We start from the raw sequence: 56208 nt of genomic DNA, 5'->3' as shown, positions 1-56208 counted from the left end.
AAGCCGAAGCCGAAGCCGAAGCCGAAGCCGAAGCCGAAGCCGAAGCCGAAGCCGAAGCCGAAGCCGAAGCCGAAGCCGGGAGCGGAGATCACGTCGTTGTCATTGGGGAACCCGAAGCGCTGGCCGCAGCCGAGCCCGAATTGGATGTCACCGGCGCCGAGGCCGTAGCCCAGGCCGTGGCAAGCTCCGCGATGGAAGAGGGCAGCGCTCTCGATGCCAGCACCCAGGCACCCGCGGAGGACAACGAAACGGACGGATTGATGGACGGCAACGGCCTGATCGCCGAGGAGGCGGAAGCGGATGCGGCCGAGCCTGCTGAGGCAGCAGAACCGCCTGAAGCGACTGAAGCCCCGGAAGTCCCGGAAGTCCCGGAAGTCCCTGAGCCCGCTGAGGCGCCTGAACTGAACCAGGCTCCGGTCCCGGCCGCCAAGCCGCGCATCGTGCTGCCCGCCGTGGTCGGCCGCACCGTGCCGCTGGCTGCCGCCCAGCCGGCGCCCGTGCCGGTGCCGGTGCCGGTTGCGCCGCCGCCTTCGCGCCCCTTCGTCGACTACCGCCTGCCACCGGCCGAACTGCTGGAGACCGGGGTCGACAGCGCAGAACAGGTGTCGGAAGAACGCCTGCGCGAAACCGGCGAGCTGATCGCCCAGCGGCTGGCCGAGTTCAAGGTGCCAGTCGCCGTGGTCGGCGCCGGTGCCGGCCCGGTGATCACCCGCTTCGAGGTCGAGCCTGCCATGGGCGTGCGCGGCGCCCAGGTGGTCGGGCTGATGAAGGACCTGGCGCGCGCGCTGGGCGTGACCTCGATCCGCGTCGTCGAGACCATTCCCGGCAAGACCTGCATGGGGCTGGAGCTGCCCAATGCGCGCCGGCAGATGATCCGGTTGTCGGAGATCGTCAACGCGGCCTCGTTCCAGGCGCACCATTCGCGGCTGGTGCTGGCCATGGGCAAGGACATCACCGGCAATCCGGTGGTGACCGACCTGGCCCGCGCGCCGCACCTGCTGGTGGCCGGCACCACCGGCTCGGGCAAGTCGGTGGCGGTTAACGCCATGATCCTGTCGATGCTGTACAAGGCCACGCCCGAAGACGTGCGCCTGATCATGATCGACCCCAAGATGCTGGAATTGTCGGTCTATGAGGGCATCCCGCACCTGCTGGCGCCGGTGGTCACCGACATGAAGCAGGCCGCGCACGCGCTCAACTGGTGCGTCGGCGAGATGGAAAAGCGCTACAAGCTGATGTCCGCGCTGGGCGTACGCAACCTGGCCGGCTACAACCAGAAGATCCGCGCCGCGGAGGCCGCCGAGCGCAAAGTGCCGAACCCGTTCTCGCTGACGCCGGAGGCGCCCGAGCCACTGTCGCGCCTGCCGATGATCGTGGTGGTGATCGACGAACTGGCCGACCTGATGATGGTCGCCGGCAAGAAGATCGAGGAACTAATCGCGCGCCTGGCGCAGAAGGCGCGCGCCGCCGGCATCCACCTGATCCTGGCCACGCAGCGCCCCTCGGTGGACGTGATTACCGGCCTGATCAAGGCCAATATCCCGACGCGCGTGGCGTTCCAGGTCTCGTCCAAGATCGATTCGCGCACCATCCTTGACCAGATGGGCGCCGAGAGCCTGCTCGGCCAGGGCGACATGCTGTTCCTGCCGCCTGGCACCGGCTATCCGCAGCGCGTGCATGGCGCCTTTGTTGCCGACGACGAAGTGCACCGCGTGGTGGAACACTGGAAGCAGTTCGGCGAGCCGGACTACGATGAAACCATCCTTGCCGGCGACCCTGCCGAGGCCGGCAGCACCGACCTGTTCGGCGACAGCGGCGGCGACGGCGAGGCCGACCCGCTCTACGACGAAGCCGCCAGCTTTGTGCTGACCAGCCGCCGCGCCTCGATCTCCGCCGTGCAGCGCCAGCTGCGCATCGGCTACAACCGCGCGGCACGCCTGATCGAGCAGATGGAGGTGGCCGGGCTGGTGTCGCCGATGGGCCGCAATGGCGCACGCGATGTACTGGCGCCCGGGCCGGGCAACTGACAGGCCCCGCAACCACGACTTCCAGGAGGCAGCATGCAGCCTGAACACGGAAACCTGCTGGCGGACGTCCCGGCCGGCGCGGTGCAGGAGTGCTTCCAGCCGCTGCTGGAACGGCCCGGGTTGCGGATCGAGCGCATCGTCTCCAACGGGCAGGCCAGTCCCGAAGGCTTCTGGTACGACAGTGCTGAGGCGGAATGGGTGCTGCTGGTCAGCGGCAGCGCCGCCATCGAGATCGAAGGCCAGTCCGGCCAGCATCCCATGAAGCCGGGTGACTGGCTGCACCTTCCCGCCCACTGCCGCCACCGGGTGGCGTGGACCGATGCTAGCCAGCCCAGTGTCTGGCTGGCGGTGCATCACAACGCGGGCTGAGCGCCCGCGTGCGTTGTGGCTGGCGCCTGACCGCCTACTCCCCGGATTGCTCCGGAAACACTGGCTCGCCGAGGTTTAGCATCAGCCGGTTCGCCCAGGCAAAGATGGCGACCGAGTGGATCAGGTCCAGGATCTCCGCATCCGTGACGCCCGCTTCCCGCAACGGCTTGAGCTGCTCGGCAGTGACTTCGGCGGGCTGTTCGGTCAGTTCGATCGAGAACTTCGCGATTGCCTGCTCGCGCGCAGTCATGCCGGCGGTATGGGGATCGTCGAACACCTGGCGGATCACCTCGTTGCGCTTGGCCAGCTGCTCAAAGCGCTGGGCATGGACTGACGCGCAGTAGACGCAGCCATTGATGCGGGACACCACCGTGCTGGCCAGTTCGCGTTCGGCGCGCGGCATGCCACCCGGGGCGTACATGATGGCGTTGAAGGCGGTGGAGCGCTGGCGCAGGATCTCGGGCTGGTGCACGAGGAACAGGTAGTAGTCCGATACCTTGGCCTTGGGGTGGCTCTCCTCCAACACCGCGACCTGCTCGGGCGTGGCGCTGTCGACGGATACCACGTCCAGCCAGGCCTTCCAGTCCAGCACTTCGTTAGTGAAGCCATGCGCGCGGATCGGGCTCTGCAGCAGGGTGCCGGCCGTGGCGGGCACGGTAGTGATCGCTGGGGTGCCTGCGCCCAGTGCCTGCATCGCCTTGAGTCCGGCGACCAGGCGCACCTGGTAGGACAGGAAGGCGATCAGTTGCGCCAGCGTTACCACGTCAGGCGTGGCAAGGCCGGCGGCGGGCAGGGTCTTCAGCGCGGCCTGGTCGCCTTCCACGGGGCGTTCACTCAGCGTGCGGGTGAAGGCCAGGATGGCGCGCAGGCGCGCGTCGGCGAGCGTGTCGGGGTCGCCCTGCTGGGCGAGGGTGACCAGCGCGGCGTCGGCCTCGATGGCCTGCAGGCGGGCGCGGTAGTGGGCCACCAGATCGGCGGCGCCGGCCAGGCGGGCGGCGTAGAGCGCGATCAGAAGGCGCTCGGCTAGGGTCAGGCCGGGCAGGGCAGGATCGAACAGCCCGTTGTAGCTGCCCTGGGTGGAGGCAACCACCTTGTCGCGTGCGTGACGCAGCGTGTGGATGGCGGAGCCGGCGGCTAGGCCGGCGACCTGGTCGACCACGTCAGTGGCGGCAGCGTTGGCTTGGGTCATTTGAAGACTCCCGGAGTGTCGAAGGATTCGTTGTCGTGCTGGCGCAGCCGTCAGTTCCCGGCGGTTTGCTTGCGCGCGGCCACTGCCCGCGCCAGGAATGCGCGGACCCCGCGCCAGGATGCCTCGTCGGCACCGGCATTGGCCTCGGGCGTGCCGCCAGTAGTGCTGATACGGCGCGATACCGGATGCGCGTAGACCGCTTGCGTGGTGGGCACGTAGGGAAAGAGGATGGCATGGCCGGCATGCTCGAAGTCGAGGTGCTCGACCGGATACGGATGGCCGGTCTCGGTTAGCTTGTCGGTGACCATGCGCGAATACAGGCTGGACGGCCACGAGCCGTCGTCGGTGCCGGACAGCAGCATCACCGGCCCGTGGATGTGCTCGACCCGGATGCGGGCGCGCGCCACGGCCTCGGCATTCTTCAGCGCGGTGAGGATGGCGCGCTCGTGCCGGTGCGGCGCCGGGCCTTCGTCGAACGGTGCCCAGCTGGCGTCGGGGTTGTTCTCCCACACATGCGGCAGCGGCTTGTCATGGTGCAGCCAGGCTGCGCCCTCACGGCCGATGGCCGGGTCGGCGGCATTCTGGGCGCTATGCACCACCGCGCCCGGCACGTAGCCGACCACCGCCGACACCAGATCGGGAAAGGTCGCACCCAGCAGCAGTACCAGCTCCCCGCCGCGCGACTGGCCGGACAGGGCGACAAAGCCATGCGCCGGACGCAGCTCGCGATGCATCCATTGCAGGCCGCGCTCGAAGTATTCCAGCGGCGTGTTGGAGATATAGTCCGACAGGCCCGGCGCCTTGAAGTAGCCCAGCGCCAGCGCGGCATAGCCATGCGAGGCATAGAGCGCGGCGCGCGGTTCGTTGATGCCGCCGCCGGACCCGTTGAGCACCATCACCGCCGGGTGCGGGCCGGCGCCAGGCGGGCGGTACAGCGTGCCGACCAGCCCGTCCACGCGGATGTCTTCGCGCACCACGCCCGGTGCGGCGAGGCGCTGCACCAGCTCGCTGCGAGCCTCGCCGCCGGCGGCCGTGACGGTAATCTCGGTCACCAGCGGCCGGGTTGCGTCGGTGTGGAACAGCTCGCGGCTGTCCGATGCCACCGGCCGCTGCGCCCACAGCAAGCCCATGGGCGCCACGCCGTCGTAGCTGCCGCGCACTGGCGCATCGCGCTCCAGGTCCACGCTGCCGTCGCCTGCGGCAATGAAGTCGGCCTGGCTGGCCCAGGCGACGTCGCGGCCGCGTACGGTGCGCGTGCTGACGGCCACGGTCTCGCCGGGCCGCAGGCCGGTGATGGCGATGCGGCGCGGCGCGTCGATGAGGGCATCGGCCGGGGTGATGTCAAGGGTTGGGGCGGTCATCACGGCCATGCTCACTTGCCCGTCCGCGTCACCATCATGGCGGCGGTGCGGTCGCTGGTCATCGGCGTTACCTTCAGGCCCTTCTTTGCCGCCCAGATATTCTGGTAGTGGTACAGCGGCACCACGCCGACGTCGTCGGACACCAGCTTGACCGAGCGGCGCAGGATCGTTTCGCGCTTGGCCGCGTCGAACTCGGCGGTGGATTCCTCCAGTGCGCGGTCTACGGCCGGGTTGCTGTAGTGGCCCCAGTTGGAGGCGCCCAGGCCCTTCTTGGCGTCCACGGTGGCCAGCACGTTGACCAGCGCATAGCTGGCCTCGCCGGTGCCGTTGCCCCAGGCCAGCATGCTGACCGCGTACTCGTTCTTGTTGGCACGGCCGGAGTAGACCGACCAGGGCACCACTTCCACCTGGGTCTTCACGCCCACGCGGGTCCAGAACTGCGCCACGGCCTGCGCCGTTTCCGGGCCCTGCGGGTAGCGGTCGTTGGGGGCATGGATGGTCAGCCTGAAGCCGTCGGGAAAGCCGGCCTCGGCCAGCTGTTTTTTGGCCTGCGCGGGGTCATAGGCGATGTCCTTGACCTCGGGGTTGTAGCCAAAAGTGCCCTTGGGCATCCACTGGTTGGCTACGGTGGCGGTGTTCTGCAGGATACGGCCCACCACGGCCTCGCGGTTGATGGCCAGCGACAGCGCCCGGCGCACGCGCACGTCAAGCAGCGGGTTCTTGTCCAGCGGCTTGCCGGCGTTGTCGGTGATGTAGGGGTTGGGGCCAGGCTTGAAGCTCGGTTGCAGCAGCATCACGCGCAGGCCGTTGTAGGGAAACACGCTGACGGTGGGCGATTGCTTGAGCTTGGCGAGGTCGGACACCGAGACCTTGTCGATCACGTCCACGTCGCCGGACAGCAGCGCTGCCGTGCGCGCCGGGCCGTTGTTGATGTAGCGGTAGTTGACCTGTTGCCAGATCGCCTTGGCGCCCCAGTAGCCGTCATTGCGCGCCATGATCACACGGTCGCCCGGGGTGTAAGAGATGAACTTGTACGGGCCGGTGCCCACCACCGCGCGGCCCGCGTTGTAATCGTCGGTATTGGCCTTGTCGCCCACGTGCTTGCTGACGATATGCACCGAGGCCAGGTTCAGCGGCAGGTCGGGGTTGGCGATGTTGGTCTTGACCAGTAGCGTGTACGGGTCCTTGGCGGTGGCGGATTCGATGGTGCGCAGGTAGCCCGAGAACGAGGCCACACTACCCGGCACGTTGCGTGCGCGCTGGTAGGAGAAGACCACGTCCTCTGCGGTGAAGGGCTTGCCATCCTGCCACTTGACGTCGCGGCGCAGCTTGAATTCCCAGGTCTTGTCGTCCAGCGCCTTCCACGACAGCGCCAGCCCCGGCTGCAGCTTGTTGTCCTTGTTTTCGATCAGCAGGTCCCAGAAGTGCAGGTCCACCGAACGGTCGCCGGCGTGGTTGTTCAGCTGGGGGTCCAGCGACGACAACGGGTCGGCAAAGCCGATCGTCAGCGACTGCGCGGAAGCCACCGCCGCGGCGGCGCAAAGCACGGCGGCCACGGTGGCACGCAAGGAGAAGGACGGCGAGCGATTCATGGGGCGATTCCTCGGGGCGGTTTCTGGGATGAAAGGGGCTATACGGTGAGCGTCAGCCTTCGTTGAGATGGCAGGCGCTCAGATGGTTGACGGCGATGCCGCGCAACCTGGGCGGCTCCACCGCGCAGCGCGCCATGGCATGCGGGCAGCGCGGGTGGAAGTGGCAGCCGGCCGGTGGCGCCAGCGGGCTGGGGATCTCGCCGCGGATGGCGGTGAAGGTCTTGTGGCGGGCATCCAGGCGCGGGATTTCGGCCAGCAGCGCCTGCGTGTAGGGGTGGTTGGGGCGGCGGAAGATCTCCGTGGTCGGCGCGCTTTCCACCACGCGGCCCAGGTACATGATCATCACGCGGTCAGAGATATGTTCGACCACGCCCAGGTCGTGGCTGATGAACAGGTAGCTCAGGCCCAACTGCTCGCGCAGGTCCATGAACAGGTTCAGCACCTGGGCCTGGATCGACACGTCCAGCGCTGCCACGGCCTCGTCGCACACCAGCAGCTCGGGCTGCACCGCCAGCGCACGGGCAATGCCGATGCGCTGGCGCTGGCCGCCGCTGAACTGGTGGGGGTAGCGCTGGCGCAGGCTCGGGTCCAGTCCGGCGCGCTGCAACTGCGCGCTGACGTAGTCGTCGAAGCCGGCCGCATCCACCAGCCCTTGCAGGCGTGCGCCCTCGCCGACGATGCGGTCCACGCGCAGGCGCGGGTTCAGGCTGGCGTAGGGGTCCTGGAACACCATCTGGATCTTCAGGCGCAGTGCCTGCCGCCCGGCGCGGTCCAGGCTGGCGGGGCTGCGGCCGTCGATGTGGATCTCGCCGGAGGAGGGGTCGAGCAGGCCCGCGATCATGCGCCCCAGGGTGGACTTGCCGCAGCCCGATTCGCCCACCAGCCCGAGCACTTCGCCGTGCTTCAGGTCGAGGTCGACGCCGTCCACGGCGTGGGTGACGCGCTCGGGTTCGGACCAGCCCAGGCGCTCCAGCGCCCGGCCGATGCGTCCCGGCTTGCGCTCGCCGAAGCGCTTGGCCAGCGCGCGGGCGGACACCAGCGGCGGCCTGCCGCCTTCTGCTGCCGCCGGTACGGCTTGCGCGTGGCCGGTGTGGGCCGGATGCAATTGGCTGACGGTCATGCCGGCTCCATGCTGACGGCCAGCTGGCCGGGGTGGAAGCAGCGCACCTGGCGCCGCGGCGCGGGGGTAGTGATGGCCGGCGCTGCGCCGCACACGGCGCTGGCGCGCGGGCAGCGCGCGGCAAAGGCGCAGCCGGGCGGCAGGGCGGCCAGGTCGGGAGTCATGCCGGGAATCTGCCGCAGCCGCTGGCCGCGCTGGTTCAGGCTCGGCAGGCTCGCGATCAGGCCGGCGGTGTAGGGGTGCAGCGGGTGGTCCAGCACGTCGTCCACTGGGCCTTGCTCGACGATGCGGCCGGCGTACATCACCGCGACCTCGTCGGCGAGGCCCGCCACCACGGACAGGTCGTGCGTGATCCAGATCAGCGCAGTGCCGTGCTGGCGCGCCAGTGTCTGTACCTCCGAGAGGATCTGGGCCTGGATGGTGACATCCAGCGCGGTGGTGGGTTCGTCGGCGATGATCAGGTCGGGCCGGTGCAGCATGGCGGTAGCAATCGCCACGCGCTGGCGCATGCCGCCGGAAAGCTGGTGCGGGTAGGCCAGCAGCCGTTCGTCCGGGCTCGGGATGCCCATCATGCCTAGGGTGTCGCGTGCCAGTTCGCGCGCTTGCTTGTGGCTGGCCTTGCTGTGCGCGCGCACCGCCTCGATCATCTGCGCATCGATCCGCATTACCGGGTTCAGCGTCATCATCGGATCCTGGAAGATCATGGCGATGCGGTTGCCCTGCAGCTGGCGCAACTCGGCCGGGCGCATGCGCGTCATCTCGCGGCCCTGGAACAGGATTTCGCCGCCGGCGATGTGACCGGGCGCATCCACCAGCCCCATGATGGAGAAGCCGGTGACCGACTTGCCCGAGCCGGATTCGCCCACCAGCCCCAGGATGCGGCCGCGCGGCACGGCAAACGAGACATCGTCCACCGCCCGCAGCACGCCGTTGCGGGTGTCGAAATGGGTGCGCAAGTGGCGCACTTCCAGCGTGGGGATATCGGGTAGCGTGGCGGGCGCGTTCATTTCTGCAGCCTCGGGTTGAGGACGTCGCGTAGGCGGTCGCCCACCAGGTTGATGGCCACCACGGTCAGCAGCAGCGCAATGCCCGGGAAAAAGCTGATCCAGTATTCGTCGGACAGCATGAACTGGTAGCCATTGGCGATCAGCAGGCCGAGCGAGGGCTCGGTGACCGGCACGCCCAGGCCGAGAAAGGACAGCGTGGCCTCCAGCGTGATCGCGCGCGCCACCTGCAGCGAGCCGATCACGATCAGCGGCGGCATGCAGTTGGGCAGGATGTGCCCGACCACGATGCGCCAGTGCGCGATACCCTGGCCGCGCGCGGCCTCGACGTATTCGCGCCGGCTCTCCACCAGGGCCTGGGCGCGGGCCGTGCGGGCATAGTAGGCCCACTCCAGGATCACCAGCGTCAGCACCACGTTGCCCACGCCCTTGCCCAGGAAGGCCAGGATCATCATCGCCACCAGGATGGACGGGAAGGACAGGAGCAGGTCCACGGTGCGCATGATCAGGCTGTCCACGCGCCCGCCGGCATAGGCCGCGAGCAGCCCCAGCAGCGTGCCGAGCACGCCGGCGAGCGCCGCCGAGCCGACGCCCACCAGCAGGCTGATGCGAAGCCCGTAAATGATGCCGGACAGGATGTCGCGGCCCTGGCCGTCGGTGCCCAGCCAGTAGCTGTAGGTGCCGGCACCGTTGGCGGTGCCAGGCGCCAGGCGCGCGTCCAGCACATCCAGTTGCAGCAGGTCATAGGGGTTCTGCGGCGTGAGCCACGGCGCCAGCAGCGCGGTGAGCACCAGCAGCACCAGCACCACCAGCCCGAACACGGCGGTGCGCGAGGCGAGGAAGTCAGCCACCACGCGACGCCACGGCGCTTCGCGCCGTAACGCGGGCGCGGCGGGCGCGGCGGGCGGCGCGAAGGCTTCGGCTGCCACTGCGCTGGTCTTGTCGCTGGCGTTCATGCCGCACCCTCCAGCCGCACGCGCGGATCGAGCAGTTTGTAGAGCACGTCGACGATCAGGTTCAGCGTGACGAACAGGCACACCACGACCACCAGGTAGGAGACGATCACCGGCCGGTCGAGCGCGTTGATGCTGTCCAGGATCAGCTTGCCGGCGCCGGGCCAGGCGAAGATGTTCTCGGTCACCACCGCGAACGCGATGGTGGAGCCGAACTCCAGGCCCAGCACCGTCACCAGCGGGATCATGGTGTTGCGCAGCACGTGGCCGAGCACCACGCGCAGCGGCGACAGGCCCTTGGCGCGCGCGAACCTGACCCAGTCCTGCGGCAATACCTCGCGCACGCCGGCGCGCGTCAGGCGCAGCACCAGCGAGACCTTGAACAAGGACAGGTTGATGGCCGGCAGGATCATGTGGCGCAGCCCGTCGGCGGTCAGCCAGGACCACGGCACGCCCAGCCATTCCGTGGTGGCGCCGCGCCCGCCCGAAGGCAGCCAGCCCAGCCGCACGCTGAAGGCCATGATCAGCATCAGGCCGACCCAGAAGGTGGGCAGCGAGAAGCCGACGATGCTGCCGGTCATCAGCACGCGCGACAGCGGGTGCTCGGGATACAGACCGGCGAACAGCCCGAGCGGCACGCCCACCAGCACGGCCAGCAGCAGCGCCGCCACCGCCAGCTCCAGCGTGGCCGGCAGGCGCTGCAGGATCAGCTGGATCGCCGGCACGTTATAGACAAAGCTGTTGCCCAGGTTGCCGTGCAGCGCGCCGTTCAGGAAACCGAGGTACTGGCGCCACAGCGGCTGGTCCAGCCCGAGCGCGGCGATGATGCGCGCGCGGTCGACCTGGTCCACGTCCTGGCCAATCAGGATGTCGACCGGATTGCCGATGGCATGCAGGCCGGCGAAGACGATCACCGTCATCACCAGCACCACCGCGGCCGCCTGCAGCAGGCGGCGCAGCAGCCAGCGCCAGGGCCAGCGGGTGACGGCGCCTCTTATCGCCCTCATGGCGCCGGCGTCCATTCGTCGCCGAACACTTCGGGCTCGGCATAGGCTTCCAGGTTGGCGTAGTGGATCTCCACGTCTTCCTGGTACAGCAGCCCGGCGATCCCCTGGCCCAGCCGGCGCGCGCCGTCGCTGATGGCCGGGATGTCGCCCGACACCGTGCCGTGCGACAGCGCGGCCGGATAGCAGAAGCAGTGGATGCGCGACAGCCCGGGGCAGGCGCCGGGCGTCTTCTCGAGGAACTCGAAGGCCGGGCCCAGGTCCGGCGAGTCGTCCAGCTCTTGGTCTTCCTGGCCGGGGCGGGGTGTGTAGCGGTCGCGCCAGTAGCGGATTTGCGGGGCGAAGGCGGCGAACTCGGGCCGGGTGTCCAGGGCGATGCGGAAACCGGTGGAGAAGATCAGGAAGTCCAGCTCGAACACGCCCTTGGGCGTGAGCACGCGCAGGCCGTCGCCATGCGGCTCGATCGCTTCGATCGGGCAGCCCAGGTGGAAGCGCGCATTGGCATGGCGCGAGACCCGCAGAGTGCTGCCGCGCGGCGGCGGCACCTGCTGCGCGTTGATGTAATGGCGGATGCGCCATTTCCATTCATCGGACAGCATGGTGTGGCCGTGGACCAGGCCGGGATTGCCCGCGCCCTTGCCCTTGTTGACGCGCGGGATGTCGGCGCGGCGGATCAGCATCTCCACGCAGGCGGCGCCGGCTTCCAGCGCGGTCGCCGCGCTGTCCATGGCCGAAGCGCCTGCGCCGACCACGCCCACGCGCTTGCCGCGCAGCGTGGCGTAGTCCATTTCGTCGGACGAATGCGCCCACAGTTGGCGCGGCAGTTTGCTCGCCACCGGCGGCAGGTAGGCGCCGCCCAGGCCGTCGCGGCCGGTGGCCAGCACCACGCGGCGCGCCAGTACGGTCTGCGGGCCGTCCGGGGTCTGCACCGACAGCGCGACCAGTCCGTCCGGGCGCGGCACGATGGCATCGACCTGGTGTTCGTTGCGAATATCCAGCGCCAGCACCTGGCGGTACCAGCGCAGGTAGTCCATCCACTGCAGCCGCGGGATCTTGTCCAGCGCCTCCCAGGCGGCCGTGCCAAACTGGGCTTCGAACCAGGCGCGGAAAGTCAGCGCCGACAGGCCCAGCGCGGGGCCGGTCAGTTGCTTGGGCGAACGCAGCGTTTCCATGCGCGCGGTGGTGGCCCACGGGCCTTCGAAGCCGGCCGGGGAACGGTCGAAGGCGCGCACGCGGATGCCGAGATGCGTCAGGGTGGCGCTGGCTGCCAGCCCGGCCATGCCGCCGCCGATGACAGCGACGTCCAGGATTTCCTGGCCATCCTGGGTGCGCTGGACGGTCCAGCCCTTGGCTGGCAGTTCCAGCCATGACAGGTCCTGGCGCAGGCGCGCTTCCAGCGCGGCGAGGCCGGCGGCGGGGGTAGGGGCGGAGGCGGATAGGTCAGTCATGGCTTGGAAGTCCGGCATCTTGTGAGAGCGTGTCAGCGTCGTCGCTGGCATCGCCATAGAGCGACTGCAGCAGCGCGCCGTGTTCGGCGGGCTCGCGCCGCACCAAGTCGGGCAACAGTTCGGCGGCGGCGTCGGCCACGGCCTGCACCAGCCCCAGCACCGCGGTGCTGGCCGGGCGGGCCTGCGGCGTGATCACGCCGAAGAAAAAGGGAATATCGGCATCGATGGCCCGCACGGCGATATCGGTCAGCGGCAGCCCGCGCGCGGTCACGGGTTCCAGCACGGCGATGCCCAGCCCCGCGCGCACCAGCGTGAGCGCGCTGATCGAGGTATTGGTGTCGATCACGCCCGCTTCAGGCACGCCGGCGCAGGCAAGCGCCCGGTCGACGCGGCGGCGCAGCCGGTAAGGGTTCTGCATGGTGACGATGCGGCGGCCGCGGCAGTCCTGCAGGGCGATGGCAGGCTGCGCCGCCAGTGGGTCGTCGGCACGCACGGCAGCCACGCAGGCTGACTGGCCGATCCAGTGCACGGTCACGCCGCGGTGTTCCAGCGGCAGGCTGTTCAGGCCGATATCGGCCGCGCCGGTCAGCACCGCATGCACCACTTGTTCCGGCGACAGGTTCTGCACCGACACCCGCTCCGGTGCGCACAGCCCGCGTTCGAAGGCCAGCGCCAGGGCCGGCGGCAGCAAGCCGGCTGCCAGCGCCGGGGTCGCGGCAATGCGCAGGGGCCGGCCATCGCCGCGCGCCAGGGCCGCGGCGCGTGTGCGGATCTGCTGCATGCCGGCCAGCGTCTGCTCGACCTCGTCATAGAGCAGGAAGCCTTGCTCGGTCGGGCTGACGCGCGGGCCGCTGCGGGTGAACAGGGCAAAGCCCAGTTCGGCTTCCAGTTCCTGGATCAGTCGCGTAATGGCGGGCTGCGAGCGGCCCAGCAGCCGCCCGGCAGCGGTGACACTGCCAGTGGTGACCACTGCGGCGAAGGCTTCCAATTGCCGGATTTCCATGGGGGCGCGCTTGGAAAGAATGTGTTTTCTGGATTCTGACGCCTTCATCATGCAAATGACAAATACTATTTCTGGATAAGGACATGCGCCAGCTATGATGTAGCGATGCCGGGCGCACACCGGCCCCCTATCGGGACAGACGTTTTGGCTTGGATCCGTAGCAGTCGGGAGATCGGGAGAACTGGGCGCCCGCTGTGGCAGGCAGTGGTGTGGGTGCTGGCTGCCGCACTCGCGGGCGCCATGCCGGCGCGCGCGGCAGATCCGCTGCGCGTCGGCTCCAAGCGCTTCACCGAGTCATACATCCTTGGCGAACTGCTGACCCAGGCCGCGGGGCCGCCCGGCGCCGCTCAACACCAGCCAGGCCTGGGCAATACCGCGATCGTCTTCGAGGCGCTGAAGGCCGGCAGCATCGACCTCTATCCCGACTACACCGGCACGCTCGCCGCCGAGATCTTGAAACTGCCCCCCGGAGCCGGGCTCGATGCCATCCAGCGCGCGCTGGCGCCGATGGGGCTGGGCGCGGCAATTCCGCTTGGTTTTGAGAACACCTATGCGCTGGCCGTGTCCGATGCCCGCGCCGGCGCGCTGCGCCGGCTGAGCGATCTCGCCGCGCAGCCCCAGCTCAGGCTCGGCCTGTCCCATGAGTTCCTGGGGCGCGCCGACGGCTGGCCGGGGCTGGCCAGCCGCTACGGGCTGCCGCAACGCCCGGTCGGGCTGGACCATGGCGTTGCCTACGAGGCCTTGGCCGCGGGGCAGGTCGATGCCATCGACATCTATTCCACCGACGCCAAGATCCGCAAGTACAAGCTGCGCGTGCTGGAAGACGACCGGCATTACTTCCCGCGCTACGACGCGGTGGTGGTCTACCGCCTTGACGTACCGAAGCGTTTCCCGCAGGCCTGGCAAGCGTTGGAGCGGCTGGCCGGGCGCGTCAGCGCCGACGACATGAGCGCCATGAACGCGGCGGCGGAGATCGATGGCCAGTCATTCGACGCGATCGCGCGCGCGTTCCTGGCCGGCACTGCAGGGCAAAAGGCAACGCATGACGGTGCCGAGCCGCGCGGCCGGCTGGCTGCCGCGCTGTTCGGGCCCGACACCACGCGCCTGGCGCGGCGCCATGTCGGCCTGGTGGCGGGGGCGGTCGGCGCCGCCACGCTGGTCGGCGTGCCGCTGGGGATGCTGGCGGCGCGGCGGCGCCGCACCGGACAGGCTGTGCTGGGCGTGGTCAACGTGCTGCAGACGGTACCGTCGCTGGCGCTGCTGGCGATGCTGATCCCGCTGCTGGGCCGCATCGGCGTCTGGCCGGCCATGGTGGCGCTGTTTCTCTATGCCTTGCTGCCGATCGTGCGCAACACCACGACCGGGCTGGAGCAGGTGCCGCAGGGCATGCGCGATGCGGGGCGGGCGCTCGGGTTGCGCGGCGGACAGGTGCTGCGCTACGTGGAGCTGCCGCTGGCCTTGCCGGTGCTTCTGGCGGGCATCAAGACCGCGGCCATCATCAGCGTGGGCACGGCGACGATCGCGGCCTTTGTCGGCGCGGGTGGCTTTGGCGAGCGCATTGCCACCGGGCTGGCGCTCAACGACACGGCGCTGCTGCTGGCCGGCGCAATCCCGGCGGCCATGCTGGCACTGGTGGTACAGGCAGCGTTCGAGACCCTGGAGTGGGCGCTGCGCCGCCATCGCGATGCGCGCTAGCTGCCTTGCTGCTGCGCGATGAGCCGCCCAAGGGTGGCGATGGCGGCCTCGGCCTCATCGCTCCACAGGTGCCCGTAGTTGAGCCGGATGCAGTTGCGGTATCCCTGCCGCGCAGAGAAGATCGGACCCGGCGCTATGCCGATGCCTGCCTCCAGTGCGGCATGGTGCAATGCCAGCGCATCGAAGCCGGGTGCAAACTCGACCCACAGGAAGTAACCACCGTCTGGGCGCGACACGCGCACATCTTCCGGGAAATGCTGGCCGATGGCATCGATCATGCGGCCCTGCTGCATCTCCAGCACATGGCGCAGCTTGCGCAGGTGCTTGTCGTAGCCGCCATGCTGCAGGTATTCGGCCAGCGCCACCTGCGTGGGCACGCCGGCCGACAGCGTGGTCATCAGCTTGAGCCGTTGGATGGCCTCGCCAAAGCGGCCCGGCGCCACCCAGCCGATGCGGAAGCCCGGCGCCAGCGTCTTCGAGAACGAACTGCAGTGCATCACCAGCCCTTGCGTGTCGAAGGCCTTGGCCGGCAGCGGGCAGCGGTTGCCGAAGTAGAGCTCGCCATAGACGTCGTCCTCGATCAGCGGCACCTGGTGGCGCGCCAGCAAGGCCACCAGCGCTTTCTTCTTGTCTTCCGACATGCTGGCGCCGAGCGGATTCTGGAACTGCGTCATGAACCAGCACGCCTTGACCGGGTGGCGCGACAGCGCGGCATCGAGCGCGCCCAGGTCGATGCCTTCGGCGGGGTCGACCGGGATCTCCACGGCCTTGAGCCGCAGCCGCTCCAGTGCCTGCAGCGAGGCATAGAAGCCGGGCGATTCGATCGCCACCACGTCGCCCGGCTGCGTCACCGCCATCAGGCACAGGTTGAGCGCCTCGAGCGCGCCGTTGGTGACGATCAGGTCCTCGGCCGGCTGCGGGGCGCCGGCGCCCAGGTAGCGCAGCGCGATCTGGCGGCGCAGCGCGGTATTGCCCGGCGGCAGGTCGTTGACCGAGTACCACGGGTCGAGTGCGCGGCCGGCGCGCGCCAGCGACTTGCCCAGCCGCTCCCACGGGAACAGCTCGGGCGAGGGAAAGGCCGAGCCAAACTGCACCAGCTCGCGGTCACGCGCGCCTTCCAGCACGGCGAAGACCAGCTTGGAGATGTCGACCTGCGTCGACACCTGGCGCGATGGCCGCGCCTGCGGCTGGGGCAGCTCGCGCCGCGCCGGTCCCGCCACGTAGTAGCCGGAGCGCTCGCGCGCCCGCACCAGCCCGCGCTCTTCCAGCCGGTAATAGGCCTGGAAGGCGGTCGAGGGGCTGACGCCATACTGGGCCACGGTCTTGCGGATCGACGGCAGGCGCGTGCCCGGCGGCAGGCTGCCGTTGCGGATATCAGCGGCCAGGGTCTCGGCAAGGGCTTCGTAGCGTTTCATGGCGGGTTGGCGGGGGCGGGGCGGTTGAGCGCATTATCTCCCGTGCAGGCAAACTGATACGTAAATTTTCCTGTTATCTGATGCTGTTATGGCTGGCGCGGACGGCCCATAATCGGCACTCGTACACAAAGGCGTTGTGCAAGGAGATGCCATGAACCCGTTGAGGCTGTTGCGGACCGTGCTGTGGGGCTTCTTTGGCCTGCGCCAGGGGCAGGAGCACCAGCGCGACCTGGACACCTTGCGCCCGGTGCCGCTGATCCTGACCGGCGTGGCCGTCGCCGCCGGGCTGGTGGTGTGCCTGGTGCTTGCGGCAAACTGGGCGGTGTCGGCTGCCTGACCTGAATCTGCTCCCATGCTTCTCCTGCCCCAAGGACCTGGTATCGCCACAGCCCGTGCGCTGCGCAAGCTGGCCTGCCTGACGCTGGCGATGCTGCTGCCCGTGGGCATGGCGCTGGCCGCCACCGACACGCAACAGATCGAACGCGGCCGCTACCTGGCGCGCATCGCCAACTGCGCCGCCTGCCATACCAGCGAAGGCGGCAAGCCATTCGCCGGCGGGCTGCCGATCCGCACGGCGGTCGGCACGATCCATTCGACCAATATCACGCCCGATGCCGGCAGCGGCATCGGCGCCTATACGCTGGCCGAGTTCGACCGCGCCTTGCGGTACGGCGTGGCGCGCGACGGCAAACGCCTCTATCCGGCGATGCCGTATCCCTCGTACGCACGCATGCGCGCCGAGGACGTGGCGGCGCTGTACGCCTACCTGCGTGCCGAGGTGGCGCCGGTCACCCAGCGCAACCCCGCACCGCAGATGCGTTGGCCGTTCAGCATGCGCAGCCTGCTGGCGGTGTGGAACGTCCTGTTCGTTGATGACGACCCGGTCCGCACCGACCCCGCGCGCGGCGCAGCCTGGAACCGCGGCGCCTACCTGGTGCAGGCGGTGGCGCACTGCGGCGCCTGCCATACGCCGCGCGGCAACCTGTTTGCCGAGAAGGGGCTGGACGAGCGCAGCCGCCATTTCCTGTCCGGGGCGAGCGTGGAGGGCTGGTCCGCCACCAACCTGACCGGTGACCAGGTCACCGGCCTGGGCGCGTGGTCGCGCGCGGACATCGCCGAGTTCCTGCGCACCGGGCGCAACGGGCACGCAACCTCGTTCGGTCCGATGTCCACGGTGGTCTCCACTGCCACCCAGTACATGAGCGCGCCCGACCTCGATGCCGTCGCCGCCTACCTGAAGTCCCTGCCCGGTGCGCGGGGCGAGGACAAGCCGTTCCGGCACGATGCCGCCACCGCGCAGCAACTGCAGCAGGGCCGCTTCGATGTGCCCGGTGCGCGCCAGTACGCGGTGTTCTGCATGCCTTGCCATGGCGCCGACGGCAAGGGCTTTGCCCGCGTGTTCCCGCCGCTGGCCGGCAACCCGACCGTCGCCGATCCCGATCCGGCCTCGCTGGTGAACCTGTTGCTCGACGGCGCCGTGACCGCGCGTGTGGGCACCGCGCCGGCGGATTACCACATGCCCGGCTATGGCTGGACGCTGGACGACCAGGAACTGGCCAATGTGCTGACCTTTATCCGCGGCAGCTGGGGCAACCGCGCCGCGCCGGTGCCGGAAGCCGCTGTGGCGGCACGGCGCAAGGCGCTGGCCGCGCAGCGCCCGGCCGCGGCAGGCGACGCATCCCGATGAGCACCCGATGACGATTACGCGCAGAGACTTCCTCAACGGCACCGCCCTGACCATTGCCGCCGGCCTTGCGCCCGTGCAGTTGCTGCACGCGCAGCAGGGTGGGGCAGGCGTGGCATACCCGCCCGCGCTGACCGGCCTGCGCGGCAACCATCCCGGCACCTACACGCTGGCGCACAGCCTGGCGCGCGAGGGCGCGAAATACCCGGTCGTGCTGGCACATGAGGCCTTCGACCTGGTGGTCGTCGGCGGTGGCCTGAGCGGGCTGGCGGCGGCGTGGTTCTACCGGCGCCGCTTCGGCGCCAACCGCCGCATCCTGATCCTGGACAACCACGACGATTTCGGCGGCCATGCCAAGCGCAATGAGTTCACGGTGCGCGGCCAGCGGCTGGTGACCTTTGGCGGCAGCGCCGAGATGCCGGCAAGCGCTGCCGGCGACGCCGCGGTGCGCGAACTGCTGGCAGGGATCGGGCTCGACGCCACGCGCGCGCCTGGCACGGCGCCCGCGGATCCCTATGCCGCGCTCGGCCTGGGCCGCGCCGTGTTCTTCGATGCCGAGCATTTCGGGCGCGACCAGTGGGTCGCGGGCGATCCGTTCGGCGAGCTGATCGATGTTCGCAGCGGGCAGCAGACCGGTGGCCCGGATGCGGCTGCCCTGTCGCGCTTCCTGGACAGCGCGCCTCTGCCTGCGGCGGACCGCGCCGCTCTGGCGCGGCTGGCCGCGGGCACCACCGATTACCTGCCGGCGTTGTCCGGCGCCGAGCGAGCGGCAGCGCTGCGCGCCATGCGTTACGCAAGTTTTCTGCGTGACAAGGCCGGCATCGGCCTGGCCGGGCAACGCTTCCTGCGCAGCCGCAGCAACGATGCCTATGCGCTGGATGCCGATGGGATCTCCGTTGCCGACGCTATTGCCATCGGTCTGCCTGCCGGCGCCAACATGCCCGCGCCGGCGGGAAACCTGCGGCTTGGCAAGTCGCCGGCTTCGCGCCTGTGGTTTCCGGATGGCAATGCCTCGCTGGCGCGGCTACTGGTGCAGAGCCTGATCCCTGGCGTGGCGTCGTTCGCCCGGCCGGCCGATGTGGTGTCGGCCGCGTTCGACTACAGCCGCCTGGACCGCGACGGGCAGCCGGTGCGCCTGCGCCTGAACAGCACCGCGATCGCGGTCGAGCCCGACGGCAATATCACGCGCGTGACTTATGGATTCAGCGGCAATCTGCACCGCGTCGAGGCGCGCCACGTGGTGCTGGCCGGCTACAACATGATGATCCCGTACCTGCTGCCGTCGCTGCCGGCGAAGCAGAAGGAGATGCTGCACAACGAGGCCAAGGCGCCGCTGGTCTACACCAAGGTGGCGCTGGACCACTGGCAGGCGTTCGCGACGCTGCGCACGCGCCGCATCCACGCGCCGGCCATGGCCTATACCGACCTGTGGCTGGAACCGCCGGCGGGCAAACATCCCTCCGATCCCGCGGTGCTGCATATGCTCTATGTGCCGACCGTGCCTGACAGCGGCATGCAGGCGCGCGACCGCTTCCGCGCGGGCCGTGCCTTGCTGCTCGGCACGCCCTTCGACACGTTGGAACGCGACATCCGTGCGCAGTTGGACCGCATGCTCGGCCACAAAGGCTTTGCTTCGAAGGACGTGATCCGCGGCATCACCGTCAACCGCTGGGCACACGGATACAGCTATATGCCCGACAGCCTGGCGGGTGAGAACGTGGCGCCCGACGCGGCGTGGCCGGGGCTGGCCGGCGTGGGCAATATCAGCATCGCGAACAGCGACAACGCCGGCAGCCCTTCGCTGACCGCGGCGGTGGGGCAGGGAAAGCGGGCAGTCGACCGCCTGCCCGGGTAGCGAGACTTCAGCCGGCACGCGGCGGCATCAGCGCATCGATCTCTGCATCCTTGGCTTCCCACTGGCGTGCCAGCCAGTTGTGGAATTCCCTGCGGAAGGCCTTGTCGCTACCGTAATCAGCCTCGCAGAAGGCCGGCGGCACTGGCAATTGCCGCATGCGCACCAGCACCGGGCCGGCGCGCCCGCAGGCCAGGTCCCAGAAGCCTGGCGCGCCTTCCGGATACACGATGCTGACGTCGATCAGCGAGCGGAACTTGTTGCCCATCGCATTCAGTGCCACCGCCAGTCCGCCGGCCTTGGGCTTGAGCAGATGGCGGTACGGAGAGTCCTGGGCCGCGCGCTTGGCCTCGGTAAAGCGGGTGCCTTCGGCAAACACCATCACGCTGGTCGGCACCAGCGAAAACTTCGCGCAGGCGCGCTTCGCCGTTTCCTGGTCCTGGCGCTGCAACGCCGGATTGCGCCGCAGTTGCGCCTTGCCATGGCGCTTCATGAACGGAAAGTCCAGCGCCCACCACGCCAGCCCGATCACCGGCACATAGATCAGCTGTTGCTTCAGGAAAAACTTCAGCAGCGGGATGCGCCGGTTCAGCGAGCGCTGCAGCACGAAGATATCCGCCCACGACTGATGGTTGCAGTTCACCAGGTACCAGTCGGCATAGCGCAGCCCCTCATTGCCCTGGACATCCCACGGCTCGCGCTGGATCCACGCGAACCAGCCGGTGTTGCCGGAGATCCAGGCGGTCGCGATGCCGTTGAGCAGCGGATCGATGCGCCGCCTGACGGCGGCAAACGGCAGCGCCAGCTTCAGCAGCGCCAGCGGAAACAGCAGCGCGCACCAGAACAGCGTGCTTGCAATCAGCAGAGTCCAGCTGAGAATCCCGGTGATCCAGGCGAAGCGGCCGCGCGGCACCGGAGCCCGGCGGCGGCGAGACAAGGGGGTGGGTTCCCCGGGTGTTGATGGCGCCGAGGGCGTTGAGGCACACGTGCCGGTGGCACGTGTTGACGAGGATGGGACTGAGGTCATGGATGCCAGTCTGCAGGCTTGCAAGGGTTGCGGGCTTGCGCGTGATCAACGCAGGCACTATTGGGTGCGTACTTTAACTCGCCCGATGGGGAGCGTGGGACGCATTCTGCCTTGCCGCCTGGGAACTTGCAGGACTCAGAACACGATGGTCGCCGTTCCCATGAACGTATTCGTGCGCTTCAGGCGGTTCTTGTTGGCCACCGAGGGCACCCAGCGCAGCCCAGCGACAGCAGGCTCTTGGCGCCGATCTTGGTGTCGTAGGTGACGGTCGGGCCCACCGCCCAGTCATGGCCGCGGAAGCCGTTCAGGCGGTCGCCAGCGGGCCGCTGTCATCGCCCAGATGCTGCGTCGTGCCGGCGATCAGCCCGAGGCCGGCACCGTGGCAAAGCGCTTGAGCAGCATGGTGTCGAGCGTGAACAGCGGCGCGTCCCGGTAATCGGTGGCGTTTGGCTTCGGCCATCTCGCGCGGAGTCTCGCAGTCGTCGATGCGCGTGCGGCAAGGCGCATCCACCCCCGCCACGAGCAGCAGCGCCACCGCGGGCAAGTTGCGCACGCTCACCGCCAATGCAGCGCGGTGTAGTCGTTGATGCCGCGCTGCGCGGGATCGGCGCCGAAGTCCAGCAGCAGCCGGAGCAGTTCGACCACGTCCGAGCGTGCGCTGCTGCCCGGCGCGGCGAGCGTGCATGACAGCGCGGCAATCAGCGGCGGAAAGCCCGCTTGATCCGCCGGCCGGGGAGCCGCGCCGGCTTCGAGCGGGGTGCGGATAAAGGGCAGCGGGCTATGGTAGATCGCGTATTCGAGGCAAGCGCCAATCCCTGGCAGCATGGTCCCGTGGGAATGCAGGCCGGATCATCAACCGCTGCTCGCAGCACTTCGATATCGCCGGCACGGAAGGCGGCATGGATCTTTTCGAACTGCCGGTACGCTTCGCAGCGCTCGATGTCTGGGTTCACGGTTTTGCCCGGATGAAGGGCCGGTGCCGGCCTACGCATAATCGAGCGGCAGCGCCGTGGTGTACTTGATCTGCTCCATCGCAAAGCTGGAACTGACGTCGGCCAGCTCGGCGCCCTGGATCAGCTTCTTGTAGACGCGGTCGTAGGCGGCAATATCCGGCACCACCACGCGCAGCAGGTAGTCGGTATCGCCGGCCATGCGGTAGAACTCGGTCACTTCCGGGATCGATGCCACCAGTCCGTGGAATTGCGCGAGCCATTTCACGTTGTGCTGGCTGGTGCGGACCGAGACAAAGACCGTGACCCCGGCATTGAGCTTGTCGGCGTCGAGCAGTGCCACGCGTTTGCGGATCAGGCCGGCCGCTTCCAGCCGCTGGATCCGGCGCCAGCACGGCGTCGAGGTCAGGCCGACCCGTTCCCCGATCTCCGCCACCGGCACGGTGGCGTCTTCCTGCAGGATGGCGAGAATCTGTTTGTCGTAGCGGTCCATGGCGCGTAGCGGGTCAGGTGAGGGTGGGCCGGCGCCCGCACGCGGCGCTGGTACGCGCGGCAGATGCTAGGCGTCGGCGGTCGGCACCAGCAGGTTCACGCCGGTGGCAATGTGGTCGCGGTGCACGCCGTAGAGGTGCAGGGACACTGCGATATCGTCGCTGGCATTGCCCAGCGCATGGATATGCTGCAGCCCGGACGGCACGCTGAAGGTATCGCCGGCCGTGCGCAAGACGGAGTTGGCATGGCGCGCCTGCCTGCTGGCGGGATCCCACCGGTAGTGCTGCTCGCTCAGCGTGCCGCGCAGCACGCGGTAGGCACACCAGGTGCGATGGCCGTGCACGGGGCTGGTCTGGCCCGGGCGCCAGACCAGCACCATCGCCGAGAAGCGCTCCAGCGGGTCGGCATGAACCAGGTGGCGGGCATAGGTATCCGGCCTGCCGAGCAGGGCGCCTGGCGGCAGTGTCGCAAGCAGCGTGTCGGTGTCCGGCAGATGCACGGCGATGTGCCCGGCCACCATGCGCGCACTGTGGGCGAAGGTGGCCTCGAGGTCGAGCGCCAGCTGGTCGAGCGGCGCAGTTGGCGGGGCGGTATGGGGAAACGCTGCCGGGGCTGCGGCAGTCAGGGGGGATCCGGTCATGGCGGGCACCTTGGTCTTGTTCTGGGTACATAGCCATGATATTTGCGGGCCGGAGCACAGGCATGCGAATTGTCGTTCAATGTCGCCGGAGATTGTAATTATATTTCCCTATTGGTTGGATTTTGAGAATCATATGCTCGAATCGGGCCGGACATGGTGAATGGGTGCTCGCCGATAGCGCCACGGCCGTGCCAGGGTGGCGTACCCGGTGCGCTGTGCAGCGAAGGCATATATGCTGATATGGACAGGCAGCCCGAATGGCCGGGTCACGGACGACGGTGCGGCAAAGGAGCATGATCGATGCGCTCGCCAGCGAGGGACGCCACGCGTGTGAGACGCCTTGCGACGTGGGTTGTTGCCGTCATCGTCGCGCTGGTTGCTGTCGGCCGCGTCACCGGCCTCGTTGTTGACTGGTTGTGGTTTGCCTCGGTTGGCTACGCCGGGGTGTTCCGCACGATATTCGCCACCCAGGCGCTTCTGTTCCTTGCCGTATTCGCCGTTTCGGCAGGCGCGCTCTGGGTATCGGGCTGGCTGGCGCACCGCTGCGCGAGTCAGGCGCAGGCCTGGAGGCCGGAGGTCCTGGGCCAGCCGGTTGGCGAGATTGCAGCGCGCCTTCCGTGGCGCGCCGCCATTGCCGCCGCCGCCGTCCTTGTGGGGCTGCTCATGGCCGTCGGTGAACTGTCGAGCTGGGCCATTGCGCTGCGCTATATCCATCAGGTGCCTTTCGGCAAGACCGATCCGATCTTCGGCAAGGACATCGGTTTCTACGTCTTCTCGCTGCCGGCGTATCTTGCACTCAGGAACTGGCTGCTCCTGCTGCTGGGCTGCAGCGCAGTGGTTGCCGGCGTGGTCTACGGCTTGCGCGGCGACATCGCGCTGGTCCGGTCGCCGCGCGGGCTTTCAATGGCGGCCGCTACCCATGGTTCGGCATTGCTCGGCTTGTTCTTCGCGCTGCAGGCGTGGTCCTACTGGCTCGACCGCTTCATGCTGCTCTACGGCGACAACGGCGTCGTGGTCGGCGCGAGCTATACCGATGTCCATGTCGGGCTGCCGGTCCTGTGGCTGCAAGTCGGCCTGGCTGCCGCGGCTGCCGCCGCTTCATGGGCCAATATGCGCTGGCGGGACTATCGGGTCCCTGCGGCCGCGGCGCTCCTGGTGGTCGGCAGCGCAATACTGCTCGGCACGATCTGGCCGGCACTGTTCCAGCGGTTCTATGTCAAGCCGAACGAGCTGCAACTGGAGACGCCGTATCTCGAACACAATATTGCGCTGACGCGGGAGGCCTATGGCGTGACGCAGATCGAGGTGAAGCCGTTCCCGGTCGAACAGAGCCTGGATCTCGCCTCGCTCCAGGCCAATCGGCCGACCATCGACAACATTCGCCTGTGGGATCTGCAGCCGCTGCGCGATACCTATGCGCAGTTGCAGGAGATCCGGACCTATTACAAGTTCCTTGCGACGGACATCGACCGCTATCAGCTCGGCGCAGGCTACCAGCAGGTCATGCTGTCGGCGCGGGAGCTGGAGCCGGCACTGATTCCGGCCAATGCCCAGACCTGGGTGAACCTGCATCTCCTGTTCACCCATGGCAATGGCGTGGTGATGTCGCCGGTCACCGAGAAATCCGCCGAAGGCCTGCCCTCGCTTTATCTGCATGACATTCCCCCGCTCTCCAACGGCGGCCCGGCCATCCAGGAGCCGCGCCTCTACTTCGGTGAAGGCGGCAGAGGCTATGTCATCGTCAAAGGCAGCGTGCCCGAGTTCGACTACCCCAAGGGCAAGGACAACGTCTATACGGCCTACCGCGGGCGCGACGGCATCGACATCGGCGGCATCGCGCGCCGGACCCTGTTCGCCTGGCAGCTCGGCGATCCCAATATCCTGCTGAGCGGCTACATCACGCAGGAAAGCCGCATCCTGCTCCATCGCAACATCCGGGACCGCGTGCACACGATTGCCCCGTTCCTCACCCTCGACCATGACCCCTATGTGGTCGCGAGCGAAGGGCGTCTTTACTGGATCCAGGACGCCTACACCACCAGCGGCTGGTTCCCTTATTCGCAGCCCGGCACCGGTGGCGGAGACAACTACATCCGCAACGCCGTCAAGGTCGTGATCGATGCGTACAACGGCACGGTCGACTTCTACATCAGCGACCCGGCCGATCCGGTCCTGCAGGTGTACCAGCGCATCTTCCCGGGCGTGTTCAGGCCGCTGGGCGCCATGCCGCAGGATCTGCAGCGGCATATCCGCTACCCTGAAGACCTGTTCCTGATCCAGGCGCAGATCTACCGCGCCTACCACATGGAAGCGGCGGAGGTTTTCTATAACCGCGAGGATCTGTGGGAGTTCCCACGCCAGCTGACAGGCATGAGCACAGGGAACATGCCCGCCGCGCGGATGATGCCCTACTACATGATCCTGCGGCTGCCGGACGAACCGCGCGCCGAGTTCGTCCTCATGCTGCCGATGGTGCCGAGCCAGCGCGAGAACATGATCGCCTGGCTGGCGGCGCGCTCCGATCCCCCCAACTACGGCAAGCTTGTCGCCTACACCTTCCCCAAGGAAAAGCTGGTCTACGGGCCATTCCAGATCGAGGCGCGCATCCAGCAGAATACCGAGATCTCGCAGCAGATTTCCCTGTGGAACCAGATGGGCTCGCGCGTCATCCGCGGCCATCTGCAGGTCGTGCCGATCGAGAACTCCATCCTCTATGTCTCCCCGCTCTACCTGCGTGCGGAGTCCGGCCAGTTGCCCGAACTCAAGCGGGTGATCGCCGCCTATGGCGATCGCGTGGTCATGGAGGACACCCTGGGCGCAGCCCTTGCGGCCCTCTTCAAGGAATCCGCACCGGCGGCGCTACCGGCGCAGGGCGCAGCGAATGCCCGCGCCCGCGAGGCACTCGCGCACTATGACCGTGCCATCGCGCGCCTGAAGGCGGGGGACTGGAGCGGCTTCGGCGCGGAACTCGATGCCTTGCGGCCGCTGCTTGAGGCGCTCGGGGCCGGGGGTGCCGATGAGCGGAAGTGAGCGGCCTGCCGGGAGCCGCCGGCAGGAGTGCCGTCCTATGTCGCCAGCTCCCTGATCTTCTCGACGACCTCCGGATTGGCAAGCGTGGACACGTCGCCAGGCTCCTGGTGGTTGGAGATCGCCGCCAGCACGCGACGCATGATCTTGCCCGAGCGTGTCTTGGGCATGTCGGGAACAATCACGACGCGATGCGGACGCGCAATCGCGCCGATCTGGGACACGACCGAGGCCGAGACCTTGTTCGCGATCTTGGTGGAAGGCGACAGTCCCGGCTTGAGCGACACATAGAGATCAGGCACCTTGCCCTTGATCTCGTCGGCCACCGGCACCACCGCCGCCTCGGCGACGTCTGGCACCAGCAGTGCGGCCGATTCGATCTCCTTGGTGCCGAGACGATGGCCGGAAACGTTGATCACGTCGTCGATGCGGCCAAGGATGCGAAAGTAGCCGTCCGCCGCCTGCATTGCGCCATCGCCCGCCATATACGGCCAGTCGCGCCAGTCCTTGCTGTCGGGATTCTTGCAATAGCGCGCATAGTACTGGCGCACGTAGCGGTCCGGATCCTTCCAGACGGTCTGAAATATGCCCGGCCAGGGATTGCGGATGCAGATATTGCCCGCCTTGCCCGAGCCGGCCGGGATCTCCTTGCCTTCCTCATCAAAGATCACCGGATGAATGCCCGGAATCCCCGGGCCCGTGCTGCCGGGCTTCATCGGGTGGATGCCCGGCAGCGTGCTGCAGAGGAAGCCGCCATTCTCGGTTTGCCACCAGGTGTCGACGATGACCGCCTCGCCCTTGCCGACTTCACGGTGGTACCACTTCCAGACTTCGGGCTCGATCGGCTCGCCCACCGTGGTCATGTGCTTGAAATGGCAGTCGTACTTCGCCGGCTCGTTGGGCCCGTTGCGCCGCAGCGCGCGGATTGCGGTGGGCGAGGTGTGGAAGATATTGACGCCAAGGCTTTCCGCAATACGCCACGGCCGGCCGGCGTCGGGCCAGGTTGGCACGCCTTCATAGACGACGGACGAAGCGGCGAGCGCGAGCGGGCCATAGACGATGTAGGAATGCCCGGTGATCCAGCCAATATCGGCCATGCACCAGTAGACGTCCTCGGGGTGGATATCCTGAATGTACTTCGAGGTCCACGCCACGTAGGACAGATAGCCGCCGGTGGAATGCTGGCAGCCCTTGGGCCGGCCCGTGGTGCCGCTCGTGTACATCAGGAACAGCGGCGCCTCCGCCGGCATCGGCTCGGGCTCGACACGCCTGCCGCGGAACCCGGCGAGCACGTCATTGAGAATGACATCGCGGTCCTTCACCAGTTTGGCGGCACTGGAATACTTGCCCGGGTAGCGCTGCCAGATCAGGACCTTCTCGACCTGCTGACCGGCGCTGGCGGCTTCTGCCACGGCGATGTCGGCCTTTTCCTTGTGATCGAGCAATTCACCGCCGCGGTAATAGGCGTCCATGGTAATCAGCAGCCGGCTCTCGGAGTCCGCGATGCGCTCGGCACAGGCCTTGCCGCTGAAGCCACTGAATACCTGCGAATGAATCACGCCGATGCGCGCGCATGCGAGCATGGTGATGGGCAGTTCGGCCACCATCGGCATATGCAGCGTGACGCGGTCGCCGGCCTTCAGGCCGCAGAACTCGCGCAGCAGGGCGGCCAGTTCATTGACGCGAACAAAGAGCTCCTGGTAGGTGAGGTGATGCACCGCCTCATGCTCCGGCTCGGGCACGAAATGAATCGCGGTCTTGTTCCTGTACGCGGTGAGGTGGCGATCCACGCAGTTGTGGCAGGCGTTGATCCTGCCGCCGACGAACCAGCGCCAGAAAGGCGGGTTGCTGGTATCCACCGTCTTTTCCCAGTATTTGTACCAGTCCAGCAGGTCTGCGAACTCCTTGAAACACTCGGGGAAACGATCGAGGGAGAAGCGCTCGAAAATGTGGGGATCAGTCAGATTGGCCTGCGCAATGAACTGGCCGGCCGGCGGGACATAGTCCTCCTCAGGCCAATGGACCGCGATTTCGGCCTCGGACACATCGGCCAATTCCTGCTGTGCAGCATGGCGTGGCGATTTGCCTTCAGACATGACGATTCCCCTTCACTTTCCATGGCATCCATCCAGGTAGTGTCGGTGCCACTATCCTGCGATAGCTGCCGGAAACGACTAGTCCATATTAAGTCCGGGCACGGGGAGTTGCCAGGAAATCGGCCTGCCGCTGTCCGCCGAGCCCAGAGCTTGCCTGCCGGCCGCCATACGCTAGATTCGTAGTGGGGGGCATTGGAGAATGAGCAATGACCAACGATCTTCTTGTGGAACGCGTGGACGTGTGGGCGGCAACCATACCGGACCGGCCCGGCGGCCTCGCGGAGGTACTGGAGACCTTGCGCGATGCCGGCGCGGACCTGCAATTCGCGATTGCGCGCCGCACGCCGGAGGACCCCGGCAAGGGTGTCGTGTTCGTGACACCGCTGCAGAATGACAGGGAAATCCGTGCCGCTGCCCAGGTCGGCTTCAATGTCACGCACAGCCTACATTCGGTGCGTATCATGGGCGGGGACCGGCCCGGCATCGTGGCTGAGCTGACCCGCAAGCTTGCGCAAGGCGGAATCAACCTGCGCGGATTCTCTGCCTCTGTCATCGGAGTACAGTTTGTCGCGTACGTGTCGATGGACTCCCTCGACGATGCGAACAAGGCAATGGCTATCCTGGACAAGGGCTGAAGCTCGCCGCGGGGCGAAATACAGACAATCACAAACCGATGGCAATCTGGCCCGGCGGGACTCGCAGATCACGCCCGTAGCGGGCTCCTCGGCATGCGATGCCTTCGCGCCGGGGCCCGGCCATCTCCTATCATGGAATCACGCCTTGCCTCTTAACGAGCAGGCAGATGGGGCCCGGCGCGACCCGGCTGACTCATGTTGATGGCGTCTCCGACGACCTTCTCACGGCCGGTCGCGCCGTGGCGCTTCCTCCTTTGACGATCCTGGCGATTTGCGCCGAAGCCGCACGTCGCCGGCATGCATGTTGGGAGACTTCCATGGGCGACAACCAGCAACAAACTGTCCTCGCGCTCAACCAGCTGATCGAGGCTGGCAAGGACAGCGAACTGGCGTGCATGAGCGGCGCCAGCGAAGTGCACGATGCAGCGCTGCGCGACATTCTGACGAGCACCGCGGAATCGTACCGGGCGTCGGTGAAGGAATTGCAGTCGATGGTCAGCGCCATGGGCGGCGCGCCAACTGACCGGGGCAGCATGAATGGCATGCTGTTCCGCCGCTGGATGGCATTCCGCCACATGCTGTCGCCGAACAACGACGACACCGTGCTGGGAATGTGCGAGCACGAGGAAGATGCCGCCAGGCGCGAGTATCAGTCCGTCATGATGAAGCCGCTGCCACCAGAGGCCAGCGCGGCGCTTCAGCGCCAGTACGAGGCGTTGACGCAGCATCATGGCCGGATTCATGCCATGCGCGGGATGCAGATTCACTGAGGGTCCGGCTTGCGCGATGGGAGAAAGCAATGGCAACCTACGAGTTCAAGGACAAGGATCTCCAGTTCCTTGCCCAGGGCGCTGACTCCTGTTTCCCGTCCCCTGATGCTGCCTTCGTTGAGTGCGCGGACAGCCATCCGGCGTTCCTGGTGACATGGCCGGAGAGCGGACCGACGACGATGCAACTCAAGGTGCAGATTCGGGCAAGCCAGTACGCCAGTTACCTGACGGATCCGTTCAGGGGACGCGAAGTCCTGCGCAAGGCGGTGGAAGATCGCCTTGCGCTGATCCACACGGTGAAAAGCGGGCTTCTGGTCGCCCCCGACATCTAGGAACGGATGCCGAACAAGCCGTGCCAGAACGAATCGAAGGCGCCGGCGTGACGCCTGGGCGGCTTCGCCTCGTCGGGGTTTGAAGCCCCCGCCCCGGCGGGCGCCTGGGCGGCCTCGGTGTCCGGCGCGTGCGCGGCCCGCGCACTTGCCCGCCGCGACTCCTGCAGGGCCCATATGCTGTCCGCGATGCGTGCCGCCAGTTCCGCGTCGCAGTCCCGGCCGAGCAGCACGCCGAAGATAACGTCGCGGTTGTGGCCGTCGTCGGCAAAGCGCATCGCGATACCGAGCATTTTCTCGTAGTGTTCCTGCGCGATGCGCTGGCTCTCGCGTTGCGCCTCGCGCTCCTGTTCTTCCTGGGCCTCGCGCTCGGCCTGCCAGCGCCGCATCTCCCGCTCGAATACCTCGTCGTAGATCTGGCGCTGCCCGGCATCGGAAAGAATGGTGTAGGCGTCGCGGATTTCCTGGAATGCCGCATGCGCCTCAGCCTCGCGGCCAAGGTTGCGGTCGGGGTGCCACTTCATCGCGGCGCGGCGGTAGGCGCGCTTGATCTCGTCCAGGGTGGCGTCCGGTTGCACGCCGAGGGTCGTGTAGAGGGTGGTCATGGGCCGATTGGGCGTCTGTCTGCTGGGCGGCTGCCGGGCGGGCATTCATCCTAGCATGGGGTGACCCGAAGCCATGGCATGCGAGATCGATCCCGGCCCCTGGTTCATGGGCACGCAAGCGCCGCAGCAGCGTACAGGAGCAGCGCCACCAGCACCACCGCGGTGAATCCGACGTGGATCGCGACCAGCGTGGCAAGGACCGCCGCCACCACCGAGGCGCAGGCGTTGATGCCCCATGCCCAGGGCACCAGCGTTTCGTCGCGGGCCGCGACCCGGGCCAGGCCGAGCGGGAACGGCATTCCCATCAGGAACGCCAGCGGCGCGATCAGCAGCACGGAGACACCTATCCTGGCCGGGTCCGGCAACCCGATCAGCAGCCTGAACACCGTCGGCAGCGCCACCAGGTAGACCAGCGCGGCCACGCAGATGCCGCTGACGGCCAGCGCCGCCTGCCGCCTGCCGCGGTCATCGCCAGCGCGCGCGGGCATGCGCTGGGCGTATCGGCTGCCCAGTCCCGCAAAGCAGAGAAAGGCGCACAGCACCACCGCGACCGCATAGAGCGGGTGGCTCAGGAACAGGATGAATTTCTGGATAAAGGCGATCTCCACGAACATGAAGCCGAGGCCGACCGCCAGGAAGTAGAAGCCGGCTCGCCATTCGGGCAACCGTCGCACGGCAGCGCCATTGCCGCCAGGCCCCGCGGCGGGCTGCGGCCGGGGGCGCCGCCGCAGGATCCAGAGCGGGACCACGATCAGCAGCAAGGCCAGGGCGGTGGCCTGCAGCAGCGTGGCCACCAGCACCGGATAGCCCCATTCCAGCAAGGGCAGGCCGCCCTGCGCCTTGAGCGACAGCAGTTCAGGCAGCGTGCGCCATTTGAAGAAATGGAAGAAGTACGGCCTGTCGTCGGTGGCGGGCCGCACATCGAATTTGTAGCGGGACAGGAAGCGGCCGCGCTCGGGGCCGAGCAGGGCTTGCGCGGCGTCGAAGAAGTAGGGCTGATCCAGCACGTTGTAGCGATTCGCCTGGCCGGGCTGGATGCCGGGAAAGTACTCGACGTCGAAGGAACGGGCGCGGCAGAAGCCGACGACGGCGGCAAGGTCCGCGGCACTGAATTCCCCGTTCTTGACCACCAGCGTGGCCGTCTTCCAGCCACGGACCAGCGCCAGCCGCCGGGATGGCTCGGGCACGCCAGCGCCTTCCATGGCGGCCACGGCGGTGGCGAGCAGTTTGGGTATGTCGCGCGGCGGCAGCGTGACCCAGCGCGTGATCGCAAGCAGGCCGCCGGGCCGAAGATGGCGCAGGTAGCCCTGGAAGGCCTCCACGGTATAGAGATAGCTTTCGGAGAGCGCGTACAGTCCGGCCGATGAGGTGCTGAATGAATCCAGCAGGGCCACCTGGATGAGGTCGTAGCGTGCCGTGCTGGCCGCCAGGAATCCGCGCGCCTCGCCGGTAAAGACACGGACGCCGGCCGCACTGTACGGCTTTCCGGAAAACGCGGCGAAGCGGCCCTGCACCAGGTCGATCACCTGCGGATTCAATTCCACGGCATCGACCGCGCTGGCGTGGTGATAGACCGCCTGCAAGACGTCCGCCCCCGCACCGCTGCCCAGCACCAGCACCTTCGGATCGCGCAGCAGGTGGTAAGGCAGGGCAGAGGTGAGGTCGCCCAGGTAGGCCAGCGGTTCGCGCCGGCCGTCATAGCGGTTGAGCGCACTGAGCCCGTCGCCATCGGTAAACACGGCCAGTTGCGCTGGCGGCTCCTGGCTGGCATTCAGGCTCAGCCCAGGCGCGTGCCGCAACGGGATCGAAGGGCTCTCGACCACCGTGACCAGGCCAAGCGGACTGGAGCGCTGCGCCACCACGCGCGCGTTGCCGATGCGCAGGGCCTGGCTCAGCTCTTTGTACTCGGACGGCCGCAGCGCAATCCAGTCACCTGGCACGCCGGCCGGCACGATTGCCGCCAACAGCAGGAGCGCCGGCAGCCAGGGCCGATGCCAGCGGCATTCCACGCATGCCAGCGCCGCCGCCGCCATGCCTGCCGTACCGACCAGCCGCAGGGCGTCGACCGGGTGCAGCGCGAACAGCGCCACGATGATGCCCAGGCAGCCCAGCCCGGCGCCAAGGATATCGAAGCTGTAGATGCGGGGAACCTGCTCGGTGAAGCGGGAAAAGCTCAGGCAGATACTGGTGGCGGCGCAAAAGAACGGAACGAATAGCAGCAGGTAGATCAGCAACAGGCGCAGCGGCTGCGAAGGCTCCCACAGGATCTCCAGGGGATTGAACGCCACGTGCTGGGCCAGGGCGAAGCAGGCCATCGCGCTGACGCCGAACAGCAGGGCTCCGCCCGCGAACACGGGGACAAAATGGCGGAGCAGCGTTCGCTGCGCCAGCGCCACCAGCGCACCCGCCGCGCCATAGCCCAGCAGTGCCACGCTGATCATCATGTAGGCGAAGTGATGCCACTGGATGATGGAAAGCAGCCGCATCAGCAGGATCTCGTAGCCCAGCGCGGCGGCAGAGAGCAAGGCCAGGGCGAACAGCGGGGGACGTGGCATGGCGTCAGCTGGCAGGGCTGATGCCTCAGTGCTTGCCAACCAGCGGCACGAACCTGACCGGCAGGATCTGCCTGGTGGAAACGGTGCCGTCCGCGGACTTTTCTACCAGCAGCAGGTACTGCGTCAGGAACTGGGCGCCCACCGGGATCACCATGCGGCCGCCTGGCTTCAGTTGCCGGATCAGCGGCGGCGGCACATGGCTGGCCGCCGCGGTGACGACGATGGCGTCAAAGGGCGCGTGCTCGTCCCAGCCGTAGTAGCCGTCGCCCACCTTGCACGCCACCTGCCGGTAGGCCAGCCGCTTCAGGCGGTCGCAGGCCTGGCGTCCCAGTGGCTCGATGATCTCGATGGTGTAAACCGCGCGTGCCAGCCCGGTCAGCACCGCGGCCTGGTAGCCGGAGCCGGTGCCGATCTCCAGTACGGTGTCGCCAGGCTTGACCATCATCAGGTCGGTCATCAGGGCGACGATATACGGCTGCGAAATGGTCTGGCCATGGCCAATCGGCAGCGGCCGGTTCTCATAGGCGTGCTGCTTCTGCTCGTCCGGAACAAACTCGTGGCGAGGCACTTGGCCCATCACGGCCATGACGCGCGGGTCGATGGCATGCCTCCCGCTCTGGGCGGCGGCCGCTGCCGCGACCGCGGCGATCTCCCTGACCATGTCGGCGCGCTGTGGGGCAAGGGCGTCGTCGGCGGCGGTGGCCGAGCAGAACAAGGCCAGCGCGATGGTGGCAATCGGGATAGGGAAGGGTGGGCGGGGCGCTGACGGCTTCACGAGTGGGGCAGGCAAGGAGCCTACCGTCATCGTAGATCATCGGTCTGGCTGGCGCAGATAAGTGACAAAAGAGGCTCCTGCCAGTCGCTTCGCGCTAGTCCGCTACCCCGCGATTAGCTTGAGGCCGGCGGGCAGCGCCTCCCCAAACACCCGCCCCTCGTCCGCGGTATTGAGTTCCACCACTTCGCGCACCATGGCAATCCAGCTTGGCGGCGCGTTGGCGGCTTCCAGCCGGCGCACCACGGTTGCCCGGATCTCGTCAGGCAGGTCGCGGCTGCGATCGCCGGTCATGCGTGCGATCTGCACGGCGGCGAACGCGGCCGGTTCGACCTTTTTCCAGTCGAGGGCCAGGATCGCGTCCACCCATTGGGCGGCTGTCCCGGCCGGCACGACGCTGTGCGCGCTGCCGTAGAACGGCCGGCGCGCGCCGATGCGGCCCACGGCCCACCAGCCCTGGCTGTTTTCGGATGGCTTGCGCAGCCGGGCCAGCAGCCATTCGGCCAGCTCGATCTTGGCGTCGGCGGGAATGCGCTCGAGCGAGCCGGCAAGGCGCACCATATCGGCATAGCCGCCCCTGGCGGGCCCGGCGGGCTTCTTGTAGCGGGTGCTGCCGGGCGGCTGCAGGTAAAAGGCCATGTCTTCCAGCAGGCGCAGTTGCGCGCTTTCGTCCAGCCCGCCTGCCGCACGCCGCCACAGCGTCCACCACTCCGACCAGTTCTGGCTTTCGTTGACGTACTGGATGCCCTGGTCGTACTGCGACCAGAGCTGCTCGACGCGCCATTCGTCGAGCGGATAGCCGAACCCCGGGCGCACGCAATAGCCGGCCAGGTTCAGCCACAGGCGTTCATGATCGGCGGTGCGGCGCCGGCGCCGGGCGCGCTCCCAGAAGGCGCCGAACAGCTCGCGCAGCAGGGCGCTGTCCCATTGCTCGCGCGCACCCAGCAGCTGTTCCAGCTGCGCACGCAGCCGCTTGACTTCCTTGGGACCGACGTCCTGCGAGCGCGCGCCAAAGGTGCGGTCGATCGCCTCCAGGGCCTGCGGCAGGGACGGGTGTGCCGTATCGGGCGCCGGTGCTGCCGACCGGGTGTCGTTGCCGCGCAACTGGAATTCAAGGCGCCATCGCTGCGAGGCATCCGCAATATTGATGCAGTGGACCTCGAGCGTGCCGACCTCGGTCAGCGAGGTGGTGATCTGCACCGGCGTTTCCCGCGGGCCGCTGGCGCCGCGCGGCTGCACGACAGTCGCGATCGGTGGCAGGCGGACGAAGTCGCCGGTCGACAGGTCGGTCAGTTGACCGGGCTGATAGGCCGTGTCGGCGACGGAGGACACCAGGTGGAATTGCACCGGATGGCCGAGCCGCAAGGCGAAGGTGCGGTCGCTGAGGTGGATCTCGTGGCCTTCCTCAGTGCCGCGCGGCAGCAGGCAGATCCCTTGCTGCCCCGACGCGCCATCATCGAGAACCAGAAAGTAGCTGCGCGGCGAGCCACCGCCGATGCGCGGGGCCTGCCCGGCACGTGCCCGTGCATACGCGACCGCGCCCCGGGCCACGGCAACGTCGGGATTGTCGTTGTGCAGGACCTGCAGCGGCGCGCCGCGCCACGTGCCCAGCGTGTCAGCGATGCGGCCGGCCAGCGCCTGCGCCCGGAATACGCCGCCGTTGAGGAGCAGGGTGTCGGGCATCGGCAAGGCATCGGCCGGCGCCTGTGGTGCGTCCAGTGCCGCCCGCGACTGCGCAGCGTGCTGGCTCAGGAACGCCGCAACATGCCGGGTAACGGCGGGGTCGGACGCATATGGCAGGCCGAACTCGACAATCGCGCCCCGTGCGCGCCCCGGCCTTTCACTGGCCGGCACCTTGGGGAAGAAGCCGTCGACGACAAGCTGTTCGACCTCCTGCCGCGTCACTTCCACCGAGCGCGCGCCGCCGATCAGCCTGGCGCCCGCGCCCAGCAGCGTCACCGCGACCGAGTCCGGCGCCTGCGCGCCGAGCAGCTGTTCCTTGGCGGCACGGCAGCGCGCGACCAGCTGCGACAGGCCGGCTGCCGACAGCCGCGGCTGCGCGGCCCCGCCGGCCCCGAGGCGCGCCTCGACCAGATGTGCCAGGCCAAGATCCATGTTGTCGCCGCCGAGCATCAGGTGGTTGCCCACGCCGATGCGAGTCAGCTGCGGCTGCCCGTCCTGCATGTCCACCCGGATCAGGGTGAGGTCAGTGGTGCCGCCGCCCACATCGCAGATCAGCACCAGGCGGGTTTGCGCCAGGTCGGTGTCCAGGGTCTGGCGATGATGGAACAGCCAGTCGTAGAGCGCGGCTTGCGGCTCTTCGAGCAGGCGCAGGGCGGGCAGCCCGGCCAGGCGCGCCGCCTCCAGCGTCAGCGCGCGCGCCCCTTCGTCGAACGAGGCGGGCACGGTGAGGATCACGTCCTGGTCCTCGAGCCGGGCATCGGGAAAACGGTGGTTCCATGCCGCGCACACATAGCCCAGGTAGCTGGCGCTGGCGACCACCGGCGAGATCTTGTCGAGGTCGTCATCCCCGCCCCATGGCAGGATGGCCGCGGTGCGGTCGACCGAAGCATGCGACAGCCAGCTCTTTGCGCTGGCTACCAGCCTGCCGGGCACTTGCGCGCCGAGCGTGGCCGCCAGGCGGCCGAACACGGTCCGGCGCGCGGCGGCGCTGGCGGCGGATTGCCAGGGCAGTTGCAGGTCGTCGCCGCTGAGCTCGCCTGGTGTCGCGTGGTAGCGCACCGAGGGCAGCAGGGGACGGGCCGCGACCTCGCCCGGGCTGACCAGCTGGTCGATATCGAAGACGCGGATATCGTCGGATCCGGCCTTCGCGTAGGCGACGACGATGTTGCTGGTGCCGAGGTCGATGCCGACGACGTATTGCTTCGTCGCCGGCCCGGCCGCTTGCTCAGGCATCGGCGCTGCCGCGCACATCGAACTCGACCTTCCAGCGCTCAGCGCTGCCGCCGGGCACGGCTTCGAGTTCCAGGGTGCCGGCCTCGGTCACCCGCGCATGCAGCCTGACCGGTACCACTTCGCCTGCGGTGCGGCCTTCGGCTGGCAGGGTCGCCTGGATTTCTTCCAGCTCCTGCAATTCTTCCGGCCCCCAGTAGTCCAGCAGGGTGCCGACCTGGTCCTGGCGGCGCACCGACGAGCCAAAGAAGCGGAAGTGCACGGGTTCGCCCACCACCAGGCCGAATTCCTGCGGCGGCAGCGCGGCCTCGGTGCCTTCCTCCATGCCGAACGGCGCCACACACAGGGCCTGGATCGGCGGTTCGAAGCCGGGCACGGCGGGCATCGACGATTCCACGGCGATATAGTAGGCGCGCGCGGTGCCGCCACGAATCCGCACCCCCTTGCCACGCCGCACGTAGCCGTAATAGGCGGCGCCGCGTGCCACGGCCAGGTCCAGCTCCGCGCCGTCAAGCAGGCGGGCAGGGGCCGCGCCTTCCGCGGCGAGCCAGCCGTTGAGGGTCTGCAGGATGCGGTCCGCCAGCAGGCCGGACTTGAACACGCCGCCATTGAAGAGGACGGCGGTCGGGTGCAGGAAGGTCGCGCCTTCCGGCTGTGCGCCCTGCAAGCCTTCGATTTCGGCCAGCGCCGCCACCTGCCGCCCCAGGAACGCGGCCAGGTGCCGCGTGATGGCCGCATCCTGCGCATAGGGCAGACCAAGCTGCGTCAGGCCGGCGCGTGCCCGGCTCACCGGGCGGGCCGAGGCCTCGACTTGCGGGAAGAAGCCTTCCAGGATGGTCTGGGTCAGCTCGGCGCGGGTCAGGTCCGTGCGGATCGAGCCGCCGATCAGCTTCGAGCCGCGGCTGGGCACAACCAGGGGCACGGTATCGGTAGCCGGGTCGGTGAGCAGCGTTTCCTTGGCCGCGCGGCAGGCATAGGTCAGCGCGCGCAGTTGCCAGGGATCGGCCTGCGTGCCCTGGGCCGCCAGCTTGCGCGCCACCACGTGGGCCAGCGCCAGGTCCATGTTGTCGCCGCCGAGCAGGATATGGTCGCCGACCGCGATACGATGCAGCTCAAGGTTGCCTTCGCGCTCGATCACGGCGATCAGCGAAAGGTCGGTGGTGCCGCCACCCACATCGACGACGAGGATGATGTCGCCGACCTTTACCTGCTTGCGCCACTGGCCGCCGCTTTTCTGGATCCAGCTGTAGAGCGCGGCCTGGGGTTCCTCGAGCAGGGTCATGCGCGCATACCCGGCCGCGGCGGCCGCCTCGGCCGTCAGCTCCCGTGCGGCCGGGTCGAACGATGCGGGAATCGTCACGGTGACGTCCTGCTCGCCAAACGGCGCTTCGGGGTGGGTCTGGTCCCAGGCTTCACGCAGGTGCGTGAGATAGCGCACGGAAGCCTCCAGCGGCGACACGCGCGTCACCTCGGGCGGTGCGTCGTTGGGCAGGACCGGCGAGCGGCGGTCGATGCCGGGATGGCACAGCCAGCTCTTCGCGCTCGACACCAGGCGGATCGGCGTGGCCGCGCCGCGGCTGCGCGCCAGCTCGCCCACGGCGAAGTCGCGCCCGGCGTTCCACGGCAGCGCCAGGTCGCCCGGGGCGAGTTCGCTGGCGTGCGGCAGGTACAGGAAGGAGGGCAGCAGGTCCAGGTCTTCGATGGCCCCCGGCGCGGTCAGCTGCGTGATGGGCAGGACGCGCTGGCTGGTCTTCTCGCCATCGCTGGCGGCCAGGTCGACGTAGGAGACCGCGCTATGGGTGGTGCCCAGGTCGATGCCGATGGCATAGCGTGCTTCGCTCATCAAAGCTCCACCTCGGCGGGGGCAATCACGGTGGCGTCATGGCGTTCGGCCACACGCGGCAGGCGGACTTCCTCGACCTTCCAGCCGCGGTGGCTGATGCTGCCATGGAACGGCGCGCTGCCCACCACGTTGCCGGTCAGGCGGATGGCGGTGGCATCGAAGCCGTCGGCCAGCGTGACACGGCTGCCTTCGGCTTCCTCACGCACCGGCCGGATGGTGAAGTGCTCGCGCAGCACCCCGCGGCAGCCATCGTGCACCAGGCGGGCGGCGGCACCGATCTCCGTGTCGGAATAGCGCGCGATGTCTTCCTCGACGAAGTCGATGAAGCGTGCGTCGCGCTGGAGCAGTCCCAGCAACTGCAGCGCCGCCACCGGGCTGGCTTCCTTCAGCACGGGTGCGGCAGCTTCCACCACCGGGGCGGGTGCGGGTGCGGGTGCCGGTACAGGCGCCGGCGCCAATCCCTCACCGTCACGCAGGCGCCTGACGCCGGCTGCGAGTTCGCGGTTGCCAAGGACGGCGAAGAAGGTGCCCATGGCAAGCGAGACCCTGCCGAAGAAAGATAGGTTCGAGTCAGTCATCCGAAAGCTCCTGTCTGCTCTGTGTCAGTCGACCAAGCGGCTGTTGCCGGCAGGTGTCAGGCGTCACGCAGGTAAGTGATCAGCTGGTCTGCCCGGCTGGGATGCCTCAGCTTCTTCATTGCCTTGCTTTCAATCTGGCGGATCCGCTCGCGCGTGACATCGAACTGCTTGCCGACTTCTTCCAGCGTGTAGTCGGTGGACATGTCGATGCCAAAGCGCATCCGCAGCACCTTGGCTTCACGGGGCGTGAGCTCATCGAGCATCTCCCGCACGACGGCACGCAGGCCCGCCTGCAATGCGGCATCGGCGGGCGTGGCCGTGTCCGAGTCGGCAATCATGTCGCCCAGGCTGGTATCGCCGTCCTCGCCAACCGGGGTTTCCATCGAGACCGGTTCTTTCGCGATCTTCATGATCGAGCGAACCTTGTCTTCGGTCATCTCCAGGCGCTCGGCCAGCACCGCCGGATCGGGTTCCTTGCCGGTCTGCTGCATGATCTCGCGCGACAGGCGATTGAGCTTGTTGATCTGCTCGATCATGTGTACCGGGACGCGGATGGTGCGGGCCTGGTCGGCGATCGCCCGCGTGACGGCCTGGCGCACCCACCACGTCGCGTAGGTGGAGAATTTCCAGCCGCGGCGGTATTCGAACTTGTCGACCGCCTTCATCAGGCCGATGTTGCCTTCCTGGATCAGATCCAGGAACAGCATCCCGCGGTTGGTGTACTTCTTGGCAATCGAGATCACCAGCCGCAGGTTGGCCTGCGTCATCTCATGCTTGGCCTGGCGCATCTGCCGCTCGGCAGCCAGCATCTTGCGGTTGACGCCCTTCAGGTCGGGCAGCGACAGCGCCGCCCGGGCCTGGATGTCGATCAGCTTTTGCTGGTGCGCCTCGAGGTCCGGCAGGGCCCGCGCGACCGCCGCGCTGTACGGACGGGACTGGGCGACCAGCTCCTGCCCCCAGGCCAGGTTGGTTTCATTGCCGGGGAAGCGGGCAATGACCTCCTCACGCTCCATGCCGCAGCGCTCGACCAGCAGCTGTACCACCTGGCGCTCGACCGTGCGCACCTCGTCGACCATGGCCTGGACGTTGGCGCACAGGCGCTCGATGGTTTTCGCGGTAAAGCGGATCGTGCGCAGTTCTTCGCGCACCGCATCCCTTGCGGCCAGGAAGGCTGCCGAGCCCGCGCCATTTGCGGCGCTTTCCTGGCACATCAGCTCGAATTGCGCGGTGACGCGCCCGAACCGCTTCAGGCATTCCTCACGCAGCTGGGCCAGGGCCTTTTCGTTGCTTTGCTGGGTCGAGCCTTCGTCGTCGGAGTCTTCGGAATCGTCTTCGGCCTCGTCGGCACTATCGACGCTGTCGTCGGTCTCGTCAGCTGCCGCCGCCACGGCTGCTTCGGCAATACTCTCGTCGCTCAGGCCATCGACCAGGTCGTCGATGCTGATTTCATTGCTGGCGACCTTGGCCGACAGCTCGAGAATCGCGGCGATGGTGAACGGGCAGGCCGAGATGGCATGGACCATATTGTTCAGGCCTTCCTCGATCCGCTTGGCGATCTCGACTTCCTGCTTGCGCGTGAGTAGCGTTGCCGAGCTCATTTCGCGCATGTACATGCGCACCGGGTCGGTGGTCCGGCCGAACTCGGAGTCCACGGTCGCAAGCGCTACCTCGGCCTCCTCATCGGCCTGGTCGTCCGAGGCCACCACCGGGCCGTCGCTCAGGAGCAGCGTCTCGGCATCCGGCGTCTGCTCATAGATCTTCACGCCCATTTCAGCGAACGTGCTGACGATGCTCTCCATCGCCGCCGTGTCCGTGAAGTTCTCCGGCAGGTGGTCGCTGATATCTGCGTGGGTCAGGTAGCCGCGCTGCCTGCCCAGCTGGATCAGCGCACGCAATTGCTGGCTACGCGCGGCGGCTTCCGTCGATGGATCAGGCTGCGCCGTTGACCCTGCGCTGGTCTGGCCAAGGTCCTTGACTACGCCTGCTTCTCGTGTTTTAGCTGCCGTTCGTTGTGCGCCGCTTGTCATTTACTACTGTTTCCTTCGTGAATCGCGTTTCGACAGCAGCGCGCACGCTGTGCGTGCGCTATCGGGCCTGCTGTCAAGGCTCGTGAGGGTACCGGTGCGGCGCGGGCCGATATCGGACGCCGTGACCATTGGAATCGGGGAGGACGCGTATTCTACAGCCATTGCTGATTTGCAGCGCCAACTCGCCGTATCCGGGTGGGCCCGGTGCAGGTTTGAGGGTGGCCGGTGCGTCACAGCTAGCGCGTGCTTTGCGTTCGCGCGTTGCCGTCCTACAACTGGAAGTGTGGGCCGGAAGCCACCGGGCAGCACCGGTCAAGGAGGAGCATCATGTGCCGCTGGCTGGCTTATTCGGGCAAATCCGTTCCGCTGGAAACGGTGCTGTTCCAGCCGGAACACTCGCTGATCGACCAGAGCCTGAATTCGCGGCTGGGTCATACCACGACCAATGGGGATGGGTTCGGCGTCGGGTGGTACGGACGTCACTCGGAGGTGCCGTTCCGCTACCGCTGCCTGCACCCGGCCTGGAGCGACACCAACCTGCGCGAGACGGCGCGGGCGGTGAGGGCGCCGCTTTTCGTTGCGCACGTGCGCGCAGCCACCGGCACCCCGACGCAGGAGACCAATTGCCATCCGTTCCGCTTCGGCCGCTGGCTGTTCGTTCACAACGGCCTGATCCGCGACTATCCCCTGGTGCGGCGCGACCTGATGATGGCCGTGGCGCCGCACCTGTTCCGCTGGATCGAGGGATCGACCGATTCCGAGGTGATGTTCTTCCTGGCCCTGAGTTTCGGCCTGGAGCGCGACCCGGGCGGCGCGCTGGAACAGATGGCCGGCCTGATCGAGGACGTTGGCCACCGCTACGACGTGCAATTTCCGCTCAACATGACCGTTTGCGTGACCGACGGCCAGCAGATCGTGGCGGTGCGCTATTCGAGCGAGGCGGCCTCGCGCTCACTGTTCCACAGCACCTCGTTCCGGCAATTGCGCGCGCTTTACCCGGACGATCCGCGCATCATCGCCGCCGGCGACAATGCCTTCCTGGTACTGTCCGAGCCGCTGATCGAGGTGCAGGGGGTATGGGAGGAGATTCCTGAGGCGACCATCCTGGTGGCCCGGGGTGGCGAGATCGAGCGCAGCTGCTTCGTGCCGCGGCTGCCTTCCCAGTCGGCCTGAGGGCATAAGGGCGTAAGGGAGCGCGGCAGGATCCGGCTCTCCGCAGGATAAGTTGTCCTTACTCGTGACCGCTCACGGCCTTCTTGGTCGCGTGATAGCCCTGTTTGGTGGTATCGGCAATCGCATGGCCGGCCGCCTTTGCGCCGCGGCCAATGGCATGCGCGCCGTCGCGCACCGCATGCCCGGCCTGCTTGCCAGCCGACTTGACGCCGTTCTTGAACCCGCGCGCGTCCTCGGCCACGCTCGCGTGCGCCATCGGGGTGGCCAGGGTCACCAATACGAATGCAATGATCGAGGCTCTTGCCTTCATCGTGACAACCTCTTCGATTCTGACTGAACCGGGGTCGGGGCCTGAAAGTGATCCCGACGTGGTTCCCATGACTATATTCTAGCCGTGCCCGTGTCTGTCCCCCGAAGCGTCTGCTCGCCGGGCCGCGCCGGCCTGGGGGAATCAGTTCCGGTCCGCGATGGACAGGCTGACCGGCGCCGCAGGCAGCCCGGCGCTCATTTCGCCGTAGTGGGCCGATGCTGACCGCCTGTGATCGATCAGCAGGACCGCGCCCATGCCAATCACGGCCGGAATGGCGATCGCGATGAAGTTCTGCTGCAGCGGGAGCTCCATGGCGACGAGTACCCCGATGACGATTGGCGCGAGGATCGCCCCGCTGCGGCCGATGCCCAGGGCCCATCCAAGACCGGTGGAGCGGATGGCGGTCGGGTAGAACTGCCCGGTGTAGGCATTGGCGACGATCTGCGTGCCGATCGTCGACGCACCGGCCAAGCCCACCACGACGAATAGCAGCTCAGTCGGCATCCTGAATCCGAGCAGCGTGATCGAAACCGCGGCCAGCGCGTACATGGCGGCGAGCACGTACTTGATGTGGTATCGGTCGGCGAGCCAGCCGCCACCCACGGCGCCGATCATCGCGCCGAGGTTGAGGACCAGCACGAACGTCAGCGCGGAACCCAGGCTGTAACCGGCGCCCGCCATCAGCCTGGTCAGCCATGAACTGAGCGCGTACACCATGAACAGGCACATGAAGAACGCGATCCAGAACATGATGGTGCTGAAGCCACGGCCCTCGTGGAACAGGTGCCGGATCGGTGCGCTGGCCGCCTTGTCCTGCGCCGGCACGGCGAAGCGGTCGGTGGCCGACCACCGTTGCTCCGGTGCAAGCTTGGAGACGATGCGCCGCAACGCTTCGTCATCGCCCCTGGCCAGCAGGAAGGGCATCGATTCGGGCAGCGACCTGAGAATGACAGGAATGAGGAGCACAGGCAGGCCGGCCGCCAGGAAAACCGACTGCCAGCCGTAGGCCTCGATCAGGCTCTTGCCGAGGAGCGCCGCCAGGATCCCGCCCACGGCATAGCCGCTGAACATCACGGTGACCAGGGTCGCCCGGATCTTCTTCGGCGCGTACTCGGTCATTTGCGCGACCACATTCGGCATCACGCCACCGATGCCGAGCCCGGCCAGGAAGCGGGCCATGCTGAACAGCAGCGGGTCCTTGACCAGTCCGGCCGCGGCGGTGAAGACGCTGAACAGGGCCACGCATATCGCGATTGTCCAGCGGCGGCCGATCCTGTCTGCAATGGTGCCGAGGAAGATCGCGCCAAATACCATGCCGAACAGCGCGGAACTGACCATGAGCCCCGCCTGGGTCGGGGCGACGCCAAGGTCCTTCATGATCGAAGGCAGCGCGATACCCACGACCGCGAGGTCATAGCCGTCGAAGATGATGATGAGTGCGCACCAGAACAGCACGAGCGCATGGAAGCGGTTGAAGCGGGCGGCGTCGGCCAGCTTGTGGATATCGATTTGCTGCATGAGGGCTTGTCTCCGGTCGGTCTGTTCTTATGGTTGGGCTTACTGCCTGGACATCGGCACGCTCGGGTCGGCAAGGCGGCTGGCATCGACCGGCTTGCACAGCTCGATGTGGCGGCGCGCGAAGCGCAGGTCGCGCGCGGCGTTGGACCCGAGCGCGGCCTTGACCACATCGCCGTCGAGGTAGAACAGCACGAAGCTGTCCGCGCCGGGCGTGCCGCGTGCCACCACGCGGTGCGAGGGAAGGGGGATGCCATGGATCTGCAGGTTCATGCCGTACTGGTCTGACCAGAACCACGGCAGCGGCTGATAGTCGACCGCGAGACCGAGCGCCGCGCGCGCGGCGGCAATGCCCTGTTCCTGGGCGTTCTGCCAGGATTCCAGCCGCAGGCGCCGGCCGGCCCACGGGTTGGGCGTGACCGCGACGTCGCCCGCGGCGAAGATGTCGGGGTCGGAGGTGCGGCAACCTGCGTCGACGACCACGCCGCCGTCGCACTCCAACCCGGCTTCCCGGGCAAGCTCGTCGTTCGGCACGAGACCGACACCCGCAACGATGGCGTGGCAAGCCAGCGTGCTGCCATCGGCCAGCGTCACGACGGACCGGCCGCCGGTACCGGGGGCGATGCCGGCGATGTTGGCGCCGAGCATGACACGGGTGCCATGCGAGGCATGCAGCCCGAGCAGGTGTTCAGAGACTTCCGGCGGCACGGTGCGCTCGCACAGCCGGCTCTGCGCTTCGAGCACGGTCACGTCGGCACCTTTGCGGCGCGCCGTGGCCGCGACTTCGAGTCCGATCCAGCCACCGCCGATCACCACGATGCTGCGCTCGGGCCGCAACGCCGGTGCCAGGGCCAGGGCATCGCCAATCGTGCGCAATGTATGCACGGCAGCCGTGTCGACGCCCGGGACGGTGAGCGCGCGGGCCCTGCCGCCGGTGCACAGGATCAGCTTGTCGTAAGACAGCAGCTCTCCATTGGCTGTCTCCAGGCGCTTGGCGGCCCGGTCTATGCGGGTGACCCGCGTGTCCAGCCACCACTCCAGCCCAAGCGCTGCGAACGCCTCGGGCTTGAGCAGCCACGTGCTGGCGGGCGCGGCCTCGCCGGCCAGCACGGCCTTGGACAAGGGCGGCCGCTCATGCGGTGGATGGGCCTCGTCGCCGATCAGCACGAGCCGGCCGGTGAAGCCCTCGTTGCGCAGCGTCTGGGCGGCCCAGCCGCCAGCCTGGCCGGCACCGATGATGACGATGGTGGCGGTTGGCGCTAGGGCAGTCGCGGTGTCTGAGCGCTTGGAATCCATGCCTGTCTCCTCTGGTTGGTGACGCGGCCTCTCAGCCGAGGTCGAGGTACACCTTGTCGCCGTCGATCCGAACCGGGTAGGTACGAATGTTCTCGGTCAGCGGGGCGCACTTCGCAGCGCCGCTGCGGATATCGAACCTGCCCTGGTGGAGCGGGCACTCGATCTCATGTCCCTCCAGGAAGCCTTCGCACAGGCGCGCATGGCCATGCGTGCAGATGTTGTCGGTCGCGTAGACGTCGCCGTCCACGCCGTACAAGGCGATCTCCTGGCCTTGCACGGCCACGGCGATGACATCGTCCTGCGGGACGTCGGACAGCAGCGCTGCCTCGATCCAGCTTTCGGTCATGAATGACTCCTGATAGAGACTAGATTGGGTAGATCAGCGAGTTGGGGATCATCTCGCTATCGAATACGCAGATGCGCGAGGCGAAGCGCAAGCCCGCCGGCGTCCGGACGATGATGTCGAGGTAGCGGCCTACGTTGTAGACATCGGTCATCTGGTCCGGCTTGGTGCGCAGCACCGCGTAGTTGGTCTCGGCCACGACCCTGTCGCCGTCGGCCTCCCTGATCAGTGGCGCGCCGACGATGTGGCGCTGGTAGTAGGGATCGTGGAACAGGGTGTCGCGAATACCGTAGATGCGGTCCTTGAGCATGCCCTTGCTTTCGAGCGAGAGCGTCGCCAGCGGCAAGCCACGCTCGTGGTTCTCGCGGGGCTGGACCCGGTAGAGGCAGTCTTCGGTGAAGAACTCGGGCCAGCGGTCCCAGTCGCCGTTGTCCACGGCGCTGGTGTAGTCGGCGAGCAGGGAGAGCAGGGCGTAGTAGTCAGTGAAGTTCATGGCATCAGACCTCCGTCACCTTGCGCCAGTAGGCGTACATGCCGCGGATCAGGGTCTCGGTCACCATGTGGTCCGTGTTCTCCGCGGTCTTGCCGCCCAGTTCGGCGAGCACGCGATGCCAGGGCTTCTGGGAGAAGCCTTCCTGCGAGCATTCGATGGCTTCGCCGTCGTCGGCCGACACGAAGCCGGCGGGGCCGAAGAGATTCGCCTGGCGCAGGCGGCGCCGCGTCATCTCCTCGGTGTCGTCCTCGAAGCCGAAATGCGTCCAGACGAAATCGAAGGAATCCGGCCCATGGGGCTGGATATGGCGCGTGGACACCGAGTTGACCTGCTGCTGGAAGATCACGCTCGGGAACACCGTCATCATCACGGCGGTCGGCTCTCCCCACCACGGCTCGTGGACGATGTCGAGGATGCGGTCGTCGTGCAGCGCCATCTGGTCCTTGAAGCTGGACACACCGGAGGTCACGTCGCTCTTGCCGCCCTGGCCGCGGGTCGACACCATCGCGGCATGCCGGAAGTGCGGGTCCATCACGAGGCGTGCCTTGTTGTCGGCGCGCCAGAGGCCGAATGTGACAAACCAGGTATGCAGCAGGCCGGGGTGGTAGGGGTCCTTGATGTTCTCCTGCATGAGCTTCCAGTTGCCCGGAATGCGCTGCTTGTTGTAGCCGAGGACCTTCAGCTTGCGGCCATTGAAGAGCCGGTCGAAGTAGCCGAGGATGTCCGGCCCGAGGTATTCCTCGAGTGAGGGAGCCTCATGGTCGAACGAGGCAAACACGACCCCACCACGCGTCGCGACCTTCAGTTGCGTGAGCCCGTGCTCCTGCGGCTTGAAGTCGGCGGGCATGCCGCCGTTGACCTTGCCGTCCTGCTTGACCCCGCGACGCAGGGGCACGCCTTGCAGGTTGCCCTTCAGGTCATAGTTCCATTGGTGGTAGGGGCAATGGAAATCCTTGCGGTTGCCGCTGCGCTCCCGGCAGAACTTCATGCCGCGATGGGCGCACACGTTTTCGACGACGTTGATCTCGCCGTCCTGGTCGCGCACCAGGATCACGGAGCGCTCGCCAAGCGTGGTGCGCTTGAAATCGCCGGGATTCGGGATCTCCGCCTCGAGCCCGACGTAGTTCCAGTGACCGCGGTAGAAGCAGCGTTCGAGTTCACGCTGGTATAGCTGCGCATCCGTATACACGCGGAACGGGATGCGGCTGATGCTGTCGTCGGCCCAGACCGGGCCGGCTTGTTGGGAGTCGATTGCCATGCTTGTCTCCGGCTATGTCTCTTCGTCTGGGAAGGATCATGGTGCACGGAGGAAAATTAACCAATAGAATCCTGGCTATAGTAAATATTCACCAAATCAATAAGAGGCGGCGCGATGGAGCTCAAGGACGTCGATCTGAACCTGCTGGTCGTGTTCGATAACCTGCTGCGGCAGGGCACCGTTTCCGGTGCCGCTAAGACCCTGAATCTCAGCCAGCCCGCGGTCAGCAACGCGCTGGCCCGCTTGCGCACCTTGTTCGGTGACCCGCTGTTTGTGCGAAGCAGCAAGGGCATGCTGCCGACACCCCTTGCAGAGGAACTGGCGGAACCGGTTGCCTATGCGCTGGAGTCGCTGCAGGCGGCGCTCAGCCACAAGGTGTCGTTCGATCCGCTGCGCAGCGCGCGCGCCTTCCGCATCGCCATGACGGATATCGGCGAGGTGTACTTCATCCCGCCGTTGATGGGCGCGCTTGGCGATCGCGCCCCGGGCGTCACGGTGACGACCGTGCGCAATACGGCAGTGGACCTGGCGGCGGAGATGAGCCAGGGAAAGATCGACCTGGCGGTTGGCCATCTTCCTGAACTCGGCACTGCGTTCTTTCAGCGGCGGCTATTTCGCCAGCAATACGTTTGCCTGTTCCGGCCCGGTCATGCCATGGACAAGAAGACGGTCAGCATGCGCGACTTCGAAGCGGCAGAGCACATCGTGGTCACGGCGGCGGGGACGGGGCATGCCCGGGTCGACGAGATCCTCGCCCAGCACGGCGTGCAGCGGAAGATCCGGCTGCGTGTCCCCCATTTCGTCGCACTGGCGGACATCATTGCCACCACCGACCTGGTAGCCACGGTGACCTGGACGTTTGCGGAGCGATGCGCCAAGTACTTCGGGCTCAGGTACGTCAAGCATCCGTTCGCGTTGCCGGAAATCCAGATCAACCTGTTCTGGCATGCCCGGTATCATCGCGATCCGGCGAATCAGTGGCTGCGCGACCAGTTCGTCGGCTTGTTTTCGGATTAGGCAATGGTCCCGGCCTGGCGCGCCTGCCTTGCCACCGATGTACTGTGATCCGTCTGGCGCTCCCGATGCTATTCCGGTCTCCGTAAGGATTGCCCTCGCACCTTAATTGATGCTCATTGTCCGCCACCTTATTCTTGGCTCAAAAGCAAGACTCAAAAATGGCGCCGACTTGAAGCATTCAAGCGAGGCCTTATCCACAAGGAGACGCATGTGACGGCCTACCCCTTCCACACCTTGCCGTAGCGGCGCATCACCTTCGGCAGTTCCAGCCGAAAACCAATCCCACGCAATTCCTACCAAGCGATGGGCGCCCCGGCGCGCCTGCCGCGACGGAGCCGCTATGTCGCAACACCTGATTTCCATCTCTGTCCTGGGGCTGATGTTCGTCATCGCCACGGTCCTGCCCATCAACATGGGCGCGCTGGCCTTTGTCGGCGCGTTCCTGGTCGGCACCCTGGTTGCCGCCATGCCGGCCAAGGCTATCCTGGCCGGCTTCCCCGCCGACCTGTTCCTGACGCTGGTCGGCATCACATACCTGTTCGCCGTGGCGCAGAACAACGGCACCATCGACTGGCTGGTGCGGCTTGCGGTGCGCGCCGTGGGCGGCCGGATCGCGGCGATCCCGTGGATCATGTTCATGATCGCGGCGGTGCTGACCTCGGTCGGCGCGGTCAGCCCGGCAGCGGTGGCAATCATCGCGCCGATCGCGCTGGGCTTTGCCGCGCGCTACGGCATCAACCCGCTGCTGATGGGCCTGATGGTGATCCACGGTGCGCAGGGCGGCGGCTTCTCGCCGATCAGCATCTATGGCGGCATCACCAACAAGATCGTGCAGAAGGCGGGGCTGCCGCTGAACGAGATGGCGACGGCCTTTGCCAGCCTGGGTGTCAACCTTGCCGTGGCCGCGGGACTGTTCGTCGCATTCGGCGGCCTGCGCCTGATGCGGCAAGCGGCGCCGGCGGCGGCAGCGCCGCAGGTGGTCGCCGACGGTGTGCTGGCCATGGGCCAACCCTTCGGTGCACACACCGTGCCGGCACAGGGCGCGCAGATCTATGGCGATGCCGAGGCCGAGGCCGGCATGGAAGAGCGGAAGACGATGGCGCGCGACCGCGGATCGATGCTCGAGGGCGATGCCGCCAGCACCGCCGAGGCGCCGGCCGGCCTCTACCAGTACCTGACCGTGGCCGGCCTGGTGGCACTGGCCGTCCTCACGCTCTACTTCAAGCTCGATATCGGCTTCGTTTCGCTGACCATCGCGCTGTTGCTCACGCTGATGGCACCGGAGCTGCAGAAGCGCGCGCTGGGCCAGGTGTCGTGGCCCGAGATCATGCTGATCGTCGGCGTCAGCACCTTTGTGGGCGTGATGGACAAGATGGGCACAATCGATTTCGTCGGCCATAGCGTGGCCCACCTGACCTCGCCGCTGATGGCGGCGCTGCTGCTGTGCTTTGTGGGTGCGGTGGTGTCGGCGTTTGCATCGTCAACCGCGGTGCTCGGCTCGCTGATCCCGCTTGCCGTGCCGTTCCTGCAGCAAGGCTCCGACGTCAGCGCGATCGGCTTTATCGCGGCGATGGCGGTGTCTTCGACGATCGTGGATGTGAGCCCGTTTTCGACCAACGGTGCGCTGGTACTGGCCAACGCACAGGGCGTGGACCGGCAGGCCTTCTTCCGCAAGCTGATGGTCTATGGCGCGCTGGTGACCGTGATTGCGCCGGTCGTGCTGTGGTTTATCTTCGTTGTGCTCTGAATTCCGGTCGCGATCGCTCGGCCAAGCCAGTTAGTCCACTAACCATGCGAACTGGCCGCCACGCGGCTAAGATAGGAGGCCGCCCCCACACCCGAGCCCAGAACCATGAGAATCCGCATTGGCGAAGAGATCACCTTCCGCAAACTCGAAGCCCTGCTGGCGTTCATGGAATCCGGCAACCTGGCCAAGGCGGCCGAGATCCTGGACACCAGCACGGTCAGCGTGCACCGTGCGCTGCATTCGCTGGAAGAGGGCACGAGCTGCGCGCTGTTCCGGCATGAGGGCCGCAACCTGATCCCGACCGATGCGGCCTATGTGCTGGCGGATACGGCAAGGGAAGTGCTCAAGGCCATGGCCGACGGCATCCGCGCCACGCGCGAGGCCGCCGGCTATTCGGCCGACCAGCTCAAGATCGGCTCGCTCTACTCGCTGACGGTCCAGACCGTGCCCAGGATCGTGATCGGGCTTAAGCTGCGGCGCCCGGAAATGCAGACTGAACTGGTGCTGGGCTCCAATGCGGACCTTCTGCACAAACTCAAGCAGGGCTCGATCGATGCCGCGTTGATGGCCGTGCCCGAGCCCGATCCGGAGATCGAGTCGATCCCGCTGTTCGAGGACGATATCTTCTTTGCGGCGCCTGCCGACTCGCCCTACGCCTCGATGCCGGCGGTCGACCTGCGAGCCTGCCGCGACGAGCCATTTGTGGCATTGAGCGAGGGCTTCGTCACCTATCACGGCTTTGTCGAGGCCTTCCGCATTGCCCAATTCACGCCAAACGTGGTGATGAAAGTCGGCGATATCTTCTCATTGATGAACCTGGTGGGTGGTGGCATCGGCTACACGCTTTTGCCGGGGCGGGTGAAAGGGGTGTATTCGCGCAACGTGGCGTTCGTGCCACTGGCCGGCGAATACGACATCAAGCAGACCATCGGCCTGAGCTTCCTGCGCCGCCGCGAGCGCGATCCCAACCTGCTGGCGCTGGCCGCGGTGTGCCGCATGGCCATGCGCGACGCGGAGCCATAGGACGCCGAGGCTGGGTCCGGCCGCGCTTCAGGCCTTGCTTCCGGCCAGCGTAATGGTTCTCCGCCCAACGTGATTGTTCGGTGAGCGCCGCCTGTTTAAGGTGGGCACATCAGACAGACGTCAGCCCGGAGATGCGATGACCACCACCAGCACAGGCCGCCAATGGAACACCCGCAGGGAAGCCAAGGCGCGCCGCAAGCAGAACGCCGCCGCCATTGCCCAGGGCAAGCTGGTGCCGACCAGCGATATCGTGCCCTTCCTGGAGGCAGTGCTGCTTTCGGGCGACCGCGTGGTGCTGGAGGGCAACAACCAGAAGCAGGCCGACTTTCTGTCGCGCTCGCTGGCACAGGTCGATCCCGCGCGTGTGAATGCACTCCACATGATCATCCCGAGCGTCAGCCGGGTGGAACACCTGGACCTGTTCGAGCGCGGCATCGCGCGCAAGCTGGATTTCTCGTACGCCGGCGCGCAGAGCATCCGCATCTCGCAGTTCCTGGAGGACGGCCAGCTCGAAGTGGGCGCGATCCACACCTATATCGAGCTTTATGCGCGGCTGTACGTGGACCTGGTCCCCAACGTCGTGCTGATCGCCGGCTACAAGGCCGACCGCGAGGGCAATCTCTACACCGGCCCCAGCACCGAGGACACGCCGGCACTGGTAGAGGCCGCGGCCTTCCGCGACGGGCTGGTCATTGCGCAAGTCAACGAGATCGTCGACGACCCCACCGGCCTGCCGCGCGTGGACGTGCCCGGCTCCTGGATCGACTACGTGGTGCAGGCGGACAAGCCTTTCTTCTGCGAACCGCTGTTTACGCGCGACCCGCGCCTGATCAAGCCGGTCCACGTGCTGATGGCGATGATGGCGATCCGCGGCATCTACGAGCGCCACCAGGTGCAGTCGCTCAACCATGGCATCGGCTTCAACACCGCGGCGATCGAGCTGATCCTGCCGACCTACGGCGAGTCGCTGGGTCTGAAGGGCAAGATCTGCAAGTATTGGACCCTCAACCCGCATCCGACGCTGATCCCCGCCATCGAGACCGGCTGGGTCGAGAGCGTGCACAGCTTTGGCAGCGAACTGGGCATGGAGGGCTATGTCGCCGCGCGGCCGGATGTCTTCTTTACCGGTGCGGATGGTTCGATGCGTTCGAACCGCGCGTTCTGCCAGCTTGCCGGCCAGTACGCGGTGGACCTCTTCATCGGATCGACCCTGCAGATCGACGGCGACGGCCACTCGTCCACAGTGACGCGCGGGCGGCTTTCCGGCTTTGGCGGCGCGCCCAACATGGGGCACCAGCCTGGCGGGCGCCGGCATCCGACGCCGGCATGGCTGGATCTGATCGAGACGGACGACCCGCTCGCGCGCGGCCGCAAGCTGGTGGTGCAGATGGTTGAGACCTTCCAGGCGGGTGGCAAGCCCACCTTCGTGGAATCGATGGACGCGGTCGACGTCGCGCGCGAAAGCGGCATGCCGCTGGCGCCGGTGATGATCTACGGCGACGACGTCACGCACGTGCTGACCGAGGAAGGCATCGCCTACCTGTACAAGGCGCAATCGCTGGAAGAGCGGCGCCGGATGATCGCCGCGGTGGCAGGCGTCACGCCGATCGGCATGAAGCATGATCCTGCCACCACGCGCCGGATGCGAAGCGACGGCCTGATCGCGCTGCCCGAAGACCTGGGTGTGCAGCGCAGCCAGGCCACGCGCAGCCTGCTGGCGGCCAAGAGCATGGCCGAACTGGTGGACTGGTCCGGCGGGCTGTACGCGCCGCCCGCCCGCTTCCGGAGCTGGTAATGGCGAGCGCAGCAGCAAGGATCCTGCACACGCCGGCGCAGCACCGGCACCAGCCGGCGGCCGTTCCGCGCGCCCAGGCACTCGCTGGCCTGGCGGTCAGCGCGATCGTGGAAGAAGCACGGCTGTCGCCCAAGCCTGGCCTGGTCGACAGCCGTGGCAGCGGCGCGCATGCCGACCTGACATTGCCGCTGATGCTGCGCTCAGCGCACTCGCTGGGCCCGTCGTTCGCGGCCATGGCCGATGCCGGCCTGCAGGCGCCGCGCGTCGGGTATGGGCTGCGCGAGCAACTGGGCGCGCTCGGCCGCGAGGCAGAGGCGGTGATGCTGTCCGCCACCGGCGGTGTCAATACGCATCGCGGCGCCATCTGGTGCATCGGCTTGCTGGTCGGCGCCGCAGGACAGCTCGGCGCCGCCGGGCAGCCCGCCAATGCCGCGGCGATCAGTGCCACGGCGGGTGCCATCGCCGCGCTGCCCGACCGCCACCGGCCGGTGGTTACCGGCAACAAGGGCGAGCTCGCCTGCCTGGCGTACGGCGTTGGCGGTGCGCGGGCGCAGGCACGGGCAGGGTTCCCGCACGTGATGCGGCTGGCGCTGCCGGCCCTGCAACGCAGCCGCGCGCGCGGCGACACCGAATCCACGGCACGTCTCAATGCGCTGCTGGCGTTGATGAGCGAGCTGGACGATACCTGTGTGCTGGCGAGGTCGGGGCGCAAGGGCCTGGACTACATGCAGACCGGCGCAAAGGCGGTGCTCGCCGCCGGTGGCGCGGGCACGGTGGTGGGACGGCGGCACCTGCGCAGCCTGGACGCCGGCATGCTGGCGCAGCGCGCCTCGCCGGGCGGCGCTGCGGACTTGCTGGCCGCGACGATCTTCCTCGACCGGCTGTCGCAGGGCTCGATGGGCAACAATTCAGGGGACTTTGATGGAACAACTGCGATTTGAATTTCCGGCGGGGCAGCCTGCCAGGGCGCGCGTGCTGGTGGGCGTGGTGGGGTCGGGCGACCTCGAGGTGCTGGTCGAGCCCGGCAGCGGCGGCGTGACCACGGTTGAGATCACCACTTCGGTCAATGGCTATGGCCGTGTCTGGGATGCGCAGCTCGCGCGCGTCTTCGCCGCCGAGCCGCGCGCGTCGATGCAGATCCGCATCCACGATTTCGGCGCCACGCCGGGCGTGGTCGGCATGCGCCTGGCGGAGGCTTTCGAGGCGCTGGGCGACCCCCAACAAGGAGAGGGCGCATGAACACGGCGGAACTGCTGGCGCGCAACAGCTTTATCGAACTGGGGGCACGCGAGCGCGCTCGTGCGTTGCTGGACCCGGGCACCTTCCGCGAATTGGCGGGGCCGTTCGACGGCCTGCAGTCGCCGTGGCTGCCGCCGCAGGGTGTGGTGCCGCAGAGCGATGACGGCGTGGTGGTCGCCAAGGGGCGCATCGACGGGATGCCGGTGGTGGTGCTGGCCATCGAAGGCGCCTTCCAGGGCGGCAGCATGGGCGAAGTCGGCGGCGCCAAGATTGCCGGTGCACTGGAGCTGGCCGCCGAGGACAACCGCCGCGGTGAACCGACGCGCGCAGTGCTGCTGCTGGAGACCGGCGGCGTGCGCCTGCAGGAAGCCAATCTCGGCCTGGCCGCGATTGCCGAGATCCATGCGGCCATCGTCGACCTGCGCCGCTACCAGCCGGTGGTCGGCGTGATCGCGGGGCAGGTGGGCTGCTTCGGCGGCATGTCGATTACCGCGGGCCTGTGTACCGCGCTGGTGATGACGCAGGAAGGGCGCCTTGGCCTGAACGGTCCGGCCGTGATCGAGCAGGAGGCGGGCATCGCCGAGTACGACTCGCGTGACCGGCCCTTTATCTGGAGCTTCACCGGCGGCACGCAGCGCGTTGCCACCGGCTTCGCCGATGCGTATGTCGATGACGACTGCGACGCGACGCGCAGGCAGGTCGCCGAACTGTTGCGCGGCCCGGTCGCGGGAAGCCATCGCAGTGAACAATACGCCCAATACCTGGCCGCGCTGCAGGCGTACGACGCCAGTGCGCAGCCCACGCCGGCCGATGTGCAGGCGTTGTTGCAACGGGGGACCGACGCATGAACTCACCAACCCAAACCGCTACCGCGCGCGAACCCAGCCGCGGTGAACGCTGGCTGCAGGCACTGGCGCCCGCGGCACGGATCCAGCCGGGGCTGCCGGACTCAGTGCTGGTTGCCGACGGCGAACTGGCGGGGACCGCGGTTCGCTGGATCGCGCTGGTGCCTGACGCCGACAGCCGCTTCCCGCGGGCACGTCATGGCGAGGCCGGTCTGCTCGAAGGCTGGTCGCTGGCGCGCGCGGTGCGCGAAGCGATCGAAGCAGACCGCGAATTGCCGGTCAAGCGCGCCATCGTGGCGATCGTCGATACGCCCAGCCAGGCCTACGGCCGGCGCGAAGAAGCGCTCGGCATCCACCAGGCGCTGGCCGGCGCTGTCGCTGCCTATGCCGAGGCGCGGCTGGCCGGCCATCCGGTGGTGGCGCTGATCGTCGGGCGTGCCATGTCGGGAGCCTTCCTCGCGCACGGCTACCAGGCCAACCGCATCATCGCGCTCAATGACGAGGGCGTGCTGGTGCATGCGATGGGCAAGGAGGCCGCCGCCAGGGTCACCATGCGCACAGTCGAGGACCTCGAAGCGCTGGCGTCGACGGTTCCGCCGATGGCCTACGACATCGAAAACTTCGCCACGCTGGGCATCCTGTGGCGGCTGATCGACGTCGAGTCGGCAAGTGCCCCGGTGCCGGCCGATGTGCACCTGGCGCGCGACACCATCCTTTCTGCGCTGGCGGAGATCCGACGCGACCCGGCGCACGGACTGTCCGGCCGGCTGGCGGGCGCAAACCGCAAGGCGTCGGCTGCAGTGCGTGACTGCCTGTCGCGGCAATGGCAAGCCTGAACACGGCGACCCCCGCGCCACACGACCTGGTCTGGCTGGGCGATCCGGCAAGCGACCTGGGCCGCGACGCCTTGCCGGAATGGGTCTGCCTGCCAGCGCTGCGCGAGACCCCGCTGGTCGTCCGGCGCGACGGCCGCCGGCCTGGCGCAGTCCCCGTCGGGCTGCGCGGCCGCACGCGCGCGGAACGCTTCGGCACCTGGATCACGCCCGCGGCGATCCGCAAGATTGTCACGCCGATGGACCTGGCCGCGCAGCGTGCATGGCGGCGGCGGCCGGAGCTGGCGGCCCTGCCAGCAATCCTCGCGCTCGAGGCCATCGCCGACTGGCTCGACGCCGCCGGTAT

Annotated in this window: 48 protein-coding genes and 1 pseudogene (1 of these 49 running past the window's edge); 20 read left to right on the top strand and 29 right to left on the bottom strand. The window is 67.6% G+C overall.

The features are described 5' to 3' along the window. Together AC3WL8_RS14595 and AC3WL8_RS14590 are read left to right on the top strand one after the other, a co-directional pair. The coding region (locus tag AC3WL8_RS14595; protein ID WP_492378378.1) for a DNA translocase FtsK at positions 1–2027 on the top strand (2027 nt) is incomplete at its 5' end. A gap of 33 nt (positions 2028–2060) precedes the next feature. Continuing rightward, positions 2061–2396, top strand: coding sequence for a cupin domain-containing protein (locus AC3WL8_RS14590; protein ID WP_013956581.1), 336 nt, complete (start codon positions 2061–2063; stop codon positions 2394–2396). Positions 2397–2430: 34 nt separating this feature from the next. On the opposite strand, the gene AC3WL8_RS14585 is transcribed toward AC3WL8_RS14590, so the two are convergent. From AC3WL8_RS14585 to AC3WL8_RS14545, 9 genes are read right to left on the bottom strand one after another with little or no spacing between them, the layout of a single operon-like run. Further along, positions 2431–3585, bottom strand: a complete 1155-nt coding sequence (locus AC3WL8_RS14585; RefSeq protein WP_153954813.1) for a CMD domain-containing protein — start codon at positions 3583–3585, stop codon at positions 2431–2433. 50 nt (positions 3586–3635) lie between these two features. Continuing rightward, positions 3636–4946 (bottom strand): acyl-CoA thioesterase/bile acid-CoA:amino acid N-acyltransferase family protein, encoded by a 1311-nt coding sequence (locus AC3WL8_RS14580; protein ID WP_492378377.1) that lies wholly within the window; start codon positions 4944–4946, stop codon positions 3636–3638. Positions 4947–4957: 11 nt separating this feature from the next. Continuing rightward, on the bottom strand, positions 4958–6538 hold the full coding sequence (locus AC3WL8_RS14575; protein ID WP_492378376.1) for an ABC transporter substrate-binding protein: 1581 nt from the start codon (positions 6536–6538) through the stop codon (positions 4958–4960). 52 nt (positions 6539–6590) lie between these two features. Next, complete coding sequence (locus tag AC3WL8_RS14570) at positions 6591–7658, bottom strand: ABC transporter ATP-binding protein (protein ID WP_249221261.1); 1068 nt, start codon at positions 7656–7658, stop codon at positions 6591–6593. Further along, positions 7655–8665, bottom strand: coding sequence for an ABC transporter ATP-binding protein (locus AC3WL8_RS14565; protein ID WP_013956586.1), 1011 nt, complete (start codon positions 8663–8665; stop codon positions 7655–7657). The genes AC3WL8_RS14570 and AC3WL8_RS14565 overlap by 4 nt, the downstream gene beginning before the upstream one ends. Then, the gene (locus AC3WL8_RS14560) at positions 8662–9618 is read right to left on the bottom strand and encodes an ABC transporter permease (RefSeq protein WP_153954812.1); all 957 of its coding nucleotides are present in this window, start codon (positions 9616–9618) and stop codon (positions 8662–8664) included. The genes AC3WL8_RS14565 and AC3WL8_RS14560 overlap by 4 nt, the downstream gene beginning before the upstream one ends. Continuing rightward, positions 9615–10622 (bottom strand): ABC transporter permease, encoded by a 1008-nt coding sequence (locus tag AC3WL8_RS14555; protein ID WP_013956588.1) that lies wholly within the window; start codon positions 10620–10622, stop codon positions 9615–9617. Before AC3WL8_RS14555 ends, AC3WL8_RS14560 begins: the two co-directional genes overlap by 4 nt. After that, the gene (locus tag AC3WL8_RS14550) at positions 10619–12067 is read right to left on the bottom strand and encodes an NAD(P)-binding domain-containing protein (RefSeq protein ID WP_492378375.1); all 1449 of its coding nucleotides are present in this window, start codon (positions 12065–12067) and stop codon (positions 10619–10621) included. Before AC3WL8_RS14550 ends, AC3WL8_RS14555 begins: the two co-directional genes overlap by 4 nt. Then, a complete protein-coding gene (locus AC3WL8_RS14545) occupies positions 12060–13070 on the bottom strand; it encodes a LysR family transcriptional regulator (protein WP_492378374.1) in 1011 nt (336 codons plus the stop codon). The genes AC3WL8_RS14550 and AC3WL8_RS14545 overlap by 8 nt, the downstream gene beginning before the upstream one ends. A 240-nt stretch (positions 13071–13310) precedes the next feature. Between AC3WL8_RS14545 and AC3WL8_RS14540 the strand changes: the two genes are divergently transcribed. After that, positions 13311–14765: an ABC transporter permease/substrate-binding protein gene (locus tag AC3WL8_RS14540; RefSeq protein ID WP_153954837.1), complete on the top strand. Its 1455-nt coding sequence runs from the start codon at positions 13311–13313 to the stop codon at positions 14763–14765. On the opposite strand, the gene AC3WL8_RS14535 is transcribed toward AC3WL8_RS14540, so the two are convergent. Continuing rightward, positions 14762–16180, bottom strand: coding sequence for an aminotransferase-like domain-containing protein (locus tag AC3WL8_RS14535; RefSeq protein WP_013956592.1), 1419 nt, complete (start codon positions 16178–16180; stop codon positions 14762–14764). The two genes, AC3WL8_RS14540 and AC3WL8_RS14535, sit on opposite strands and share 4 nt — an antisense overlap. Positions 16181–16331: 151 nt before the next feature. Here AC3WL8_RS14535 and AC3WL8_RS14530 point away from each other — a divergent pair, with 151 nt between their 5' ends. The 3 genes from AC3WL8_RS14530 to AC3WL8_RS14520 are packed head-to-tail and all read left to right on the top strand — an operon-like array spanning position 16332 to position 19719. Then, entirely contained in the window at positions 16332–16517 is a 186-nt protein-coding gene (locus AC3WL8_RS14530) for a DUF2970 domain-containing protein (protein ID WP_010811552.1), read from the top strand. Positions 16518–16532: 15 nt separating this feature from the next. Next, entirely contained in the window at positions 16533–17867 is a 1335-nt protein-coding gene (locus AC3WL8_RS14525; RefSeq protein WP_013956593.1) for a cytochrome c, read from the top strand. A gap of 7 nt (positions 17868–17874) precedes the next feature. Beyond that, positions 17875–19719 (top strand): NAD(P)/FAD-dependent oxidoreductase, encoded by a 1845-nt coding sequence (locus tag AC3WL8_RS14520; RefSeq protein WP_153954810.1) that lies wholly within the window; start codon positions 17875–17877, stop codon positions 19717–19719. 7 nt (positions 19720–19726) lie between these two features. Here the strand turns inward: AC3WL8_RS14520 and yihG are convergent, their stop codons facing one another. From yihG to AC3WL8_RS14495, 5 genes and pseudogenes are all read right to left on the bottom strand, one after another. Further along, complete coding sequence (yihG, locus tag AC3WL8_RS14515; RefSeq protein WP_035814968.1) at positions 19727–20629, bottom strand: 1-acylglycerol-3-phosphate O-acyltransferase, YihG family; 903 nt, start codon at positions 20627–20629, stop codon at positions 19727–19729. Positions 20630–20878: 249 nt separating this feature from the next. Then, positions 20879–21190: pseudogene (locus AC3WL8_RS14510) on the bottom strand (transporter); the annotation flags it as partial. Positions 21191–21298: 108 nt separating this feature from the next. After that, a complete protein-coding gene (locus AC3WL8_RS14505; protein WP_492378373.1) occupies positions 21299–21568 on the bottom strand; it encodes a hypothetical protein in 270 nt (89 codons plus the stop codon). Positions 21569–21727: 159 nt separating this feature from the next. Further along, entirely contained in the window at positions 21728–22186 is a 459-nt protein-coding gene (locus AC3WL8_RS14500) for an Lrp/AsnC family transcriptional regulator (RefSeq protein ID WP_013956597.1), read from the bottom strand. A 66-nt stretch (positions 22187–22252) separates the two neighbouring features. Continuing rightward, positions 22253–22825, bottom strand: a complete 573-nt coding sequence (locus AC3WL8_RS14495; protein WP_013956598.1) for a cysteine dioxygenase family protein — start codon at positions 22823–22825, stop codon at positions 22253–22255. 300 nt (positions 22826–23125) lie between these two features. Between AC3WL8_RS14495 and AC3WL8_RS14490 the strand changes: the two genes are divergently transcribed. Then, the gene (locus tag AC3WL8_RS14490; RefSeq protein ID WP_013956599.1) at positions 23126–25855 is read left to right on the top strand and encodes a UPF0182 family membrane protein; all 2730 of its coding nucleotides are present in this window, start codon (positions 23126–23128) and stop codon (positions 25853–25855) included. A gap of 35 nt (positions 25856–25890) precedes the next feature. Here AC3WL8_RS14490 and acs read toward each other — a convergent pair whose 3' ends face one another. Beyond that, positions 25891–27948 (bottom strand): acetate--CoA ligase, encoded by a 2058-nt coding sequence (gene acs / locus AC3WL8_RS14485; protein WP_492378372.1) that lies wholly within the window; start codon positions 27946–27948, stop codon positions 25891–25893. Positions 27949–28154: 206 nt separating this feature from the next. On the opposite strand from acs, the gene AC3WL8_RS14480 reads away from it, so the two are divergent. The 3 genes from AC3WL8_RS14480 to AC3WL8_RS14470 all read left to right on the top strand — a co-directional run bounded on the left by AC3WL8_RS14480 (position 28155) and on the right by AC3WL8_RS14470 (position 29685). Then, on the top strand, positions 28155–28583 hold the full coding sequence (locus AC3WL8_RS14480) for an ACT domain-containing protein (RefSeq protein WP_492378371.1): 429 nt from the start codon (positions 28155–28157) through the stop codon (positions 28581–28583). Positions 28584–28900: 317 nt separating this feature from the next. Then, entirely contained in the window at positions 28901–29353 is a 453-nt protein-coding gene (locus AC3WL8_RS14475) for a PA2169 family four-helix-bundle protein (RefSeq protein WP_013956602.1), read from the top strand. 29 nt (positions 29354–29382) lie between these two features. Continuing rightward, complete coding sequence (locus AC3WL8_RS14470; RefSeq protein WP_013956603.1) at positions 29383–29685, top strand: hypothetical protein; 303 nt, start codon at positions 29383–29385, stop codon at positions 29683–29685. Here AC3WL8_RS14470 and AC3WL8_RS14465 read toward each other — a convergent pair. From AC3WL8_RS14465 to rpoD, 7 genes are all read right to left on the bottom strand, one after another. Further along, on the bottom strand, positions 29682–30287 hold the full coding sequence (locus AC3WL8_RS14465) for a J domain-containing protein (RefSeq protein ID WP_041227895.1): 606 nt from the start codon (positions 30285–30287) through the stop codon (positions 29682–29684). The two genes, AC3WL8_RS14470 and AC3WL8_RS14465, sit on opposite strands and share 4 nt — an antisense overlap. Before the next feature lie 104 nt (positions 30288–30391). Next, positions 30392–32842, bottom strand: coding sequence for a spermine/spermidine synthase domain-containing protein (locus AC3WL8_RS14460; protein ID WP_013956605.1), 2451 nt, complete (start codon positions 32840–32842; stop codon positions 30392–30394). 25 nt (positions 32843–32867) lie between these two features. Next, positions 32868–33647: a protein-L-isoaspartate(D-aspartate) O-methyltransferase gene (locus tag AC3WL8_RS14455; protein ID WP_013956606.1), complete on the bottom strand. Its 780-nt coding sequence runs from the start codon at positions 33645–33647 to the stop codon at positions 32868–32870. A gap of 72 nt (positions 33648–33719) precedes the next feature. Beyond that, positions 33720–36548, bottom strand: coding sequence for an Hsp70 family protein (locus tag AC3WL8_RS14450; RefSeq protein WP_492378370.1), 2829 nt, complete (start codon positions 36546–36548; stop codon positions 33720–33722). Further along, positions 36523–38370 (bottom strand): Hsp70 family protein, encoded by a 1848-nt coding sequence (locus tag AC3WL8_RS14445; protein ID WP_492378369.1) that lies wholly within the window; start codon positions 38368–38370, stop codon positions 36523–36525. Before AC3WL8_RS14445 ends, AC3WL8_RS14450 begins: the two co-directional genes overlap by 26 nt. Beyond that, on the bottom strand, positions 38370–38948 hold the full coding sequence (locus AC3WL8_RS14440; protein WP_153954807.1) for a DUF2760 domain-containing protein: 579 nt from the start codon (positions 38946–38948) through the stop codon (positions 38370–38372). Before AC3WL8_RS14440 ends, AC3WL8_RS14445 begins: the two co-directional genes overlap by 1 nt. Before the next feature lie 56 nt (positions 38949–39004). Next, on the bottom strand, positions 39005–40975 hold the full coding sequence (gene rpoD, locus AC3WL8_RS14435; protein ID WP_153954806.1) for an RNA polymerase sigma factor RpoD: 1971 nt from the start codon (positions 40973–40975) through the stop codon (positions 39005–39007). A gap of 327 nt (positions 40976–41302) precedes the next feature. On the opposite strand from rpoD, the gene AC3WL8_RS14430 reads away from it, so the two are divergent. Then, positions 41303–42148: a class II glutamine amidotransferase gene (locus tag AC3WL8_RS14430; RefSeq protein ID WP_013956611.1), complete on the top strand. Its 846-nt coding sequence runs from the start codon at positions 41303–41305 to the stop codon at positions 42146–42148. A gap of 58 nt (positions 42149–42206) precedes the next feature. Here the strand turns inward: AC3WL8_RS14430 and AC3WL8_RS14425 are convergent, their stop codons facing one another. From AC3WL8_RS14425 to AC3WL8_RS14400, 6 genes are all read right to left on the bottom strand, one after another. Continuing rightward, the gene (locus AC3WL8_RS14425; protein ID WP_013956612.1) at positions 42207–42458 is read right to left on the bottom strand and encodes a hypothetical protein; all 252 of its coding nucleotides are present in this window, start codon (positions 42456–42458) and stop codon (positions 42207–42209) included. A 141-nt stretch (positions 42459–42599) separates the two neighbouring features. Beyond that, the gene (locus tag AC3WL8_RS14420; protein WP_153954805.1) at positions 42600–43976 is read right to left on the bottom strand and encodes an MFS transporter; all 1377 of its coding nucleotides are present in this window, start codon (positions 43974–43976) and stop codon (positions 42600–42602) included. Positions 43977–44015: 39 nt separating this feature from the next. Further along, the gene (locus AC3WL8_RS14415) at positions 44016–45269 is read right to left on the bottom strand and encodes an NAD(P)/FAD-dependent oxidoreductase (protein ID WP_153954804.1); all 1254 of its coding nucleotides are present in this window, start codon (positions 45267–45269) and stop codon (positions 44016–44018) included. Between the two features lie 31 nt (positions 45270–45300). Next, positions 45301–45615, bottom strand: a complete 315-nt coding sequence (locus tag AC3WL8_RS14410; RefSeq protein WP_013956615.1) for a non-heme iron oxygenase ferredoxin subunit — start codon at positions 45613–45615, stop codon at positions 45301–45303. 19 nt (positions 45616–45634) lie between these two features. Next, positions 45635–46105: an aromatic-ring-hydroxylating dioxygenase subunit beta gene (locus AC3WL8_RS14405; RefSeq protein ID WP_013956616.1), complete on the bottom strand. Its 471-nt coding sequence runs from the start codon at positions 46103–46105 to the stop codon at positions 45635–45637. 4 nt (positions 46106–46109) lie between these two features. Further along, the gene (locus tag AC3WL8_RS14400) at positions 46110–47363 is read right to left on the bottom strand and encodes an aromatic ring-hydroxylating dioxygenase subunit alpha (RefSeq protein ID WP_492378368.1); all 1254 of its coding nucleotides are present in this window, start codon (positions 47361–47363) and stop codon (positions 46110–46112) included. A 114-nt stretch (positions 47364–47477) separates the two neighbouring features. On the opposite strand from AC3WL8_RS14400, the gene AC3WL8_RS14395 reads away from it, so the two are divergent. The 9 genes from AC3WL8_RS14395 to AC3WL8_RS14355 form a co-directional block, all read left to right on the top strand. Beyond that, positions 47478–48380, top strand: coding sequence for a LysR family transcriptional regulator (locus tag AC3WL8_RS14395; RefSeq protein WP_013956618.1), 903 nt, complete (start codon positions 47478–47480; stop codon positions 48378–48380). Between the two features lie 340 nt (positions 48381–48720). After that, positions 48721–50127 carry an SLC13 family permease gene (locus AC3WL8_RS14390; RefSeq protein ID WP_211980995.1) on the top strand — a complete coding sequence of 469 codons (1407 nt, stop codon included), beginning with the start codon at positions 48721–48723 and terminating at the stop codon, positions 50125–50127. Between the two features lie 105 nt (positions 50128–50232). Beyond that, the gene (locus tag AC3WL8_RS14385; protein WP_013956620.1) at positions 50233–51150 is read left to right on the top strand and encodes a LysR family transcriptional regulator; all 918 of its coding nucleotides are present in this window, start codon (positions 50233–50235) and stop codon (positions 51148–51150) included. A 136-nt stretch (positions 51151–51286) separates the two neighbouring features. Further along, positions 51287–52945 (top strand): malonate decarboxylase subunit alpha, encoded by a 1659-nt coding sequence (gene mdcA, locus AC3WL8_RS14380; protein WP_013956621.1) that lies wholly within the window; start codon positions 51287–51289, stop codon positions 52943–52945. Continuing rightward, the gene (locus AC3WL8_RS14375; RefSeq protein ID WP_153954802.1) at positions 52945–53886 is read left to right on the top strand and encodes a triphosphoribosyl-dephospho-CoA synthase; all 942 of its coding nucleotides are present in this window, start codon (positions 52945–52947) and stop codon (positions 53884–53886) included. Before mdcA ends, AC3WL8_RS14375 begins: the two co-directional genes overlap by 1 nt. Continuing rightward, complete coding sequence (locus AC3WL8_RS14370) at positions 53867–54184, top strand: malonate decarboxylase subunit delta (protein WP_013956623.1); 318 nt, start codon at positions 53867–53869, stop codon at positions 54182–54184. The genes AC3WL8_RS14375 and AC3WL8_RS14370 overlap by 20 nt, the downstream gene beginning before the upstream one ends. Continuing rightward, a complete protein-coding gene (locus AC3WL8_RS14365; protein WP_492378367.1) occupies positions 54181–55032 on the top strand; it encodes a biotin-independent malonate decarboxylase subunit beta in 852 nt (283 codons plus the stop codon). Before AC3WL8_RS14370 ends, AC3WL8_RS14365 begins: the two co-directional genes overlap by 4 nt. Continuing rightward, on the top strand, positions 55029–55865 hold the full coding sequence (gene mdcE / locus AC3WL8_RS14360; RefSeq protein ID WP_153954800.1) for a biotin-independent malonate decarboxylase subunit gamma: 837 nt from the start codon (positions 55029–55031) through the stop codon (positions 55863–55865). The genes AC3WL8_RS14365 and mdcE overlap by 4 nt, the downstream gene beginning before the upstream one ends. After that, a protein-coding gene (locus tag AC3WL8_RS14355) for a malonate decarboxylase holo-ACP synthase (protein WP_013956626.1) crosses the window boundary here: on the top strand, positions 55853–56208 show its 5' portion. 292 nt of this gene lie beyond the right edge of the window; 356 of the gene's 648 nt are visible here — the first part of the coding sequence; its start codon is at positions 55853–55855; the stop codon falls past the right edge of the window. Before mdcE ends, AC3WL8_RS14355 begins: the two co-directional genes overlap by 13 nt.

It is taken from the genome of Cupriavidus sp. FW305-F7, assembly GCF_058782875.1.
Note: the sequence above shows the minus strand (reverse complement) of the source record. Positions and strands in the feature narration are given on the sequence as shown.

What these genes read in the sequence shown, in the direction of transcription:
- AC3WL8_RS14480 (WP_492378371.1), top strand. Translation starts at nt 28,155, where the DNA reads ATGACCAACGATCTTCTTGTGGAACGCGTGGACGTGTGGGCGGCAACC.
- AC3WL8_RS14470 (WP_013956603.1), top strand. Translation starts at nt 29,383, where the DNA reads ATGGCAACCTACGAGTTCAAGGACAAGGATCTCCAGTTCCTTGCCCAG.
- acs (WP_492378372.1), bottom strand. Translation starts at nt 27,948, where the DNA reads ATGTCTGAAGGCAAATCGCCACGCCATGCTGCACAGCAGGAATTGGCC.
- mdcE (WP_153954800.1), top strand. Translation starts at nt 55,029, where the DNA reads ATGAACTCACCAACCCAAACCGCTACCGCGCGCGAACCCAGCCGCGGT.
- AC3WL8_RS14430 (WP_013956611.1), top strand. Translation starts at nt 41,303, where the DNA reads ATGTGCCGCTGGCTGGCTTATTCGGGCAAATCCGTTCCGCTGGAAACG.
- AC3WL8_RS14440 (WP_153954807.1), bottom strand. Translation starts at nt 38,948, where the DNA reads ATGACTGACTCGAACCTATCTTTCTTCGGCAGGGTCTCGCTTGCCATG.
- AC3WL8_RS14420 (WP_153954805.1), bottom strand. Translation starts at nt 43,976, where the DNA reads ATGCAGCAAATCGATATCCACAAGCTGGCCGACGCCGCCCGCTTCAAC.
- AC3WL8_RS14365 (WP_492378367.1), top strand. Translation starts at nt 54,181, where the DNA reads ATGAACACGGCGGAACTGCTGGCGCGCAACAGCTTTATCGAACTGGGG.
- AC3WL8_RS14575 (WP_492378376.1), bottom strand. Translation starts at nt 6,538, where the DNA reads ATGAATCGCTCGCCGTCCTTCTCCTTGCGTGCCACCGTGGCCGCCGTG.
- AC3WL8_RS14410 (WP_013956615.1), bottom strand. Translation starts at nt 45,615, where the DNA reads ATGACCGAAAGCTGGATCGAGGCAGCGCTGCTGTCCGACGTCCCGCAG.
- AC3WL8_RS14580 (WP_492378377.1), bottom strand. Translation starts at nt 4,946, where the DNA reads ATGACCGCCCCAACCCTTGACATCACCCCGGCCGATGCCCTCATCGAC.
- AC3WL8_RS14395 (WP_013956618.1), top strand. Translation starts at nt 47,478, where the DNA reads ATGGAGCTCAAGGACGTCGATCTGAACCTGCTGGTCGTGTTCGATAAC.
- AC3WL8_RS14530 (WP_010811552.1), top strand. Translation starts at nt 16,332, where the DNA reads ATGAACCCGTTGAGGCTGTTGCGGACCGTGCTGTGGGGCTTCTTTGGC.
- AC3WL8_RS14455 (WP_013956606.1), bottom strand. Translation starts at nt 33,647, where the DNA reads ATGACGGTAGGCTCCTTGCCTGCCCCACTCGTGAAGCCGTCAGCGCCC.
- AC3WL8_RS14460 (WP_013956605.1), bottom strand. Translation starts at nt 32,842, where the DNA reads ATGCCACGTCCCCCGCTGTTCGCCCTGGCCTTGCTCTCTGCCGCCGCG.
- AC3WL8_RS14550 (WP_492378375.1), bottom strand. Translation starts at nt 12,067, where the DNA reads ATGACTGACCTATCCGCCTCCGCCCCTACCCCCGCCGCCGGCCTCGCC.
- AC3WL8_RS14425 (WP_013956612.1), bottom strand. Translation starts at nt 42,458, where the DNA reads ATGAAGGCAAGAGCCTCGATCATTGCATTCGTATTGGTGACCCTGGCC.
- AC3WL8_RS14465 (WP_041227895.1), bottom strand. Translation starts at nt 30,287, where the DNA reads ATGACCACCCTCTACACGACCCTCGGCGTGCAACCGGACGCCACCCTG.
- AC3WL8_RS14505 (WP_492378373.1), bottom strand. Translation starts at nt 21,568, where the DNA reads ATGCTGCCAGGGATTGGCGCTTGCCTCGAATACGCGATCTACCATAGC.
- AC3WL8_RS14490 (WP_013956599.1), top strand. Translation starts at nt 23,126, where the DNA reads ATGCGCTCGCCAGCGAGGGACGCCACGCGTGTGAGACGCCTTGCGACG.
- AC3WL8_RS14495 (WP_013956598.1), bottom strand. Translation starts at nt 22,825, where the DNA reads ATGACCGGATCCCCCCTGACTGCCGCAGCCCCGGCAGCGTTTCCCCAT.
- AC3WL8_RS14585 (WP_153954813.1), bottom strand. Translation starts at nt 3,585, where the DNA reads ATGACCCAAGCCAACGCTGCCGCCACTGACGTGGTCGACCAGGTCGCC.
- AC3WL8_RS14400 (WP_492378368.1), bottom strand. Translation starts at nt 47,363, where the DNA reads ATGGCAATCGACTCCCAACAAGCCGGCCCGGTCTGGGCCGACGACAGC.
- AC3WL8_RS14545 (WP_492378374.1), bottom strand. Translation starts at nt 13,070, where the DNA reads ATGGAAATCCGGCAATTGGAAGCCTTCGCCGCAGTGGTCACCACTGGC.
- AC3WL8_RS14560 (WP_153954812.1), bottom strand. Translation starts at nt 9,618, where the DNA reads ATGAACGCCAGCGACAAGACCAGCGCAGTGGCAGCCGAAGCCTTCGCG.
- AC3WL8_RS14390 (WP_211980995.1), top strand. Translation starts at nt 48,721, where the DNA reads ATGTCGCAACACCTGATTTCCATCTCTGTCCTGGGGCTGATGTTCGTC.
- AC3WL8_RS14405 (WP_013956616.1), bottom strand. Translation starts at nt 46,105, where the DNA reads ATGAACTTCACTGACTACTACGCCCTGCTCTCCCTGCTCGCCGACTAC.
- AC3WL8_RS14535 (WP_013956592.1), bottom strand. Translation starts at nt 16,180, where the DNA reads ATGAAACGCTACGAAGCCCTTGCCGAGACCCTGGCCGCTGATATCCGC.
- AC3WL8_RS14385 (WP_013956620.1), top strand. Translation starts at nt 50,233, where the DNA reads ATGAGAATCCGCATTGGCGAAGAGATCACCTTCCGCAAACTCGAAGCC.
- AC3WL8_RS14375 (WP_153954802.1), top strand. Translation starts at nt 52,945, where the DNA reads ATGGCGAGCGCAGCAGCAAGGATCCTGCACACGCCGGCGCAGCACCGG.
- AC3WL8_RS14540 (WP_153954837.1), top strand. Translation starts at nt 13,311, where the DNA reads ATGCCGGCGCGCGCGGCAGATCCGCTGCGCGTCGGCTCCAAGCGCTTC.
- AC3WL8_RS14555 (WP_013956588.1), bottom strand. Translation starts at nt 10,622, where the DNA reads ATGAGGGCGATAAGAGGCGCCGTCACCCGCTGGCCCTGGCGCTGGCTG.
- AC3WL8_RS14590 (WP_013956581.1), top strand. Translation starts at nt 2,061, where the DNA reads ATGCAGCCTGAACACGGAAACCTGCTGGCGGACGTCCCGGCCGGCGCG.
- rpoD (WP_153954806.1), bottom strand. Translation starts at nt 40,975, where the DNA reads ATGACAAGCGGCGCACAACGAACGGCAGCTAAAACACGAGAAGCAGGC.
- AC3WL8_RS14525 (WP_013956593.1), top strand. Translation starts at nt 16,533, where the DNA reads ATGCTTCTCCTGCCCCAAGGACCTGGTATCGCCACAGCCCGTGCGCTG.
- AC3WL8_RS14450 (WP_492378370.1), bottom strand. Translation starts at nt 36,548, where the DNA reads ATGTGCGCGGCAGCGCCGATGCCTGAGCAAGCGGCCGGGCCGGCGACG.
- AC3WL8_RS14500 (WP_013956597.1), bottom strand. Translation starts at nt 22,186, where the DNA reads ATGGACCGCTACGACAAACAGATTCTCGCCATCCTGCAGGAAGACGCC.
- AC3WL8_RS14475 (WP_013956602.1), top strand. Translation starts at nt 28,901, where the DNA reads ATGGGCGACAACCAGCAACAAACTGTCCTCGCGCTCAACCAGCTGATC.
- AC3WL8_RS14370 (WP_013956623.1), top strand. Translation starts at nt 53,867, where the DNA reads ATGGAACAACTGCGATTTGAATTTCCGGCGGGGCAGCCTGCCAGGGCG.
- mdcA (WP_013956621.1), top strand. Translation starts at nt 51,287, where the DNA reads ATGACCACCACCAGCACAGGCCGCCAATGGAACACCCGCAGGGAAGCC.
- AC3WL8_RS14565 (WP_013956586.1), bottom strand. Translation starts at nt 8,665, where the DNA reads ATGAACGCGCCCGCCACGCTACCCGATATCCCCACGCTGGAAGTGCGC.
- AC3WL8_RS14520 (WP_153954810.1), top strand. Translation starts at nt 17,875, where the DNA reads ATGACGATTACGCGCAGAGACTTCCTCAACGGCACCGCCCTGACCATT.
- AC3WL8_RS14570 (WP_249221261.1), bottom strand. Translation starts at nt 7,658, where the DNA reads ATGACCGTCAGCCAATTGCATCCGGCCCACACCGGCCACGCGCAAGCC.
- AC3WL8_RS14445 (WP_492378369.1), bottom strand. Translation starts at nt 38,370, where the DNA reads ATGAGCGAAGCACGCTATGCCATCGGCATCGACCTGGGCACCACCCAT.
- AC3WL8_RS14415 (WP_153954804.1), bottom strand. Translation starts at nt 45,269, where the DNA reads ATGGATTCCAAGCGCTCAGACACCGCGACTGCCCTAGCGCCAACCGCC.